Below are 54,935 nucleotides of genomic sequence, written 5' to 3'. Positions count from 1 at the left end.
AGTTCGTCAGCAGCGCCGACGCTGCGGTCAAAGCCCAGCTGAGCAAGAGCAGTACATCGCACGAGCTGCTGAACGCCCGTAGCGCAGCCGGAATCGTTGTCGAGTGTTGGCGCGACGTCTTGGAGCCGTGGCACTACTACTTCAGCGACGCCGAGATGGCCTGGATGAGCATGATCACCACACGCGATATCGCTCACCTGATTGACGTCAGGGCGAACGCAATCGACTTTGAAGGCGTTCGACGTGTGATGACCGATGGTGACCGCGAAGTCCTGCCGGAGACCAGCGTGCGCGATGCTCTCGGACCGGCGTGGCGCTCGATCGAACACCGCATCGCGGATCGCATATCGAATGCGGTCGCGAACGGTATGACCGCTGCTACGTATGTGGGCTGGGCTGGCCGAGTTTGCTCGGACTGGTGGGGTGGCACGCGCTGGGTGGCGCTGGCTGAGCAGGTCGCCGAGAAGCTCGAACTGGACGACGTAGAAGCACAGCAGCTGGTGCATGCTCCACATCGGTTGCCGTTCGAGCGGTGGGAAGCCGTGATCGAGGCGTTGGCGAACATCAGGTAGCGGCGTGTGTCGGACAGGGGCTCAAGACAGATGACAAAGTTAGGCTGGCGTACCGATCCGCAGGTGAACGACCTGTTCAACAGGTACCACGAGCTGGGGAATGCCTACTGCTCGACCACTCGTGCGGCCGATCCGATCGCCTCGGCCGAGGCTGTGCTCAACCACCCGGTTCAGGTAGCCGACAGCCGTTTCCGTTCCCAGGCGGCCTTCTACGCCCTTTGGGGTGAGTTGCTCGTTGTGGTGTGGCACCTTCGTAACCGCGGTGTCTCAGCTCAAGCGCTCTCCGACAGTCGGGGCTTGTTGAGCCGCAACGACGTCGACCGCCTCATCGCTGAGGCAACCGCGCCCACAGCCCGTTCGCTTGCTGAGAACTGGGCGAGCTCGGCATTCGTCGGCGAGGTTGCGAACAAGCTCAACCAGCTACGGCGGGCGGGGAAGGAAGCCGAAGCCGAGCGGCTACGCAAGGCCGCCCGCCCCTTCTTGCGCGTCTGGTTCGAACAGAACGTGCCCGCTGACCCGCCGGACGAAACCGCCCGCGCCTACTCCCGGCCTCCTGAAGTTGTTGCCGCCGAACGCGCAGCGTGGCAGGACGCTCGACGTCTCGTCAAAGAACGCATCCGAGAGCTCTGAACCAGGAAGGGAGCGAATGGTGCGGAACGCGGCGCTGAACGCGAAGCAGCTGGCTGTTCTCAGGTGGGTCAGCGGCGGGTGCGCAGACGGCGTCTACGAGGGAACAGCTCACCGCCTGGTCGCTCGTGCGCTGCACAACCGCGGCCTGATCGTGGTGAAGGGCAACGGACCGTCGTGGACGGCACGAATGACCGACGAGGGCAACCACTTCCTCGAACACGGCGAGCACCCGCCAGCCGACGTCCGCGTGGAAAGCAGCCGTCCGACAAACGATCGCCCTGTCAAGGCACGGAAGCACGGGCCGGTCGACCAGCTGATGACGTCGCTCGCGGAAGCGCCCGATCGCCGCATCGTCGTACCGCACTCCGAGGCTGGTAGGTACCGAAGGCTCGCCGGGATGGCGAAGAACCTCGACCGGATCCCGGAAGGGTTCCTCATCTCCTTCGGACACTCACGGGAATCCGGCGGCTTCATGGTGACGCTGACTCTGGAGCCAGTACCCGACTGGCAGACCAAAGTGCTGGACCCGTTGCACGTCTCGCACGAGTTGTCGAACCCCAGTGATGTCGTGCGCACCATGATGGCGAGCGACAACTTCCCCGTCGCCGGCGAGCCTCGAGATCGGGCTTTCCGGTTGCTGGAGGCGCTGGTGGCTGGCGCTCGAGAAGCGGGAATGACGGTCGATACCGGGCATCAGGCGCGCCGCGGATATGGAGCCGGCGGGCGCACCCAGGACGAGGTCACCTTCCGCATCGGCCAAGACGCGTTCCAGCTGCGCTTTACCCAGGCTACCTTGCAACGTCCTCACGAACCGACGGAACAGGAACTCGCCAGAGCACGCCGTGGCTACCTGTTCCCGGACTTCGATGAGATCCCGGACGAGCACCTCGGCGTCGTCCTGGAAGGGCCTGGCGCACAGTTCTGGGCGGGCAAGTGGAAGGACACCAGCGACCACCGCTTGGAGGACGATCTTGCACAGATGCTGGAAGAAATCCGCCTCCGTCACGGATACCTCACCGACTTGCGTGAACAGGAACAGGAGCGACAGCGCCAAGCCCAGCAGGCACGGGTTGAGCGTCAGAGGCGATTGGACGCCGCGCGTGCCCGTGCGGTGGTGGCGTACCGGGAACACATGATCGACGAGGAGGCTCGTGATCAGGCCAGGAGGTGGCGGGAGGCCAAACAGATGCGGGACTACGCCGCTGAGGTCCGTCGCCATGCCTCGGCGCTCGGTACGGATGGTGAGGAACGGGCACACGCGTGGGCGGAGAGGATCGCTGAGGTCGCCGACGCTCTGGATCCGTTCCCAGATCAGGCCGTTCCGCCCGCCGACATCGCTGCGCCTTCGGAGAGCGACCTGCAGGCGTTCACGGATCTCTGAGTCGTGAGCAGCCCTAGCTCCACCAGCGACGACGCCGCACCTCGATGTACTGGACGGGGATCTCCGATGGCTTCAGCGGACGGTCGACGACGGGACGATAGTTCGCAGGGGTGATCCGTTCTTCCTCGTGCACGCTCGCGATCACGTCGGCGAAGATGCTGTGCCCGTTCTCTCGCAGCTGGTCGACCAGGCGTGTAACGAGCAGGTCCAAGCGGCGGACTTCCGCTTCCGCCGCGCCCAGCCGTTCCTGCATGGTCACAGCGCGATGACCGCACCAGGAACGCAACAGTTCGTGCAGTGGGCGCCTGCGTTCGAGGTACCAGCTGTACTCCCACTCCGGATCCGAGGTCCGCTCCTCGCCTCGATGATTGGTGTAGGTCTCGCCGCGTTTCGTCTTCTCGCGGTACTCGCGCTCGTCCTCCAGCACGAAGTCCAGCACCGGTGCGGGATTGACCTGACACGCGAACTCGGCGATCAAGAGGCTTCCCTCTGGTGACACCACGTCGTGCCCGTCGGAGTTCGTCAGCGACTCGACCCGATCGACCAGCTGCGCGACTGGGACACCGATCAGCGGTTCGAGCTTCACCGGATCGATGATCTCGGCTGTCCGATCGGACCAGTCAAGGTTGACGATCTCCTCTGCGATCAACATTTCGAAGATGTATTCCACAGCTGACCCTTCGATCTCGGTCAGCTCGAACCCGCAGACGCGATGCCAGTTCGCCATCATCTCGTCGTACCGACGCACATCGGACCACGGCCCGCGCAGGCGCCGTTCTGGGACGTTCGCCTTCTTCCCAGCGGTTTCGCCGTCCATGAATTCGATCTCGTACCGCGGGTTCCGCTTCGACGTGTCGATGGCGACGATACGCACGCGCTGCGAGGGATCGTGGTCGCGTTGCCGATAGATCTGCTCGTCACCGATCTGGATCATCGTCCGTGGACCTCGTCGACTTCCTGTGGCTGAACGCCCAGATCGTAGTGGGGCTATTGCCACGCCAGGAGATGAACGCACGTAGCTCTCGCACAGCGGCAAGGTTTACTACCACTGGGAGCGCGCTCAAGACCTGCCTGGCAACACCGCTAGCCTGCAGGGAACGGCACCGGCATGCCAATGCCTGGTGGTACCACAACCACTCCCTCTACGTCGGACGTGGCAAACGTCGACGCGGCGACATCGACAGGCAAGCTGAAGACCCGAACTTCGAGCCCGTTCGGAAGCGCCGCTGTCTTGGTTGCTGGCAACGGACGCCCCTGGCTTACCAAGTAGTCAAAGGTCTGCGGATGCCCGAACACTCCGACCGTCCCTGATTCGATCGGTTCTTCACCTGGCACGTATACCGCGCGGGTGCGGACGCCTGGCTCAAGCTGTTGGACATGGATGATCGTCCCAACCGGAAGTGAGCCACCGACGATGTCTCCGAACTCCATGCGCTCTGCTGACGTCACCACGCGGCAACGGTGCTCAAGACCGGGACGGGCCGCGAACCACTCATGATCTTCGATCATCTGGTTGTCGATGCCGCGGACAACTGGGCATGTTGGCGCATGCTCAAGGTGTCCCTTAACGGACCACTTGCCGCAGTCGGAACACTGGGAGGCAGGGGCATGACGCCGACGCTGGTCGCGATCGCTCATGTGATCACCATACCGATGTTAGGAACCGAACAGCAGTTTGATACTTGATCAAGCCAGACCGCGCTCCAATCGATCCAGCGCACTCAATCTGCAATCTACACCTAGCGGCCGCTACCGATACATCGCCAAGATGCTGATCTTGTCGTTTACTATGCGGAAGGCTCCTCCGCACCTCAAATGGCATCCGGTTCAGCGTCCAACGGTTCGGCGCGCTCTCCAGCGAATTCGCGCAATCGCCGACCCGCCCACTCAAGCGCGTTGGCAAGCACCACCATCTCAGCATCCCCGTGCACGCGAATGGTGACCTGATCAACTTCTACCGTTGGGCCCGTGCCGGTGTCGACGTCGATACCGCAGTTGCCCTTGGAGTTCGCCAGAGTGACCTCTGTCCATCCTCCATGTCCGGCATCGCCGCCCATCTCCCCGGTAGTGGCGACTGCGGCCTTGAGCTGGCATGCATCCTCAAAGTGCGCTTCATCTCGGTGGACTGCCATGTCACGAGAGTAGCGGCTAGGTCGCCTTGGTGTCACAAAAAGCTTCTGTGCACGCGAGTGGCGTGCGCTGGTCCCAAGCACGGTTCAGCACGGCAGGAACTGCTGAGGCGAAACGACTTACGCAGCAAGCCGACTCACCGCAGCGGGATTACATGCCGTCTGAAGTCAGCCTTCCGCTGCTGTCGAAGTATATTCGGCGGGACCTGATTAGGCCAGCTCGCGCAGCTGGTCATCCACAGGAACGGTGGACGGTGGGAGCGTTGTGATGAGGAGTTCATCAGCGGACCGCTTTCCAGTCTTGCCACTGGCCGTGTATCGCATCGTCACTAGGCGTTTCGTCATCGCCCAGGAGCGCACGCCGAGTGTCTCCCGGTCCTCCGCACTCGGCGTCATCCGAGCCTGTGCATAGAGCCACGGGCTGCCCGTCAGCAACGGATTGTTGTCGTAGCTGAGCAACCAGCGGAATTGCGCCTTGGTGCGTAGGTATTCGGCGAGTTGCATGTGGAGCATGTGATCGTTCGGCTTCGACTTCCCGACTTCATCCCCGCCATACCCGCCACGCGGATCGAAGGAAGCGCGGTACAGATGCGAGGCCTTCTCGATATATGGCGGATCGAGGTAGGCGACGACGCGAGACGGAATCAAGTGAGGATAATACTCCGGTACATCCGCGAGGGTCTGTCTCCAGTCCTTGCGCCAGACATCGACAAGTCGACCGGTTCCATACAAATGACCAACGTACCGAAGCCGCTCCGCTATGGATTCCGGATTCCATCGACATCCGATACCATAGGGGCTTTCCTGCTTGCGTCCGCCGATCGGACCCGCCTTACCGTGCAAGATTCCCGAGAACGTCGTGCGATTGAGGAACAAGCACTGCATCGCCAAACCGAGTCGAATCATGGTCGGCTTTGCGTTCGCCGCGGGCATCCAGGAACGCCAGTAGTCCCACCGCTGGACCCCGGTGGCCCCACCTGGCTTAACGTACCTTGTCCACTCGTCATGCATGCGGTCGATGAGCGCCTCAGTGTCAGCTGCCGCGACCTGCCAAAATGCGGTCACCAGCGGATCAACGTCGGCGAGCAGCACCCGATCAACGATCCCCTGGCCGACGAGTCGCAAGGAGGCCGATGCCCCGCCAGCGAACGGCTCAACCAGCAAGTTGATCTCGGGAACGGTGCGCGAGGCTTTGGCTGCATCCAAGATCCGGGCGATCACCGGGGCGAGGGAGGACTTTGCTCCTGGATAGCGCAACGGCGACTGATACCTACTGGTCGTCAGAGCATGATCGATGGAACCGAGCGGCGATACGAGTTGACGGGCGTCGTCAAGGATGTGCGTCGGAATTGTGGACGTCGCAGCAGAAGCAGCGCGTACGTGCGCGACCGTTGGTGCATCCACATTCCGGATCATGAGGCAGACCGTACCGGACCCGTTTGCCCACCAGATGAGTCGAGCCCGAGACGCTTGGTAGCCACGAGGCGGAGTACATCCGTACCCACGCCGATCGGGAACGCGGCCTTTCCGTGCGCGGCCGCCACCGGGATGATGCCGTCGACATACATCGAAGAGCCGGTGCGGTCGATCACGTCGAGGATCGCAGGGAGCGTCGGGTAGTCCGCGGGGTCGGCTTTGCCACCGCTGGCACTGTACGGTGCGCCGGTCGGTGGCGGCACGGTCGGAACAACAACGCGCCCATCGAGTGCGCGGTACACGAACTTGCGCCCCCAGTAAGTCTCCTTGCCGTACGCAAGAGCGTTGTTGGCGTTGACGACACGGGCGATGACCGACTCGTCGCAGACCAGCAGGTCGCCTGGTTCCAGGATGTCGTGACGAGCCAGTTGGCGCGCGTAGTCAACCAGAGCGCCCGACTTCTCAATACCGCAGACGTACGGCGCGATGCCCGGAGCGGAGCTGCCCATCGCCTGGAAGTACTCCAGAGCTCGCCCGCGCAGCTTCGCCGGCGTGCCGAACACCGCGAGTGGACCATCCACGATGAACAAGGTCGTGAGCAGTGCCTTGTGACGCGACTGCTCCCACAGGAGCGTTGCCAGCCCCACAAGCACCAGCAGTTCGATAACGGACATCAGCCGCCCGAGAGCGGACTGGTTCGAGCCTTCCTCTCCGACCTCCTCATGGATGCGAAGCACATCGGTCGGAAACAGCCGCACGCCGCAAACAGCGCAGTCAACGCCGCCCTGCGGCACAGGAGCATCCTTGACGCAATCGGGCGTCGGGCAGTTGACCGGCACGGTACTCGCCGGCGCGCCTGGTGCGCCGTGGAGGAGGAAGAGTAGGTCGAGCAACGGTTGGTCGAGACGATTGACGTCGATCTTCTTCTGCCGGAACAGCTCGTTGATCGCCTCGCGCCATGAGGTCACGATGTCGACACCAGGGCGCGTATACGCGCCAGCGACGGGCAGGTCTAGCGTGACGAGCGCTGTGTTGACCGCGCGCTCGATCTTGTACGGGTCCACGAACCGTTCTGCACGCTGCGACTCAAGTACGCCGAGATCCACGTACGCCGCAGCAGCCTGCGCGAATCCGTACACGACCGACGGCAGGCCGTCGCGGATGGGCTCCACGATGTGCGAGCCATCGATGGCCAGCGCTGCAGTCAGCCGCTCAGACGCGGATGGGCCAGCGAAGTCGCCCCGCGGACGGATTTGCTTCCTGATCGCCTCGACGTCCTGGATCGCCTCAGCCGGAACGTGGAACGTGCGCTGGTCAGCGATCGCCTTCACTGCGGCCGCGGAATGCCCCAGTCGCGATGCGATCTCGTGCGCCCCACCGACAGTCTCGTAGGGCATCAGGGTGCCGTCCCCTGTGCCGCCGCCAACGGCGGCTCTCCCGCCGCATTTCGCGCTTCGTTGACGAGCGCGATGTCGTAGCGGTCGATCTGAACGGGGACGATGTACGGCGACGACAGGGTCTTGAGCCGCACGTACCCGCGGTCCTCCGAAGCGATGATCGCATCTGAGAACGATCCGAAATCGTAGAATTTCGCCAGCTCGCGGACTTCTGTCGTGTTGTTCAAGTGGGCGACCACCCAGTTGGCAGTGTTCGCCTTGACCTGGTGCGCCACGCCGGAGACTTCCTGTGTCGCGTAGGTCATGCCGAGGTTGAGTTTGCTGGCTTCCTTGGCAAGCTTGACCCAGACATCGAGGTCGTCCTTGTACCGGTCAGACGAGAACAGGTTGTGTGCCTCCTCGAGCATTACCTGGATGTGCGGCGGCTCATGGCCCGAAGTGAACACCTCGGTCTGCCTGGAAAGAAGGCGCCTCGTAATCGACTCGCTGAGGGCCTTGGTCACAGACTCGGCACCAACGTGGAGATCGACGATCACAATGCGCCCTTGGACCAGCTCACCGTAGATCTCGGTAGCAGGGTCGTTCTGGGTGGCAGGGCTGTGAAACGGACGCAGGGGATTCAGGTTGCGCCAGCCTCGGACGCGCTGCTTTCCGCTACGAGTCGTGAAGATCGGTTCGACGCTCTTCCATCGAACATCTTTCGCGAAATCCTTCGCCTCAGCATCTCCGGCTTCGGACAACTCCACGATCTTGTCGACGACGCGCTCTACGTCTGCCGCGGCCACAGCTACAAGATTCGGCTTGCTTCCTGTCTGCCTGAACGGGTTGCCGCCGAGTCCGGTTACCGCCGTGGCCCCCGAGACACCGTTGATGATCTTCTGTTGGAACGAGCCCGCGATGTTGATGCGCACGCGGTAGTTGGCTGGTACTGCAAACCCTGCACGCATGAGAGCTCCGTAAAGCACGAGCCGGGCCCGCTGTGCGTGGATGGTTGCGGAGTAGTCGCCCGGAACGTCGGCGTAGGACGCGCCAGCGAAGTCCTTGATGTATCCGGACTCATCACCGCTGAGGGCGTCGGAGATTAACCCCTGAACGGCGTCTATCTGATTCTCTGAGAAGAAGTTGATGTTGAGGGGCTTCACGTGTGGCTGCGTACCGTCGGCGCCGAACTTGAAGATGCGGACGTGGTTTGCGCCGATCGCCGCAATCTCGGTGCCGTCCTGGGTGTTCGGGTTTGCGTATTCACCCTGAGGGTCGAAGATCAACTGCCCGATTGGGCGTCCACCTGCGGCGCGCTGCCGTTCAGAGATCGTGAAAGTCCGTGCGATGATAATTTTTGCCGTGTTCGACTTGCCCATCCGAGTCATACCGAGCAGAGCGGTCTTGTTACCGATGAAGTCGCGGATGTTGACTTCAACCGAGGCGTCGGCTTGCTTGGATGTTTTGGCCCGCCGCCGTGTGGCGGAGTACCTGACCGCGCCGATGCGCACACGTTCGACGGCACGTCCCGTCGGCTTGAGGTAGGAGGCGATCGTCGCGAGGCCATCACCGATAGGCTTCAGGACGCGGTACGTAGACGTGGCGTAGAAATTGTCCACATCGGCACCGAATTCAAGCACCTTCTGCCCGTCCACGTCGTCCTCGTAGAACGTGCCGAGGATCTTGCAGCGCACGCCGGTGAACGACACTCGGTTTTTAGTGAATGGGTCAAGCTCCGCATCGAGCACTACGGATGGCGACGGGTCTTGGTTGTTCGAAAGGGCGGCACGCAGCGACTCCTCACGCACGGCGTGCAAGTCGCGCTCTAGCGACAGCGGAGCTGTTCCTTCGACGCGAAGGAGTAGTACCTCATCGTCATCGACGTGAGGTTCATAGACATCCTGGGCGGTCGCCAGCAGAAACGAGAACTGAGGAATCCCACCGGCGTCGAATTTCCAGCGGTCATGAGTAAGCACGACCGCCTGGCCGTAGTCGATCTGGTGGATCGCGCCGATGCGCGTCGACCGACCGTCAGCAAGCAGCTCCGACCGCAGCAGTGACCCAGCGCCGACGCCAGGGATGAATTCCGTCATTCCCACCCTCTCAACACACCGCGGGCGCGAGCCTTGCACAGCTTGTCAACAAGATCTACAGCATCGGCCCGACTACGCCTGAATGGACTAGCGCGATCCCTGCGCATCCATTGACCAGCATCTTTGGCGCGCCATATCATCAATCGCATCAGACGGTAGATCCGTTACGCCTCAATTTACCATGATCGTCCAGTGTCGGCCGTCGATCAGCCAAGCACACTTAGCTGTCTGACAAGTAGATTTCCCGAACTCGTTCGCCAGGAGCCCGGCAACATCCCCCAGCGACGAAGCGTGAGTCGACGGTGATCAGATCAGCGGCCAGCGCTTCGTGTACACGACGCGCACACACCGCGCTCGACTTGGCGACGGAGGTTCTTGCTCGTGCTTCGGCGATGACATGAACACGGACAGGAACGACAACTGGTGCCGCGTCACGGACGAGTCCGCGGTGGTAGCCAACGGCAATGGGTGGACGGTTCATCCGCTGGCGCAGTGTAGGTATGGCGGCCACGTTGAGCCGAAGTACTTGATGGGCGGACCCGTGGGCCGCCCATCAAGTGCTTGTCGCTACTGCGGGTAGCTTGTTCTGCCCTTAAGGTCGTCAAGGAAGCTGCAGAATGCCGTGAGCTGGAACCGCAACGGTTCCGCATCTGGGTTCTTGGAGTCGCGGACACCGACGTCATCGGTACTAACGGCGAGTTCCACGCACTCGTTGCCGCCTCCTCCCGAGTAGCTGCTCTTGCGCCACATGGAGTTGCTGGTCATTGTCTGCCGAGCGCCCCTATCTGTCGGCCGATGCGCGCTGCCGTCTCGGTGGGCGACAACGCAACGAGGCTCACGTCGTCGAACATGGTGGTGAAGCGGACTACGTCAGCTTCATTGTCCACCCATGCGCCTCCGGCCGGGTATTCCAGGTAGACGCCCGGCGGATCGACCGGATTCGGGAAGCTGATGATCGTGCACGGCCCGGACATACTGCCGTAAGCGCCAGCGGTCTTGGGGATGATCTGCAAGGTGACGTTCGCTCGTGCGCCCACGGTCAGCAGGTGGTGAAGCTGCTCCTCCATCACGTCTGGACCGCCCACCTCGCGCTCGATGACGGCTTCGTCGATCAGCGCGTGAAGCTGCAGTTCGCCGTTTTCCAGCCTTTTCTGCCGGTTGAGACGCGTGTTGACGTGGCTGTCGAGCCGCACATCCTGCCTGTAGAACCGGTGAGCGGCCGCCTCAATGGCGCGAGCGTAGGACTTCACCTGGATCAGGCCGAGCACGACCAACGACTGAACGGTGCACACCTTGTCGGCTTCGAGTTCGGCGCGGATGAACGTGCGGAAGGCCTTCGTCGAGCCCGCAGGCAGGCGCACGCGCGGAGGCTCGTCGCTCGCGTTCTCCCACAACTGGGCCGCGGTGTCGCGGTCCTGCTCGCCGGCGTCGTAGAACGCGCACAGGGCGGTAACGCTCGCCCAGTTCGGCAGCACGTGTCCCGACTCGTACCGACTGATGGTGCTGTCGGAGGTCTTGAGTTCCTTCGCTGCCTGCAGCAGTGACTTGCCGGCTGCGTCGCGGAGGGTCGCGAGGTGCTGGCCGAGACGCTTCTTGGCTCGAGTTGGTGCGGCTGCCATGCAATGAGCCTAGCGCGGGAACGAGTCGTGCAGTTGCACGAGTTATACCCGATCGTGCTATGTCTATCGTGCTACTGCACGTTATATCTTGCATGTGTCGGCGGGGCTGCTGGCCCCTTGCACGGGGCTTGGGCCGTCGCGTGGTGGTGAAGCGCCCGCGCAGTCTCGTCGGCCCAAGCAGAAGTGCCCAGTAGGGCACCCAGGGCTCGGCGGAAGGGGGGGTCGGATGACGGACGTGGTGTTCGACGAGCTGCACCGCAGGGTGATGAGTTATCTGGCGACCGTGAAGAACGTGGCCGCGGACGGCGGCGACGATGCCGTGCTGGTCATCGCTCGCAGTGAGCTGCCGCTGATCGTTGACGCCTTCGACGCGCTGTTTGGCGGACACGCCCCGGATGAGAACGGACTTTGCCGCCAGTGTCGCCGCGCTGGCCGGTGGTGGCGACGGCGTCGGGTGCCTTGCCGGGTGTTCCTACAAGCCCAGATCGCTCTGTTTCATCCCGCCGGCCACGGCCGCCACGCCCTGACGAGGGCCGAGCTGTGAACGCCTGTGCTCTTGAGGTGGTCACGCAGATGCGGCGCCTGCGGCATCTGCACCAGGTGCGGGGCTGGTCCTTCGATCCGGTCCGGTCGCCCGATCCACCGCATGAGCTGGTGGAGCTGGTCTATTCGTTCTGCCACGGCCAGTGGCTCGATGTGCTGCGCGTCAGGTCGGACACCGACGCCCAGGCTGGGCGGTTCCTCGCCGAGTCGATGGTCGTTGGCGGTCGTCCGCGGGCGTGCTGGCTGGCGACGGGCACGCTCACCGACGTGCTGGACGGCTTGGACGAGCTGCCACCGCCGATATCGCGGCTGGCTCCCCGTCTTCTCCTCCCCGCGATCGTGAGGTGACCATGTCCGTGCCCCACAACGCAACTCGTCTCGGCATCGGCGTCCGAGAGGGGCCGCAGACCGAGTTCGAGGCCGCCGCACAGTCCTATCAGGACGACCACGGCTGGACGGTCGGCGTGTACCGCACAGGTGTGTGGCTGGTGTCCGGCCGCGGGGTCGATGCGCTGGACATGCCCAGCAAGCTCGGCCAGCGCGTCCGCACCGCACTGTGGGACTCGGTACCGCTGTTCGAGTCGCCTGACGACCACGGGGTGCGCTGGGTGTTCCTCGTCGTGTCGCACGCCGGTCCTGCTCTGCCGGAGCTGACCGAACTGGGCGTCGATCACGTCCGGGCCGGGCGGTGCATCGATCTGCCGCCCAGCCGGTTCGGACCGCACCGGCTGCGGTGGATTACCGAACCAGGTGCGCCGGTTCCTGACTTCACGACCGTGGTGCACGCGGTCCTCCAAGCGAGGTGATCACATGTGCTCCCTACCGGATACGACGCCGCCGGAGCGCAAAGTCGTCGCGGTGAGCGGTCTTACGCCGCCCCGCCCCTTCTGCTGGCTGCCGTACCTCGGCGCGCGACATGCGATTCCGCGGTCGCTGGCGGCTCCTGGTTCCTGCGGAGAGACGTTGTGCGGCGCTGAGGTTGTGGTTCCGGAGAAGCCGCCGCCGAAGTACCCAGACGGGTTGTGGAGCGAGTGCCCACACTGCGATTGGCAGTGGCGTCAGCAGACAGGTCTGACGCAACGGCCGTCGGCGACCCAACACCACCAGACGTGAACCTCGAAGTACGGATCAAGAACGGGTTGATGGCACATGGCGCTGGATCTGGTCGCCGGAAGAGCAAGCCTGGAAGTCCGGGCGTTGAGCCGGACCGTGCTGGGCTGGCGGACGAAACGCGGTTGGTCTCTGAAGGAGCTGGGTGAGCTGGTCGGCTTCTCGGCCGCCAAGCTGTCGCAGCTCTGCAGGGCCGTTGTGCGCATGTCTGCGCTCGAAGTCGTGGCGATCGGCGCCGCGTGCGGCGCGTCCGACGAGGAGGTCGAGCTCTGCGTTCGCGTGGCGCAGCGCGCTGTCGACCCCACTATGTGGGATCGGATCAACGGTGACGCGTGGGCACGGCTGACGTGGACCCCGTGGGAGGTCATGGCCGAGGCGAGCGAACTGGTGATCGTGGTGGACGACGTGCTGCCTGAGCTGGTGCGCGTCGACTCCTACCACGCGGCCCTCTTGGAGTCCGGGGCCGCCGCAACCGAGCTCGACCTCGCGCTCCAGCAAGAGGTTCTCAAACGCCTGGGAATGGATACCACGGAAGCCGCGCGACCGGGCAGCCCGCGACGGTTGCGTGTGCGGCTGATCGTGCCCGAGTCGATGCTCAACGGCAGCGTCGGTGGCGCGCGGGTGATGGCGGACCAGCTGGAGCGCTTGGAAGAGCTGAATGAACTGCCTGGGTTCGAGTTCCGAGTTGTGGACGGTGACGCGGGGCCGTACTTCGGCCAAGGCGTGTCGTTCACGATGATGCGGTTCGTCGAGAGGCGGTTCGACGATGTCGTTCTCCTGCACACGCTGCACGGCGGGGACACCTGGCTCGAGTTCGCGGCCGAACGCGGGCCGTATGAGCGCGCACTAGCCGCGCTCGACGGCGTTCTCCGATCCGAACAGGAGTCCGCGTGTCGGCTCAGCCACGCGTCACTACGCCTTCGGGATCCTTTGTCGTGCAACGACTCTGGAGATCAGCAGCGGCACTTGCAGCTGGTTGCCGATCGGGCGGGGAGGTAGCCGTGCCGAAGCGGTTCTCCACCGCGCGTGGTCGCGAGTTCGGCGCTGGGCTGCGAGCGGCCATCGCGGGTGCGGGTCTGACGTCGCGTGCTGCTGCCCAGATCGTGGACTGGGACGAGGCCAAGGTCTCGGACGTGGTGAACGGCAAGGGCGGCGCCACCCAGCTTGAGGTCGCGGTGCTGCTGGGTGTCTGCCGCGTGAACGCCGAGGAAGTCGCCCACCTGTTGTCTCTCTACGGCGAGACCCATATCCGGGGTTGGTGGCAGCAGCACGGCAGGTGCTCGCCCATCCGGCTGCGCACGGTCGTCGAGCATCTGAAGGTGGCGAAGTCGCTGGTCAGCTGGCATACGCACCTGGTGCCGCTGTTTCTGCAGACGACTGATTACCTGCGTGAGGTGCTGCGGGCATCCTCTACTGCGCCGGCCGACGAGCTGGCGGAGCGTGTGCGGGCGCAGCTGGCGATGCAGGCATCAGTCGGGCGCAAGGTGAAGTGCACGTACTTCCTCCACGAGTTCGCGCTGCACCTGCGGGTCGGCGGCGCCGAGGTCCACGCCGGACAGCTGCTGCACCTGTTGTTCATGGCGAACCGGCCGAACATCAGGATCCGGATCGTGCCCGCGGCACACGGCGCGCACGCCGGACTCGCCGGGCCGTTCACCCAGCTGACCTTCACCAAGTACGAGCCACTGGTGTGGGTGCAGACCGAGAACTCCAGCCTCCTCGACGAGGCGAGGGACGCGATCGACGGTTACGAGACGGTCGTTCGCGCTCTCGAGGAGCAGAGCCTGGACGAAGCCGAGTCAACCGCATTGATTACCCGTCTTTACGAATCCCTGCAGCCTGCTCGCCACCAGGCGCTTACGGCGGAAACGCGTTCGACTGAGCCGTTTCCGCCACCGGCGTAGACGATCGGCGGTCAGTGAATCGCGTCGCGATCGAGGTCGCCGCTGCGGCGATCCCAGCTCGGAACGCCTTCAGCCGGGCCTTCTTGGCGCTTACGGCGACTGGACCGCGTCGTAGAACGACTTCGCGAGTTCACGCAGTGGCCCCCGGCACTCCTCGGACCGGGGGGCGGGCTTGTCCGCGGGTTTGTTGTCGAGAATCAGCACGGCGTTGACGTCGAGGATCATCAGCATGCAGCTGTCCCTGTCCTTCGGTGTCAGCCACTTCGCCTTCTCGCCCACCGTCACTTCGTCGGCCGTACCGTCGTCGGCCGGATCAGCGCCTGGTTTGGATGTCACGTCGTACACTTCACGGGCCTTGATCGCGCCGCGGCCTGCACCGGCAGGGCCCGAGATGTCGCTCTTCTCGTCTCGCCAGGCCGACACCTGCAGGTTCACCCGTGGCCAGTCCGGGATGCGCTGGAACTCACATCCGGTCAGCATGTCGGACACCGAGGGGTCCTCGTTGCCGGACCGGAACGGCGGCAGCCCCGGCACCCTCTGCGTCACCTGCCGACAGGTCGGCAACGCCGTGTACTTGGCGCGGACGGGCACGGGCGACGTGGCGGAGGTCGGTGACGTGATGGAGATGCCCTCCGGTCTGCCGCTTACCGCGTCGCCACCGGCGCACGCCGCCGCACTCAATGCGAGCACTGCCACGCCCACGATCCCAGCGGATCGGTTCACCGCGACCCCAGCCCCTTCCACAGGTCCTCTTCCGGATCGGCTTCCTCTGCACGAGGGCGACGCCTGGACGGGCTTGCCGGTGTCCTACCTCGATCCGAGGTAAGTCCGGCATCGCCGAACACTGCCCACAAATCTTGTTGCAGCTGCCCAATGTTCGCCTGAGAGATCGCCGCGGCGTTCGCCGTCAGGCCGACCAGCGCCCTGTTGCGGATCTGCAGGGTCACCAGGCCATACGGACTGCGCAGGGTCGTCACCTCGAGCGACACCTTGTCCGCGTTCTCCCTGGCTTCCCGCAGTTGCCGGCCGATAGCAGCCTGTTCTACCTGGACCTGAGCCAGCCACGTCTCCAGGTCAGGCATGCGGGACCAGCTCTGAAAGCTGACTGGTTGGGGTTCGTCACGGTGCTCGCGCCGCGTCTGCCGTTCGACGGTGGCGGCGATCCGCACAGCGTCGAGGTAGGTCGTCATCAGCGCCTGGCCGAACTCGGCGGCACGCAGCCGTGTCTGCCAGCTGCTGCTCACGTCGAACCGCAGCACCTTTCTGTCAGGGTCGACGACCACCCACAACGACCGCGAAGGATCGCTCGCCTTGTACTGGTCCGCGGGTGCGGACGGAAGCGCAGGGGGTGGTGACGTCCTGGTTGCGGCGATGGGCGGCAGGTGCAGCTCGGCCAGCTTCAGGTTGCGCAGGTGTTCTTCCAGCATGTTCTCAGGTTCCCGCCTGCGGCCAGGCGCCCTTGGGGAAGGCTGGATTGCTGGTGCGCGTGCTGTACATGTCGCGCATGAAGGCGACCGTGTTCGTGTAGTACTCCACGCTGTCCCCGAACACCGTCACAGCTGAAGCGATCAGATCCCCGCAGACCTCGGCGGCGTCACCGATCGCTTCCAGCGCACCGATGATCGTGCCCGCGGAGATCAACGCCGCAACTGCTTTGGCGACAACATTGCCGATCCTGTCGGCATAGGTGTTGAGCAGCTTGATGTTCGCCTGTGCCACCTGGATCAGCCACTTGCTGATGGCCTCAGCTTTCGGGGCGAACTGGTCGAGTGCCTTCTGCTGCCGGGCAAGCACCTGCGAGTTGTAGTAGGTGGCGGCCGGGCCCGTCCACTGACCGAAGTTCTTGTTCTCGCTCTGGTCTCCCGCGCGGGCGGCGATGTCCGAGACGGGCTTCTGCAGCACGGTGAGCCAGTCGAAACTGGCCTGGATCAGCGCGATGACCGGAGCGCGGTGCTTCAGAAAGCCCAGCATCACCCTGGCGAACTTGTCGACATAGTCACGCAGCTCGCCCAGCGCACGATCCAGCCCGCCGAACAAGTCCGGCGCCAGGTAGATGAGCGGGTTGGTGTTGATGTTGTGGACACCTTTGTTGAAGTTGTCGACGAGAAGTTCCACCGCCTCACCTGCGAAGCGGAAAGCATCGTTCAGCGCCTGGATCAACGCCGGATAGTGAGAAGCTTCAGGATTGCTCATATTTCCAGACTCCCTGAATCTAGTAGACCTGATCCAGATCAAGCTCGACAACCTCTTCGTTGTGCTCGTACGTCTCCGCTATCTTAATCAAGGTTCCACTGATCTCCCTGAACTCTGTTTCCGCCTCCGCAGCGAGCTTCTCCATGTATGACCGCATATCCTCGTACAAATGCTGCAGTTCTTCAGGAGGCGTCGGCAGATTCAGTGGAAAAACCGCGAACGTGACCGCGTCTGCAGCGAAAAACGCCAGCGGAGACAGCGTGAGTCCGGACAGCCCGCGACGCACAGATCCCATTTCGGAGGCGAACTCATCCCACTTGGCGGCCTCCTTGCGCACCGCCGAGGTCACCACCTGATAGCCGGTCATCAGCCCCTCCTTGTCCAGCTTGAACCACTCGGCACGTCCTCAGGATTTCGTGGTTATTCGCCGAGTACTGGAGGAGCCACGAGCGTGTCGTTACCGAAGATCTCGTCCGGATCAGGCTCAAGCAGATAGGACGGGGACGTCCGCTCGATGTCCTCGTCACCCTGGCCCTTGGCGGCACCCGCTCCCACGCCACCCATCGCGCCGCCAGCAGCGCCGCCACGCCCGGCAGCGCCACCTGCAGCCGTACCACCACGCCCTGCCGCACTCTCGCCGCCCGGCATGACGCCCGCCGACCCGCCAGGCCCGAAACCCTTGGCGGCATTGGGATTACCAAGGCCAGCACTGCCGCCAGGAAGCCGTCCGCCACCCGTGCCACCCGTGCCACCCGTGCCACCCGTGCCGCTGATGCCACCGCGCCCAGTCGGCCCGCCGCCGGCTCGTCCGCCAGAACCGCCCTGGGTGCTCCTGGAAGCGGAGTTCTGGCCGGGCAGCGGTCCGCTGAGGTTGAGATTGGTGTTGCCGCCCAGCTGGTTGTTGCCGCCCTGATTGCCCAGGGGAAGCCCGTTGCCGCCGAGGTTGTTGTTGAGACCGCTGGTGTTCGTGGTGTTGTTGCCCGTCGTCTGCGGCGCCGTCCACGACGTGCTGGTCGTGTCGTTACCGACCTGCGGGGGAGGCGTGTTGCCCTGACCGGTGAAACCAGGGTTCGGCACGATCGGCGGCCTGCCGGGATCGGCCGGATCCTTCGGCGGCGCCGGGGGTTCGGGTGCGAACGCCGGCTGAGCCGCGGCGGTCTGCGCCACCGTGCGGTCGTAGGTCTCCACCGCCCGAGCGGCCTGCTCGTGATCGGCCTGCTGTTGCTGGAACGCGGCCTTGTCCGCCGCCGCCTGCTGCACGAACTGGATCGGGTCGGTGATCGACATCAGACGTTCCCGCGACGCCGCCGCGTCGAAGGGCTGTGCAGGCGGTGGCGGCACGTTGTTCTTCGCGTCGCTCAGCGCACGGGCCTGCTGCGTGAACAAGGTCCCCGCGAGCTGTGCGGCGGTGCCGGTCTCGCCGGCGCGGTTGCCCATGTTGGCCAGCGCCTGCCGGGCACCATCACCGGCCTTGCCGGTCCAGTTGACCTCGCTACTGCCGATCGCTGTGGCGACGTTGTCGTTGAACGTGGCCAGCTCGTTGCCGATCTGGGTCCAGACGTCGGCGATCTCACCGATCGCGCCAGGATCGACGCCGTTGTTGACCGACTCGTGCAGCTGCTGGTGCGGGATGCCGATGTAGTGAGCGTCCGGCTGCGCGGGAGCAGACCGCGTCAGCACCTGTCCCTTGAGCTGCGCCGCCTGAGCGTCCAGCACGTCGTTCACCCGGTGAGGCGCCTCGACCAGCTGCATCACCACCCCCAGGAACGGGCCGTAACGCTCCTGCACCTCGGCGGTGACCCGCTCCTGGACCTGCTGACCGGTCTGCACCTCGGCATGCCGCTGCACGCCGTAGCGCGAGTACACATCGGACGGTCTGCCCGGCGCTCCCTCGTTCATCCCCGCAACCCCTCTCCAGCAACAACCGCTACGGCAACTTCGGCTCGACCAGCTCAGCGATCTTCAGCGCAGGTGGGCACGGATCGGTCGATGCGCCCGCGTTGAGCACGACCTCGACACGAGATGACGACGTAACCCCCAGGTAGATGCCACAACTGCCGGTTGCGTCTAGCAACTGCTTCGCTTGGTGCCGCCCAACAGTGATGTCCTTGATCTCCCCGCCATTCGGTCGCACGTCTGTCAGCCCCATACTCGCCCGAATACCCACTGACAAACTCGCCCGATTCGGTGAGAACTCACAACCTCGGAAGGAGGCGATCTTCTCCGGTTTGGGTTCCTCTTTCAGTGGCCCCAGCACCTGCTCTGCCTCGCTCTTGGTGAGCAGGCTGCACGGGTCGGTGTCTGCCAGAGAACCGCTTGCCTTGGTCGAGCTCGGCGAACTGGTCGAGCTGCGGGTGTCCTCGCTGGTAGTGGGCCTACCGGTGTCAGGTGTGGGCTTGGGGTCGCCGGGGGTCGATCCGGTGCATGCGGTGATGGCGACCAATGTGGCGGCAGCCAGGCTGGTCAGGACGATCCGAGAGTTCACGAGTTCGTATCCCTGGTCGGTCAGGCGGAAAGGGTGGGGCCACCGGCCTTGGTGATGCCTTGCTTGGCGTCCTCGTCAGCAGTCTGGTAGGCGGCCATCGCCTTCTCCACATCGGCGCGCATCTGCTCGAGTTCCTTCTGGAACTGCTTCGCAGCGGTGATGAAGCCCTGCGCTGGATCGGTTGCGATGGTGGCCAGGTACGGCTTGTACACCTGCGCGGCCGGGGTCGTCCCCAAGGGTGGCTCTTGGCTGATGATGTTCGCCCTTTTGAGAGCCCGTGTAATGCCGTCGTACATCTTGTCGATGGCCTTGATCAGGGCCTGGCCGCCGTGTTCGTTGACACCGACACCGTCGGCGACCGAGGCCGAGAAGGCGGCCACCGAGTCGCTGAGGCCCTTCATCCCGGCGAAGAACGCCTCCGGCATGATCGATCCCCTCTTCCACGCTGAGTCGTCTCACGGTAACAACTAGTGGCGGCCGTGTCCGCCGGATCCGACGCACCGCGCACGTCGCTGGTTCCACGGGGTTACTGGTGTGAGTCGATGATCCGGTTCAGGTGCCGGTCGAGAGTGGCCTGGTCAGCAGGCGTGTAGGTGGCCGCGAGCCGACCGTCCGGAGCGGTGGTCGGAATCACTGCATACCGCCCGGCGTCGGTGTCCAGATAGTTGATCGTTCCTAGTTCGGTTTCACGCCCGTTACGGCCACGCGCGGAGACCGAGAAGTACCCAGCGCCCAGGCGTGGACGGCGCAGGATGTCCTCGGCCGCGGCCCGCTGCCCGGACGGCGAGGGACCGGTGGCCTTCACCTGGGTGCGGAACGTCATTTCGGAGAAGTCCTCCTCCACCCGCCGTCGTGCTGGTGCCGAGGTGTCGGTCACGGTGACTGAGACGCCCGGACCGGAACGCATCGGGGGCAGTAGACGCACCAGACCGGGCACGATCGCGTCGGGTTGACACAGCTGGAAGGCGATCGTCTCGCCCCGCTGCTCCGCGACCACGCCCGTACGGTCGTCGGCCACGGCCAGTGCTGTGGGCTGCGTCTCCCCGGCGGAGCCGACCAGCGCGACCATCAGGTGCCCGCGGGCGAACACGTGCAACGCCTCCACCAGCTCCGGCACGAACTCTCCGTCCCGGACCAGCCCGCGGGCGACGAGGTCCTGATGCACTGCCTCGACCAGCCGGATCCGGTCTTCCCGTGTCGCGCCGTGATGCGGGATGGCGAACGGGAACCTCCGCACAGTGATCCGCAACGCCTCGCCGAGCACGTCCAGCGCCGCGAACGAACAGACGATCTCCCCCGACACCCTGTGACCCACCCCTTGCCTGTGCACCGGCTCTCCACGGTGCGTGACCGGGCGACATACTGCCAGTCGAACACTCATCAGCAGAGCGTTACCAGCCAGATTCCCGCGAAGATCGCACCGACGGACGACCCTGCAGGCAGCGGGACGCGTGACCGATCCGCTCCAGCGGCCTCGACTCGACGAACCCGGCCTCACCGCCGCGCAACGCGCCAAACCGGACGCCCTCCGCTTGCGCCGATAGCGCAGCAGGCATCGAGCGGCGGCAGGCAGAGCAGGTGACAGAGCGGTCTCGGTTGGCCGCCTCGTGTCCGAAGTCGACCCGAAAATCGACAGTTGAGTGGTGCACGAGCTTGCCCCACGATGGAAGGGACAACTGGTCGTGATCACCGCTTACGCGAGCCAGACAGGCCACAGCGCGATAACAGGTGAATCACATCCTGATCACTGCTGTCAAAAACAGTCCCGAAATCCGGAGTTGAGGGGTGCCAGGGAGAACCTGGCCGCTCCGGGCGGAAGGCGGTGGTGATCATGGTGGACGGTGCTGACCGCGCTGTCGGTCGAGGCGTGGTCGGTGCGGATGGGTTGGCGTTTGGTTCCGCGTCTGGGTCGGCGCAGCCTCGGCGTTCTGAATCCGCCACCCCACCCGCCGAGGCGACTGCTAATAAACCTGCTGGTCAGCGGTGGTACCGACGGGAGCGGGCGGAAGGCCGACTGGGGAGTGATCCTCACCCATCCACACATCGGGGGCGCGCGGGGCGCGGCGGCCGGCGGGCCGGGGAACCGGACGCGGGCCTGTGGTTCCGGCTGGTCGATCGGGACCGGCGCCTGCTGGTGTTGCTGGCCGAGCACAAGGTGCTGACCACGAACCAGATCGCCGCGATCGAGTTCCTGTCGGTGCGGCGCGCGCAGGACCGGTTGCGGCACCTGCGCGAGTTGGGCATGGTGTTCGCGTTCCGTGAGTCCTATTTGCGCGGCGGAACGAGCCAGACCCGATTCGCGCTGGGCTACCTCGGCGCGCGGGTGATCGCGGCGCAGCGCGCGGAGAAACCGCCCTCGCCGAAGGCGTACACCGAGAGCCTGGAACGGCTCGCCCTGTGGCCCAAGCTGGATCACCAGCTCGGAGTGAACGACTTCTTCTGTGCGCTGGCAGCCCGCCGCAATCCGGCCCGGCTGCGCGAGGCGGGCCGGAGCGATGAGGTGAGCGGGCTGACGCAGTGGTGGTCCGAACACCGCTGCACCGAGTTCTTCTGGAAGTACCTGGGCGGTGGCCGGGACGCCCGGCTGCGCCCGGACGGCTACGGCTGCTGGGAAGAGCACGGGCGGACAGTGCGGTTCTTCCTCGAACACGACACCGGCACCGAGTCCCTGGCGAAGGTCACGAACAAACTCGACGACTACGCCGCCTTCCCAACCGGAGCCTTCGGCGTTCTGCTGTTCTCCGTGCACTCCGCCCGGCGCGAGCACGCCTTGCGGGTAGCGCTGCGCCGCGCCCTCCCAGGTGGCGATCCTGGGTTCGTGATCGCCACCGCGGCCCGCGACGGCAACACTTTCAGGAACACCGACGGTCCGGCGGGGCCGGTCTGGGGCCTGTGGACGCCGGCGGGCGGCGACAGCGTGCCACGCCGGCACAGGTTGGCCGAGCTGCCGCAACGTGGCCCCTCCGTCGCGCACCGCGCCTCGAACGCCAGCCAGCCGCTCAACGAGGCGGCGTTCGACTCGAACGACCGGGAGATGTCACGCCTCATCAACACACCCCAGCCTGAACCAGCTCACCCCGCAGGCTATGGGGACGACGATGACGATCTCGACGACATGACGCTCTACGACGATACGGACGATGACGATGTGTACCGCGTGCCGACAGACCTGGCACGGCCGGGAGCGAAGCGGCCACTTCGGACACGCTGGGCCGCCTGAAACCCTCTCGTCCCAAGAGAGCTCGTGCGGGTCGGTTGCCCGGAGGAGGTGAACGACACTGACGTTACGGCGAGAACGACGGCCGCGCCGGTCCACACCGAGACGCGGAGAGGGCCCGAGATGAGATAGCGAGACCGGCGACAACCCAGTCTCGCAACGGTCGAGAGGTCTCGCCTGATGTCTCGGTTGGACAGAGAAGAGTTTCAGCTGGCCAGCAACCACTGGCCCAACGGCTGCTACGCCAGTCGGCCGTCAAGCGAGCTCGCGGACACCGAGGTGCACCATGCCCCAGCACACGCCCGACCACACCGAACATGACCACCAGCACGACGGCGATGGAGCCACCAAGTACCCACGCCGTCCCAAACGGTCAGCCCTACAGGACACCTGGTACGTGGAGCGGATCGCCACTGAGCCGATGACCGCCCAGCAATGCGACCTCGCCGTCACCGCCCTGGCCACACTCATCGCGCAGTGGCTCACCAACCAGGAAAGTGCGATCTAGGCCTCGTACCTTCGTTCCCCTGAAGTTCGTTTCCCACAACATGCTCCGGACTCGCGTCGAACGTCCGCCTGTCTCGCCTCGGTGAGACCAGCAACGAGACAGCGAGACAACGCCGAGACGGCAGCGAGACACCTGGTCTCGCTCGTCTCGACCGGTCTCGCCGATTGTCTCGCTGCACCAAGGGCAACAACGTCTGGAGCGCAACACACAGCCGGTGATCGCCGGCCCCGACGGGTGCCGCAGTGCAGTCGGGGAGTCGAGGCCCACCAGCTAGCTTTCCTGTTCGACGCCACAACCTGGCCTGCCGAACAAACACCCGTGACCTCACGTGCACCAGGAGCGTGCTCACGGGCATCTGGAGGTGCCTCCGATGGACCCCCAACCGTACGACGAGGCGAATGTTGTTCCGCTGCCTCGAAAAGCACCCGATGGTGACATCGAAATCTCGCCCTACGACATCCCTGACCAGGTCGTATGGCGGTATGATGGGACAGGAAAGCGCACGAAGGACTGGACGTTCTCCGGTCACGTGCGCTACGTGAGTGGCGCCGAAGGCGATCGTTTGCGCGGCGAGTTGAACGCCGTGATCCACGACCTTCTCGACTGGGCTATGGCCCAGGAACGCGCCGAACAGCCCGATGAACGGGAGGCTGCATGAACACGCCGAACAACCCGGCAATAGACCCGCCCGCACCGGCATTGGCCGCACGGTTTCCAGCCGCGCTCTCTGTCGTGCCGTCTGGGCCGTCGGGGTTGTCGGACTACGCGGTCTCGCCACTCGGCATGCCGACAGCCTTGCTGCGCAACGAAGTCCGAGTCGCCTTCCTTGCCCGGACGTCCACAGACGACCAGCAGGATCCGCGCCAATCCATGTTGCGGCAGCTCGGAAACTGCAAGGCCGCCATCCCTGAGTCGTGGGTGATCGTCGCGCACTTCTACGACGTCGAGTCCGGCCGCATGGAACTCGACCAACGCGGGCGAGGCGAGAACTACGAGCGCTACGACATCCCGATCGCTCGTGATGGTGGAGTCGCCGACCTGCTCGACGAAGCGCCGCATCCAGGTCGCCGGTTCGATGTCGTGATCTGCGAAAGTGTGGCTCGTGTCGCACGCCGTACTTTCGAGGGTCTCTCGATCGAACGGGAGCTGGAACGAGTCGAGGTACCGCTGTTCGCGTCCAACGAGCCGATCACGTTGACCGGCAGCCGAGCGCAGCGAATTCTGCAGCGGCGGATCAACCAGTCGGTGGCCGAGTACGAGGTCCTCAACACCCTCGAACAGTCCTGGGGTGGGCTGTGCACGCACGTCCGCGAAGGATGGAACATCGGCAAACCGCCGTACGGCTACAAGGCCAAGGTCTACCGCCATCCCAATCCCACCAAGGCCGCCAAGGGACAGACCAAGACACGGCTCGAGCCCGACGGTCTCCAGGGCGAGACCGTCACGCAGATCGCCGCGTGGCGCTATCACGAAGGTCTCGGCTACGACACCATCGCAGACCGTCTGAATACCGACCCCGCCAAGTACCCGCCGCCGGAGCCGCCTGGCAAGGTCCGGACGCGCGGGGCTTGGGGCAAGACCAGCGTCTACGAGATCCTGCGCAACCCCAAGTACACCGGCTACCAGGTGTTCAACCGCCGAGCCTCCCGCTCACGGCGCGGCAAGATCAACGACCCGGTCAAGTGGGTGTGGTCCACCGAGCCCGCGCACGAACCACTGATTCCGAAGTGGATGTTCGACGAGCTCAACGCGCGCAGGCAGGTCAAGCGAGGCTCACGCGACGGCAACGAGTTGAACACCCATCCAGCTACCGCGCGCACATACGTATTGCGCGGCATGGTGTTCGACTCCTGTGGGCGCCGGATGTTCGGCAGCCAGCGCGGTGAGCGCGCCTACTACCTGTGCTGGCCACGCAACAACAACCGCGGTCGGCCCGACAACTACCCCAACCACGCGAAGACGGTCTACATCCGCGAGAGCAAGCTACTCGACGCCATCGCTGCCTTCTACGCTGACAGGGTCTTCGGCCCGCACCGCCGAGCCATCCTCGCCGCCGAACTCGCCGCGGTCGACGACCGGCAATCCCAGGAACGACAGGCCCAGCGAGAGCGGCTGCAACGCAGCATTGCCGATATCGCTCGGCGCCAGGACACCATCCTGCGCCAGGCACAGAGCGGCGATCCCGATGACCCGTTCAGCCGAGGACTACGCCAGAGCTACAACGATCTCGAAGCCGAGAAGCAGGCCACTCTGGCTGCCATCGCGGAGCTCGACGCCGTCGACGAAGCCGAACCCACCAAGCCGAGTGAAGAGGACGTCAACCTGATCGACGCACTCCCACAGCTGAGGATCAACCTCGCCAAGGCACCCGAGAAGCTGCTGCGGAAGCTGTTCGATACCACCCAGCTGACCATCCGGCTACACCCGGACAGCAACTACGTGACTCTGACCATCAAACTGCCGGCCGACCGGCTCACCGCCATCGCCGGAGCCGCGGAAAGGATCGACGAAATGTCCCAGGACGCACAGGAGCCCGTGACCAGCACGGTCACGGGCTCCTGTGTGGACGTTGTCCGTGCCCCCGGTGCGACTCGAACGCACACTGGACGGATTTTGAGTCCGCTGCCTCTGCCGATTGGGCTACGGGGGCGTAGCAGGGTGAACTGTAGCGGATCACACCAAGGGGTTTGGCACCGGGCCTCAGGACTTCACGAGTCGTCCGATGGCCGCTGAGGCTTCGGCCAGCTTCTCCTCGGCGACCGGGCCGCCTTCCGCGGCCGCTTGGGCGACACAATGCTTCAGGTGCTCGTCGAGCAGGCCCAGTGACACGGCCTGGAGCGCCTTCGTGGCGGCGGCGATCTGGGTGAGGACGTCGATGCAGTATTCGTCGTTCTCGACCATGCGCTGCAGGCCGCGGATCTGTCCCTCGATGCGGCGCAGTCGCTTGAGGTATGCGTCCTTGTCCGCGGTGTACCCGTGCATCGCTCCTGACCTTCCCTACCCCTGGCGGGTATGTCGAGGATACCTGCACCGGATGGGGGTGCGTTATGTGCAACGCTGCTCCGTCAGCGGGAATGAGGAAGCGTCCGGCAAGCCCAGCAACAGGCCGAAGTGAGACGACTAGCACCACATTTTGGACCCGTAACACCCGTGTGGTTTACCGGGTAAATGCCCCGACCGGGCGGTTGGGTCACATTTTAGCGGCGAAAGGTTCGCCGTTTTTCCTCGTGTGGACTATGGTGTTGTCGGAGCACGTGGTTACGTCGAGGATCCGCGTGCTATGTGAGTACCCAACGGAGGAACAGTGGCACAGCAGACCGTCGTCCAACTCATCGACGACCTCGACGGCGGAGAAGCCGACGAGACCGTGACCTTCGCACTTGACGGTGTCGAGTACGCCATCGACCTGTCGAAGGGAAATGCGGAGCGGCTTCGCGAGTCGCTGGCGGACTTCGTCGCCAAGGCTCGCCGTGCGGGTGGCCGCAAGCAGCGCAAGGGCACCGGCAAGTCCACGGTGAAGGCCACCGACAAGGCCGAGGCGCAGCGCATTCGTGACTGGGCTCGCGCGCAGGGGCACCAGATCTCGGACCGCGGTCGCATTCCGCAGAACCTGGTTGTGCAGTTCCAGGAAGCGCACGCCTCCTGACCTGCGCGGACACGCGAGGTTTCCACACGTCGGCCGGGGTGCCGGCCGACGTGTTAACCCGCGGTCAAACCCATCAGGATCAAACACGGTCCGGTTCGTTCACACTCCCGGAACGTGGGATCAACGACCGGGAAAGTGCGCTCCGAACAGGCGTGACACCGCAGTCGCCTTGACCGCTGTCTCCTCGAATTCCTCGTCGGGGTTCGACAGCGAGATGACAGCTCCGCCGACCCCGAAACTCACCTGGTCACCGTTCGCGACGAGCGTTCGGATGACGATGCTGAAGTCGGCGGCTCCGTTGAGCGAGAAGTAACCGAGCGCTCCTGAGTACACCCCGCGTGGACCGGCTTCCAACCCATCGAGGATCTGCATGGTCCGGATCTTCGGGGCACCGGTCATCGAACCACCGGGAAACGCGGCTCGAACACATCGGACGGCAGAACTGTCCGGTCGAAGGCGTGCTCGCACGGTGCTCACCAATTGGTGCACGGTCGCGTAGGTCTCGACGTCGAACAACCGCGTCACCTCGACCGAACCGACTTCCGCGCACGTGCCGAGATCGTTGCGGACGAGGTCCACGATCATCAGGTTCTCGGCCCGGTCCTTGACCGAACGGGCCAACGTTGTGCGCAACATCTCGTCGTCCGACGCATCAACGCCTCGGGGGCGTGTCCCCTTGATCGGCGACGACTCGACGACACCATGTCGGTTGACTTGGATAAATCGTTCGGGTGACGTGCTGAGCACGGACAGTTCACCGAAACGCAGCAACGCGCCGAACGGAACGGGATTTGCGGCACGAAGCAGCCGATAGGTGTCCCAGGGGTCGAGCGAGGCGCGCCACGACATCATGTTGGTCAGGCACGCCTCGTACGTCTCCCCCGCGGTGATCGCTTCCTGGCACGCGCTGATCAGCTTGAGGTAGTGCGCGCGGGGATGTCGCAAGGTCACGTCGGACACGACCGGCCGGGAAGGTTCCCCCAACGGCCGCAGATCCGCCAGAACGGCCGAAACCTCGCCGAACCACCCGTCATCGCTCAACGACAGCAAATAGACGCACTCATCAACGTGGTCGATGACCACGGCACGGTCCGCGAACACGAACGACGCGTCAGGCTGTTCCGCACGGTGGGCGAAGTCGCCGCCGCACTCCGCCTTCAACTCGTAACCGAGGTATCCGACCCACCCGAGTGCGAAGTCGAATGGCACATCAGGCTGTTCGACACTCCACGCCGCGATGTCGTCATCCAGCCAGGTGAAGAAGGACGGACAGGGCAGGCGCACGCCATCAACCGTGAGCACCTGATCCGGCACGGAGTACTGCGCAACGCGCGCGAGAGGCCCGGAAGCGTCGCCCATGAACGAGAACCGCGCTCCGGAGCCGCTGTCCAGCCAGAACGCGGCCTCAGACGTCCCGTGGAGGGCCGCAAACGCTTCCTCGGCGTCGACGGCCAGGTCGAGGCGCCGGACGTGCACAGGGCGCTTCTGAGGCGTTGAGCGAACCAGCGCCGGTTCCGGCACGGCGGCGGTGCGGGTCGGGGTGAGGGCGCCGAAGTTCGCGAGCAGCTCGCGGCCGAAGTCGGTGCAGATCGACTCCGGGTGGAACTGCACGCCCCATGCGGGCCGGTCGAGAGCGCGCACACCCATCAGCACTGAGTCGTCGCTCCACGCGATGGCTTCCAAAGAAGAAGGCAGCTCCGTGACCGCCAACGAGTGGTAGCGCACGACGTCCAATGGCGACGGCAGCCCAGCGAACACGTCAACGCCGGTGTGGGTAACCGGGGAAACGATCCCATGGCGCGGCACGGGCGCAGGACCGACTACAGCGCCGTACGAGAGGCATAAGCCCTGATGACCCAGGCACACGCCGAGCAACGGGATCTCGGCGTGGTCGATCACCGCGCGGCAGATGCCGAAGTCGGCCGGGTCGCCGGGCCGGCCCGGTCCCGGCGAGATCACCACGTTGTCGAACGAACGCAGCGAGGCCAGCCGGAAGCGCGGGTCGTCGTTGTGAACGACCACGGGCTCGGCACCGTTCACCTCAGCGAGGTGCTGAAAGAGGTTGAACGTGAACGAGTCGTAGTTGTCGATGAGGAGTGTCCGCATGCCAGGAAGGCACTCTACCTGGCAAAACACCCGATCGGAGCAGTGACGAGAGGGCGGCCACAAAAGGTGACCGCCCTCCGCACGACGGCCTGGCTCAGCCGCCGACCCGGAACCGCGGGTCCGTCGCCAGCTCGGCCAGCTGCTGTTCGGTGAACACCGGCACGTCGAGTTCCGGATAACCACCGCCCAGGTGCTTGTCGTCCTGCGCGATCGTCACGATCTGACCGTCCTGGGCCCGGTACGTGGCCCACTTGTCGAACTGGTCACGACCGCTCGTGTTGCGCTGCACGACGCCCACCTTGAGCCCCTTGACGTCGTACACCTGGCACTCGCCGCCCATGCCCCAGAACGTCCTGGCGAGGGCACACGGCTCCGCGGGCAGGCCGCGGTTGGGCGTGGACGACTCGACGAGCAGCCAGCCCACCTTGCCGTCCTTGCGCACCGGCGTGTCGGCCATGTACTCCCAGACTTCCGGGACCTGGCCCCTGTCGGACGCGAGCTGCGCCTGGGTCCGCTGCATGTCACCCCCGCCGTACTTGGGGTCCTGGTACTTGAGCTGCGGAGCGTCGTACCCGGCCGGCACCACGCCCTTGAGCTCCTCGAGCAGCCTGTTCGCCCGGTCCGCCTGCGGCCCGTTCCTGGCGGTGCGGTCGGTCTGCCCGTCCGGCCACGAACTGCTGCTGGGCCCGGCACCCGTCATGTACTCCCGCACGGCCGTCTGGTTCAGCGCGAACGCCGACCCGAGACCGACACCGACGACGAGCACCGCGACCAGAGCACCGATGACCGACGACCGCCGCTTCGACCTGGCCTCGCGCGCCGCGTCGAGCGCCCGGCCGGGATCCATCGACGGCGGCGGGCTGCTCGCCACCACCACGTCCTCGAAAGCCCTCTTGAGGTCCTGTTCGTTCATCGAACCCTCTCCTGACCGATGAGCAGGCCGCGCAGCGTCTGCAGCCCCCGCGCGGCCTGGCTCTTCACCGTTCCTTCCGAACACCTGAGGACGGCTGCCGTCTGTTCGACCGACATGTCCTCCCAGTACCGCAGGACGAGGCACGCACGCTGCTTCGGAGGCACCTTCGCCAGCGCCTCCAGCAACACCATCCGTTCCTCGGGGTGGCTGCCCGGAGGAGCCGCCGAGTCCGTGAGCTCGTCGCTCACCGACTCGAACCGGAACCACCCGCGCCGCCGCTCGGACAGGTACGTCCGCACCAGGGTTTGCCTGGTGTAGGCGTCCATGGCCTCGTGCCGCTGAATCCGACGCCAAGCGAGATAGATCTTCGTGAACGTCTGTTGCACGAGGTCTTCCGCGCGGTGCCAGTCGCCGCACAGCAGATATGCCGTGCCGCGCATGGCGTCGGAACGGGCCGCGAAGTACTCCTGGAACGCGGCGTCCCGCTCACTCATCCGGTCCTCCCCACCTGCGGTACCGGGCTAGTCACGCCACGTGGGGCCCGGAGGGTTGCATCGGGGGCGAAAAGCATACTGTTGTCGTGATCTTCCTGTTGCTCCTCGGAGTCCCGGTCGCTCTGGGTCACCTGTACCTGTGGCGCCGGCTGGTCGTGGACACGACACGTCCGCGCACGCTCGGGCGGCGCATCGGCACGATGGCCGTCATCGGGGCGTTCGCGCTGCTGATGAGCGCGCTGGTGGTGACTCGACGGGTGCCGCCGGAGCTCGGGAAGTTCCTCGCCTGGCCGGGGTTCGTGTGGCTGGCCCTGCTGTTCTACCTGGCCATCGTGCTGGGCATCGCGGAGGTGCCGCGCCGGGTCCTGCTGAAGCGAGCGACCCTCGTGCCCGCCGCCGTGGGCGCCGAGCCGGTGGAGGTCGTGCCCGATCCGTCACGACGGTTGTTCATCTCGCGGTCGGTGGCCATCGGCTCGGGCATCGCGGCCGGCAGCGTGGTCGGCTACGGCATGACGCAGGCGTTGGGCGCGCCGCAGCTGCTGACCGTGCCGGTGACGCTGGACAAGCTCCAGCAGTCCATGTCGGGCTTCCGGATCGCGGTTGTGAGCGACATCCACCTAGGGCCGCTGCTCGGGCGTTCGCACACCGAGCGGATCGTGCGGATGATCAACGAGCAGGAGGCCGACCTCGTCGCGATCGTCGGTGACCTGGTGGACGGCACGGTGGCGGAGCTCGGTGAGGCCGCCGCACCGTTGCGGGACCTCGTGTCCAGGCACGGCAGCTTCTTCGTGACCGGCAACCACGAGTACTTCTCCGGCCACGAGCAGTGGATCTCCGAGCTCGACCGGCTCGGCGTGAACCCCTTGCGCAACGAGGGTTTGACCGTTGCCGGTGGCATCGAGCTCGTGGGCGTGAACGACGTGACCGGGAAGTCCTACGGTGACGGACCGGACCTGGAACGCGCTCTCGCGGGCCGTGACCGGAAGAACCCGCTCGTCCTGCTGGCGCACCAGCCGGTGCAGGTCGGCGACGCGTCTTCACACGGCGTCGACCTCCAGTTGTCCGGTCATACACACGGTGGACAGATGGTGCCGTTCAACTTCGTTGTGCCGGTGCAGCAACCCAGCGTCGCGGGGCTGTCGAAGGTGGACGACACGTGGCTCTACGTCAGTCGTGGCGCGGGTTTCTGGGGTCCGCCGGTGCGCGTGGGCGCCCCACCCGACATCACGGTGATCGAGCTTCGCACTGCTGGCTAAGTCACACTCGGCCGGACTGGATTGCGCATTTGCGGTGTGCAGGCCGTAGAGTGGACGGCCGTGCCCGCGTACGGACCGCGAGGCGGATGAAGGGGGAACCCTGGGGAAATGACCGAGAGCTTCGCCGTTGACCGGCGTTACGAGGCAGAGGCTCGTATTCGGCGTTTCCTGGACCAGGAGAACCCGTCGACACCGTGTCTGGTGATCGACCTCGAGACGATCCGCGCGCGCTACCAGGCGATTCACGCGGCACTGCCGTCCGTCGACATCTTCTACGCCGTCAAGTCCAACCCCGAACCGGACGTGGTCGGCACGCTCGTCGAACAGGGTTCGCAGTTCGACGTGGCGTCGCCCGCGGAGATCGACCTGTGCCTGGCGCGCGGCGCCGCACCGTCGTCGATCTCGTACAGCAACCCCATCAAGAAGGCGGCCGACATCGCGTACGCGTACTCGCGCGGCGTGCGGCTGTTCGTGTCGGACAGCGAGCAGGACGTGCGGTTCATCGCCGAGCACGCGCCCGGCTCGTCCGTGCTGGTGCGGATTCTTGTCCACAGCAAAGGTTCCACCTACCCGTTCGGCAACAAGTTCGGTTGCGATCCCGAGATGGCGACGGATCTCTTGCGGCTGGCGCACGAGCTCGGGCTCGTTCCTCTCGGCGTCGCGTTCCACGCCGGTTCGCAGCAGCTCTCCGTGACCGGCTGGGACTCCGGCATCGCCGACGCCGCCCTGATCGCGTCGAAGCTGCGTGCCGAAGGCATCGAGACCACCACGGTGAACCTGGGTGGCGGCCTTCCCGCGGTGTATCAGCAGGACACGCCGTCACTTGAGTCCTTCGCCTCTGCCATCGAGGCTTCCGTGGCACGACACTTCGGTGATGTGCGTCCGCGGGTGATGATCGAGCCCGGCCGAGCGATCTCCGCGGAGGCCGGGATGATCCGCTCGTCCGTCGTGCTGGTGTCGCGGAAGTCCTATTCGGACGAACGCCGCTGGGTGTACCTCGACATCGGCCGCTACCAGGGGCTCGCGGAGACCGAGGGCGAAGCGATCGCCTACGCACTGCGGACCTCGCGTGACGGCGGTCCGGTCGGCCCCGTCGTGCTGGCCGGTCCGACGTGCGACGCGGACGACGTGATCTACCAGCACACGCGCTACGACCTGCCGCTGGAGCTCGCGGCCGGTGACCACGTGGACATCCTCCACGCGGGCGCCTACACCTCCTCCTATTCGTCCGTGTGCTTCAACGGCTTCCCGCCGCTGGCCACGTACTGCGTCTGAGTCCGTTTGCAATTCACATAGTTTGGAGTGATTGATGTCCGAAGCGCCCTGTCAGACCGAGGAGACCGTCGGTTTGTTCGCGGGACAGCACGTACTTGCAGAGCTCTCGGGTGTGAGTGCCGATCTGCTCGACGACGAGCAGTTCCTGAAGCACGCCCTTGGTGAGGTTCTCACGCAGGCCGACGCAACGGTGCTGGAGGTGATCTCCAAGAAGTTCGAACCTCAGGGGGTCACCGTGCTGGCTTTGCTGTCGGAATCCCATGCCTCGATCCACACCTATCCCGAAGTGGGTTCGGTGTTCGTCGACGTGTTCACCTGCGGTACTCGTGCGAAACCCGCGCTGGCCGTCCAGCTGCTCGCTGACGCCCTGGGCGCTGCTCACGTGAGCACGGACCTCGTCACTCGTGGCATCAAGGAGCACGCCGCGTGAACACCATCAACGAGCCGCTCGCCGAGGGCATGACCCGCCACTGGCGCGTGGACGAGGTGCTGGTCGACACCAAGACCGACTTCCAGCACCTGGTGATCGCCCGCACGGCCCAGGGCGTGTCGCTGTTCTGCGACAACGACCGCCAGTCGACGGAGTTCAGCCAGCTGACCTACCACGAGGCCCTGATGGTGCCGGCGCTGCTGCTGGCCGACCAGGTCGAGCGGGTGCTGGTCATCGGCTCCTCCGAGGGTGTCGTGTGCCAGATGGCCGTTCAGCACGGCGCGTCGGTCGTCGACCACATCGACATCGACGAGCAGGCGGTCAAGCTGTGCGCCGAGCACCTGCCGTACGGGTACACGCTGGAGGAGCTCGCTCTCGCCGAGAAGGGTGAGGGTCCGATCCGCGTGCAGTACATCGACGGGTTCGAGTACATCCGCACGACGTCGGAGAAGTACGACATCGTGCTGGTGGACCTGCCCGACGAGCGCGAGGAGGAGGCGCAGCACAACCGCCTGTACGGCGCCGACTTCCTGCGCATGTGCAAGGCCCTGCTGCGTCCGGGCGGCGTCGTCGTCAACCAGTCCGGGTGCCAGACGATGTGGCGCAACACCACGCTGATCCGCTCCTGGCAGCGGTTCAACGAGGTGTTCGACACGGTGGCGTACTACGGCTCCGACGAGCACGAGTGGGCGTACCTGTTCGGCCGCGCGGACGTCGTCGAGGACCCGACCGCGCTGATGGTCGAGCGGTTGAAGACGGCCGGGTACCAGCCGGAGTCGATCGACGACCTGGCGTTGGTGGGCAACAGCATCCCGCCCTACCGGGTGCGGCACTCGCTGGCCTGAGTCCGGCTTGTGATCGGGGCGCCTTCCGTTTCGCGGAAGGCGCCCCTTTCGCTTTCTCAGGCCAGCGACTGCTTGAGGAAGTCGACCTGCAGGAGCAGCAGGTTCTCGGCGACCTGTTCCTGCGGCGTCATGTGCGTGACGCCCGAGAGCGGCAGCACGGTGTGCGGACGGCCCGCCGCCAGCAGGGCGCTGGACAGGCGCAGGGTGTGCGCGGCCACCACGTTGTCGTCGGCCAGGCCGTGGATGATCATCAACGGCCGGGAGAGCTTGTCCGCGTCGGCGATGAGCGAGTTCGAGTCGTAGACCTCGGGCTTGTCGTCCGGGTGGCCGAGGTAGCGCTCGGTGTAGTGGGTGTCGTAGAGGCGCCAGTCGGTGACCGGGGCGCCGGCGATGCCCGCGTGGAAGACGTCCGGGCGGCGCAGGACCGCCAGCGCGCTCAGGTAGCCGCCGTAGGACCAGCCGCGGATCGCCACGCGGGTGAGGTCGAGGTCTGGCTCGACGGCCGCCGCGGCGTGCAGCGCGTCGACCTGGTCCTCGAGGGTGGCGCCGGCGAAGTCGCAGGCGATGGCGCGTTCCCAGGCCAGGCCGCGCCCCGGTGTGCCGCGGCCGTCCGCGACGATCACCGCGAACCCCTGGTCCGCCAGCCACTGCGAGGCCAGGAAGGCGTTCTGGGACGAGACGACCCGCTGGGCGTGCGGGCCGCCGTACGGGTCCATGAGGACCGGCAGCTTGGTGCCCGGCTGGTGGTCCTTCGGGAGCAGGAGGGCGGCGCGGAGGCCGCGTTCGCCCAGGGTCAGCATGCGCGGGGCCGCCTTGAGCACCGGCGTGTCGGCCCACGACTCGATCTCGTGGTCGCCGACGGTCACCTTCGTGCCGAAACGGTCCAAAGTGGCCGATGCGAGCACAACCGTGCCACCGCCCCGAATCGCGGTGTGCACACCATCCTCAGTGGACAGTTTGTGGACGGTGGCGCCGACTTCGTACACGTGCGTCCGGGTCGGGTCGTCTGCCGAGGCGGCGACCAGGATCGAGTCGTCGGCGATGTCGAGGACCCGGCGCACCTGCAGGCCGCTGGTGAGGACGTCGTCACCGACCTGCAGCGCGTACTCGTCGTTGTGGCCGACGATGCGCACGAGGCGGCCGTCCGGCGTCCACGCGGGGGCGCCGGCGGTGACCTCGATCCACACCGGGTCGGTCTCGGTGACGAGCTCGGAGACGGCCCCGGTCTCGGGCGCCAGCGAGTAGATCTTGCGGGTGCGCTGGTCACGGGTCTGCGTGGTGATCAGCGGGGCACCACCGGACGACCAGTGCACGTCGTTGAGGTAGTCGAACTCCAGCAGCACCGGCACGAACGTGCCGTCCAGCGACACCACGTGCAGCGACACGGTCGCGTTCGCCGTGCCCGCGGCCGGGTAGGCGATCTCGGTGGCGGCCGTGCCGGGGTTCGCGGGGTCGGCGATGTACCAGCGCTGGACCGGGGCGTTGTTCACGCGCGCGGCGATGAGGCGGGTGCCGTTCGGCTCCCACCAGTAACCGCGGAAGCGCGACATCTCCTCGGCCGCGATGAACTCGGCCAGGCCGAACGTCACGTCCTCGCCGTCGGGCACCGCGACCGCGTAGTCGTCGCCGCTGTCCAGCTCGACCACCCTGAGCGTGCCGCGCGTGACGTACGCCACGCGGCTTCCGGTCGGGTCGACGCGCGGGTCGATGACGCCACCCTCGGTCGGCAGCTCGCGGACGGCACCGTTGACCAGGTCGGCCACGAACAGCCGCCCGGACAGCGCGAACGACGCGACCGTCGCGTCCTTCGACAGCGCGTACCCGACGATGCCCGCACCGGACTCCCGCGTGCGCTCGCGGCGGGCCTTCTCCTCGGCCGGCAGGTCCTCCGGGTCGGTCAGCAGCTGTGCCGGGTCGGCGAGCAGCCGTTCGACGCCGGTGGCCGTGTCCAGTTCCCACAGCCCGTTCGCGCGGCCCGTGGCCGTGGCCGGACGCAGGAAGAAGACACGTGCCCCGTCTGACGACACCGCGAAGGTCCTGGGTGCGCCTACGGTGAACCGCTGGGTGCGCGCCTGTTGGCGCGGGAAGGAGATGTCGTTGCCCACCCGCCCACCCTAGCCCGCGCGGGGGTGCGGCACGGGTGCTGTGACGTGCGCGGGCGGTGGGGCGCCGGTTCGGCACCGGAGGCGCGGCGCGACGATGCCGAAACCAGGTCGGGCTCACACCGGGCGGCCCTACCCGACGCGACTGCGCGGAGGCAGCGGTACGAACCCGCTCGTCCGCCGGACGTACTCCGCGTACCCCGGTCGGCGCGACACGATGTCCTTCTCCAGCAACGGTTTGCCGGTGCCCTTCGCGAGCAGCAGCGTCATGATCACCGGGCCGACGACGGTGAGCGCGGCGGGCCACGAGTGCAGCGCGAACAGGTACAGGCCCCACCACACGACGGCGTCACCGAAGTAGTTCGGATGCCTTGTGTAGCGCCAGAGTCCGCGATCCATCACGGCGCCCTTGTTCGCCGGGTCCGCCCGGAACCGGGAGAGCTGCCAGTCACCAACGGCCTCGAAGACGAAGCCGACCGTCCACACGCCAGTGCCCACCCAATCTATCACCCCGAACGGGGCCGAAAGATGCATCGCGGCCTGCACCGGCAACGAGACGATCCACATCAACGCGGCCTGGATCAGGTACACGCGGTACATCCGCAGGCGCGGATTTCCCTTGGCACGCCTCAGGATGTCCTGGTAGCGCGGGTCTTCGTCCTTTCCGGAGTTGCGCACGAAGATGTGCACTCCCAGGCGTACGCCCCAGATCACCGTGAGCGCGGCGACCAGCCAGGCCCGAGCTGGTTCGCCCTGCGCGAACAGCAGGGTGATCACCGCGATCACGGCGAAGCCCGGGCCCCACGCGGAGTCGATCAGGTCGTAGCGGCGACGGGCGTCCGCGATCACGAACAGGCTGCTGAGCAGCAGGAAGACGGCGAGAAGACTGATCAGGTAGCTCATCGCGCCACCAGCTCCCGGCGCACGCGCGGCATGCCGCTGCGGCCGTTCTCGCCGCGGCGCACCGCGAGGATCTGGTCCACGCCCATCCGTCCTTCCTCGAACGTCAGCGCGCCGCCCGCCAGGTACAGCCGCCACACGCGTGCCTGGCCCTCGCCGACGAGTGCGACGACCTCGTCCCACCGGTCTTCCAGTGTCTGCGCCCACGCCCGCACGGTCCAGACGTAGTGCTCGCGCAACGCGTGCACGTCGCGGATCTCCAGACCGGCGCCTTCGAGGAAGCCGATGGTCTGGCCGACGGGGCGCATGTGCATGTCCGGTGCGACGTACGACTCGATGAACGCGCCGCCGCCCGGTGCGTTGCGGCCGCGCGACATCTGTTGCAGCAGCAGGCGTCCCTCGGGCTTCAGCAACCGGTGCAGGGTCGCGGCGTAGGCCGGGTAGTTGCGTTCGCCGACGTGTTCGCCCATCTCGATGGTGGAGATCGCGTCGAACGGTTCGTCGTGCACCTCGCGGTAGTCCTGCAGCCGCACCTCGACGCGGTCCTGCAGTCCCTCGGCGGCGACCCGCTTGAGGATGTGCTCGCGTTGCTGGGCGGAGATCGTGACACCGACGGCGTGCACGCCGTAGTCGCGGGCGGCGTGGATGATCATCGAACCCCAGCCGCAGCCGACGTCCAGCAGCCGCTTGCCCGGTTGCAGGTCGAGCTTGCGGCAGACCAGGTCGAGCTTGTTGTGCTGGGCCTGCGCCAGTGAGTCCGAAGAGGACGTGAAGTAGGCGCACGAGTAGGCCATGCTCGGGTCGAGCACGAGTTGGTAGAAGGCGTTGCTCAGATCGTAGTGGTGCGAAATGGCGTCCCGGTCGCGCGCCTTGGTGTGCAGGGCGCCACGCAGGCGCGCCTCCTCGCGCGGCGCGGCGGGGTTGCGGCCCAGCACTTTCAGTTGCAATGCAAGTTTCACGACCTCCGCCACCCGCGGCCGCCGGGTGACGCCGCGCCGCACCAGCCCCCAGATCTGGGAGAGGCCGAGCGCGAGGTCACCCTCGACGTCGAGCTCGCCGCTCACGTACGCGCGCGCGAGACCGAGCTCGTTCGGGCTCCAGACGAGCCGGCGGAGAGCGTCGCGGCTGCGGATCACGAGCACGGTGCCGTCCTGCGGCCCCGCCGCGCTCCCGTCCCACGCCCGAATTCCGATCGGCAACGGCGCGCCCAGCACCCGCTCGGCCATTCCTGCCAGCTGACCAGCGACGACCACCCTGCACCTCCTGCGAAACCTGGCTCCGCCAGACGTTCGAGACGGCAGGAGGTTCGGTTCGTTTCTGAACCGAGACGCGACCACGCCCGTATGGCCTCGATAGAGCGAACGACGGACAAGGAGGACATGAGTGTGATCCGACGTAACCGCATTGCCATCGGGCTCGCCGCGGGACTGGCAGTTGTGCTGGGTCTTGGTGTCTGGAGCGCCACGGGAAGTGGCACGAACTCGAAGCCGGTGGCACAGACCGAAACCGACCTGGGCGTCCTCGGTGACTACGGCGACGTGGGAACGCCCCCGGTACTCCAGGAGCCCGCGCAGGCCCCGGCCACCAACAACCCGCAACAGGCAGCTCCGGAAACCCCGGCCGCCCAGCCGCCCGCAGCGCAGCCTCCGGCCGCCCAGCCGCCCGCAGCCCCGGTCAGCTCGTTGAAGCTGGTCGGCAAGCAGGTCGACAAGATGGGCATGGTCGTCCAGGACGGCGACGGCCGCACGCTGTACCGCTTCGACAAGGACATCCCGAAGCCGGAACCCAAGTCGAACTGCAACAACCAGTGCGCCACCACGTGGCCGCCGTTCCTGTCGGACACCATCCCGCAGCTCGAGGGCATCGACCCGAGCATCGTCTCGCTGCTCACCCGCGCGGACGGCAAGAAGCAGGTCGCGATCGCCGGCTGGGGTGTCTACACCTACTCGCTGGACCCCGGGCCGGGCAAGTGGAAGGGCCAGGGCGTTGGCGGTACCTGGTACGTGATCCAGCCCAACGGCAAGCGCAACGTGGAATGCCTGCCCCCCGGCGTGACGGCTCCCGCTGCTGGGTGACCCCAAAAACATCCCGTTAGGACGGTCCATCTGAGACACATCACAGCCTGAACGGTCAGACCCCCGGCCCTGGGGAAGGGGCCGGGGGTTGCCGTCGTTTCCGCTCTCGGCGAGGGCCCGCCCGTGGTGGCGGGCCCTCGCCGTTTTCACGGGGTCGTGGTACGTTTTTATCTAGCCAGATAAATTTGAGGGGGTTCGGTGGGGTACACGGCCAAGACGGCCGCGCGACGAGCGCAGATCGTGCGGGCGACGATCGACACGATCGCCGAGCTGGGCTACGACGCGGCGACGTTCGCCCGGATCACCGAACGTGCCGGGCTGAGCAGCCCGCGGCTGATCTCCTACCACTTCGCGGACAAGAACGACCTGCTCAAACAGGTCGTGATCGACGTCTTCACGGCGGCGGCGCAGGTCATGGCACCGGCGATGGCCGCGCAGGAGACGTGGAGCGGCAAGCTCCGCGCGTACCTCGAGTCGAATCTCCGGTACCTGCGCGAGCACCCGAGGGAGATCGCGGCGCTCACCGCGATCGGCCCGCACCTGCGCACGGACGAGGGGGCCCCGTACACGAGCACCACCAGTCAGAACGTCAGCGTCACCGACCTCGCCGGGCTGCTCGCGGCCGGCCAGGACGCCGGGGAGTTCCGCGAGTTCGACACCCGCTCGATGGCGGTGCTGATCCGCGCCGCCGTCGACGCGGCCGCGCAACGCGTGCGCGACGGGTCCGATGTGGACCTGGACACCTACACCAGCGAGGTGGTCACCGCGATCGACCTCGCAGTACGGCAGGGGGAACCGTGCTCAAGAAAATCGCAGTAGATCTGCTCGTGCCGACCGGCGTCTACTACGGCGCCCGTGCACTCGGCGTCGACCAGACGACGGCCCTGGTGCTCAGTGGCGTCGTGCCTGCCCTGCGCGTGGTGCAGTCCGTGATCACCGAACGGCGGATCAACGGCATGAACGCGTTCGTGCTCGCCGCGGTGGCGCTGGGCTTCGCGATGTCGTTCGTCACCGGTGAGCCGCGCGTGCTGCTGGTGCGTGCGGCGTGGGGCACCGCGGCGTTCGGGCTGCTGCTGCTCAGCAGCCTGTGGCTCGCCAAGAAACCGCTGGTCTACTCGCTGGCGAACCAGGTGCTGTCACCGGAGCGGCAACGGATGCTGGCGGAGAACTGGGAGAGGTACCCGGCGCTGCAACGGGTTCTGCGCGGTGTCACGGCGATCTGGGGCGTGATGTTCCTGGCGGACACGGCGGTCCGGGTGGTCATGGCGCTGACGTTGCCGATCGACCTCGTGCCGGCGCTCGACGACGCGTTGCTGGTCGTCCTGCTCGTGCTTCTCGTTCTGGTGCAACGGCTTTACTCCCGGTTCGTGATGCGACGGGCCGGCCTGCACATCAACGGCCTGCACATCACGCCGGCGACATGATCGCGCTCGTCACCGGTGGCGCGCACGGCATCGGCGCGGCCATCGTGCAACGACTGATCGCCAGGGGTGACGAGGTCGTGGTCGCCGACGTCGATCCGGATGGTGAACGCGGCAGCCACTTCGTCCTCACGGACGTGCGCTCGTTCGAGGCCAACGAGAACGCCGTCGCCACCGCGGTCGACCGGTTCGGTGGGCTCGACCTCGCGGTGTTCAACGCGGGCGCGGCCGGGCCGCGCGCCTTCAGCGTCTCGGGCTATCGCGACACGATGCGGGTCAACCTCGACGCCACCGTCTACGGCGTGGCCGCGTGCGCGGACGTGATCAGCGGCGGCTCGGTGCTGGTGGTGGCGAGCATCGCCGGGCTGACCGGCTCCCCCGACGTGTACTACGCGACGGCGAAGCACGCCCAGATCGGGTTGGTGCGGTCCGTGGCGCAGACCCGGCCCGGCTTCCGGATCAACGCGCTGTGCCCCGGCCTGGTCGACACGAGGGCGGTGGCGGCGTACCGATCGGAGCTCGTGGCCGCGGGACTGGCGCTGGCGTCACCGGACGAGGTCGCCGTGGCCGCGGAGACGGTGCTCGGTGATCAACGCACCGGTCGGGTGTGGACGGTGGAAGCGGGCCGCCCGGCCGCGCTCGCGCAGGGGTCCCCCTAGCCGGGAAACCCCTCGCAGCTCACCCTACCCATCAGGTCTGACAGTGCCCTGAGCAGCGAAAAAGGGGGCCCGCAGGCCCCCTTTTCCCGTCAACCGGGTCAGAGCGTCGAGTAGAGCGGGTGCTTGGCCGCCAGCACCTCGACGCGGGCGCGCAGCTCGTCGATCGCCGCGCCGGGCTTCAGCGCCTCCGCGATCACGTCCGCGACCTCGGTGAAGTCCACCTCGCCGAAGCCGCGGGTGGCGAGCGCGGGCGTGCCGATGCGCAGACCGGAGGTGACCATCGGCGGGCGCGGGTCGTTCGGAACGGCGTTGCGGTTGACCGTGATGCCGATCCGGTGCAGGACGTCCTCCGCCTGCTTGCCGTCGAGCTCCGAGTTCACCAGGTCGACGAGGACCAGGTGGACGTCGGTGCCGCCGGTCAGGACCTTCACGCCCGCGGCCGCCACGTCCGGCTGGGACAGGCGGTCGGCGAGGATCTTGGCACCCTCCAGGGTGCGGCGCTGGCGGTCGGCGAACTCCGGGGACGCGGCGTGCTTGAACGCCACGGCCTTGGCGGCGATCACGTGCTCCAGCGGGCCGCCCTGCTGGCCGGGGAACACCGCCGAGTTGATCTTCTTGGCGATGTCGGCGTCGTTCGACAGGATCACGCCGCCGCGCGGACCGCCGAGGGTCTTGTGCGTCGTGGTCGTCGTGACGTGCGCGTGCGGGACGGGCGACGGGTGCAGGCCCGCGGCCACCAAGCCGGCGAAGTGGGCCATGTCGACCATCAGGTAGGCCTCGACCGAGTCGGCGATGCGGCGGAACTCGGCGAAGTCCAGCTGGCGCGGGTACGCGGACCAGCCGGCGACGATCAGCTTCGGGCGGTGCTCGTGGGCGAGGCGCTCGACCTCGGCCATGTCGACGCGGCCGTCCGAGTCGGACACGTGGTACGGCACGACGTTGTAGAGCTTGCCGGAGAAGTTGATGCGCATGCCGTGGGTCAGGTGACCGCCGTGCGCGAGGTCCAGGCCCAGGATCGTGTCACCCGGCTGCAGCAGCGCGAACATCGCGGCCGCGTTGGCCTGGGCGCCCGAGTGCGGCTGGACGTTGGCGAAACCCGCGCCGAACAACGACTTGATGCGCTCGATGGCGAGGCGCTCCACGACGTCGACGTGCTCGCAGCCGCCGTAGTAGCGGCGGCCGGGGTAGCCCTCGGCGTACTTGTTGGTCAGCACCGAGCCCTGGGCCTGCAGCACCGAGACCGGGGTGAAGTTCTCCGAGGCGATCATCTCGAGGGTGCCCTGCTGGCGCGCCAGCTCGGCGGCGACCGCCTCGGCTACCTCCGGGTCGAACTCCGCGAGGGAGGCGTTGAACTGGTCGGACATCTGGAAGAACTCCCTACTTGGCGCGCTTGTAGAACGGAAGTGCGACGACCTCGACCGGCTGCTTCTTGCCGCGGACGTCCACCAGCAGTTGGGTGCCGGGCTCGGCACTGCCCCTCGACACGTAGGCCATGGCGACCGAGTAGCCGAGCGTCGGGGACAGGGCGCCCGAGGTGACCTCGCCGACCACCTCGTCGCCGTTCAGCACCGCGTAACCGTGCCGGGGGGCACGGCGCTCCGGCGTCTTCAGCCCGACCAGGACCGAGTCCACACCGGACTCCGCGACCTTGGTCAGCGCGTCGCGGCCCACGAAGTCACCCGGCTTGTCGAGCTTCACGACGCGGCCGAGGTTCGCGTGGTACGGGGTCAGCGAGGTGGTCAACTCGTTGCCGTACAAGGGCATCCCGGCTTCGAGGCGCAACGTGTCGCGGCAGCCGAGACCGCACGGCCTGAGCTCGTGCGCGGCACCGGCTTCCAGCAACGCGTTCCACACCGCGGCGGCGTCGGCGGGCGCGACGAAGAGCTCGAAGCCCTCCTCACCCGTGTAACCCGTGCGGGCCAGCAGTGCGTCGACGCCAGCGACCGAGGACGGGTAGGACGCGTAGTACTTGACCGTCGAGAGGTCGGTGTCGGTCAGTCCGGAAAGGATCTCGACCGACTTCGGGCCCTGGATCGCGATCAACGCGTAGTCGGTGGACTTGTCGGTCACGACGGTGTCGAACCCGGCCGCGCGCTCGGCCAGGGCGTCGGCGACCACCTGGGCGTTGGAGGCGTTGGCGACGACCATGAACTCCTCGTCGCCCAACCGGTACACGATCAGGTCATCGAGCACGCCGCCGTCGGCCTGCGTGATCATCGTGTAGCGCGCCTTGCCGACCGCGAGCGCCGAGATGTGGCCGACCAGCGCGTAGTCGAGCGCCTCGCCGGCCTGCGGTCCGGTCAGCACGATCTCACCCATGTGCGTGAGGTCGAACAGGCCCGCGGTGGTGCGCACGGCGTGGTGCTCGGCGAGCTCGCTGGAGTAGCGCAGCGGCATCCGCCAGCCCGCGAAGTCGGTGAACATCGCGCCGAGCTGCTCGTGCTCGGCGTTCAGAGGCGTGAGGCGGGACATCAGAACGCTCCTCCAGGGTGCGCCGAAGAGCCGGACGAGGCCGGCTGAGGCAACAGAAGAATGACACGGTCCATCGGAGACTCCTCTTCCTGAGCAGCCTCCCCCTCTGTCATGAGCCTGAGAGCTTCGCCACCTTCAGTGGCTTGCACCGTGGGCGAGGCCGATGGCCTGCTTTCCAGAGTTGCCTTCGTCGTGCGGTATCTGTGCCTGAGAGATTCCGGGGAGGAGTTGCTCCTTCGGCGCTCCGACTCAACGGAGCTCTCCCGCGCGACATCGACGGCCGTGTTCAGTTGGTAGCCCCAGACGCTAGCAGGCCAAACGTCACAGCGGCACGCCCTGCGCCGTCTTCTCGACCACCTTGCGCTCCGCCCAGAACGACAGGAACGGGATCGTCCCGGCGAGCAGCACGAGGGCGGTGCCCTTCATCGACCAGCGCAGCTTCAGCGCCAGGTCGACGGAAATCACCAGGTAGATGGCGTAGAGGAAGCCGTGGACCGGACCGACGACCTTCATGAACTGGCCCATGTCCGCGGCGTACTTGAGCACCATCGCCACGCACAACAGCAGCAGGAAGACACCGACCACGTAAGCCATGACCCGGAACCGGGTCAACGCACCCTTCATCTGCCCGCCTTCGTTCACCGACCGTCCCGCGCGTTGAGGTCCGCGAGCATGCGGTTGTAGGCCGCGAGCTCCGCGTCTTCTTCGTCGTCGAAGTGCTCGACAGGCGCGGGTTTGACGGCGTCAACGGTAGTCACCGGCATCGCGGCGGGTCCAACCGGCTCCGGTGCGGAGAGAGGCTCGTCACGGCGCTGGCGCGCCAACCGGCGGAAGCGCCACACCATGAAGGCCGGGAAGAGGCCGAAGAGCGGCCACTGGAGCACGTAACCCAGGTTCTGGAACGTGCCGCTGGCGGACTCGAAGCGCTGCCACTGCCAGTACGCGAGCCCGCAACAGGCGATCAGAGCGACCAGGCAACCGAGCCCGATCAAGATTCGCTGGGGGGTGAGGAGGCCGCGCACGACCTCCAGACTACTTGGGTTGGGCCTCCGGACAGGAGGCCACCCGTGAGGGTTGAACTCAGGGCTGCCGAATCCACGACAGCCCGTCCATCACTTACGCCACGCCGTCCCGGCGCTGCCTCTGCAGACGTGCGACGCACCAGGCCGCGGCAGAACCGCGGCGAAGGTGCTGGAGAACCGTCATCGGACCCAAGCGCCGTCCGAGGTCGGCAGGGGTCAGGCCCGCCGCGCGGTAGTCGAGCGCGCGCTGGTCCAACGGGCTGATGCCCGCGTCCCACCACTGCTCGGCCTCGGCGACGTCGCCCACCAGCTGCCAGTAGCTCGCCGCGGCAGCGAGCAGTGCCTCGGGTGCCTCCGGCGCCCGCTTGCGCATCGCGGCCACGTAGGCCGGATCCGCCGAGTCGACCTTGACCAAGCCACGCGACCCGCCCTTGTTGCCTCCCCGCTGCACGGGGATGCCGGGCGCCGAGGGGGGAGCCTCCGCGAGCCACGCGTTCTTGATCCGGTTCACCTCCTGCATCTCTGCGTCATCAGACCGTTCAGCCGCCCACTGCTTCAACAGCTCGTGGACCCCGGAGTCCTCGACCATCCATGCCTCCTCGTCGGTCGGGGATCGGCCATTGCAGCGGAAGGTATTCGGTAGGTCTGACAATCGCCAGACCCTGAATCCCCAGAACACCCGTTACCAGTGCGTGATTGGCCTCATTCCACCCATCCGGCTCAACGCGAACGGCCGAGGATCACCCAGTGTCACTAGCTGATCGGGGTGGCCGTCCCGAAGAGGCTCCTGATGAAGGTGATGATCGACTCCGCGCCCTGCCGGAGCCAGCCGAGCACCGTCTGGACCGCGGCAGCGGACTCCTGGGGCCGGGTGATCAGGAGGAACAGCACCAGCGCGACGCCCGCCAGCACTAGCACCTTCTTGAGGTTCACAGGTACCTCTCCGTCCATGTCGGTCACAGGTGGGGCGGCGAACCGCCCGTGTCACCCGACATGGTCCCCCATTCACCCGTGTGATGAACAACGACCACGCCCAACTGGGTTCAGGATCCACCAGCCACGCACGCCTGCGCGACGGGGAATGTCACCCGAATGGCGGCTAAAGGGGTCGATGTCCAGCGCCGATGTCCTGGGCACGAGGTGAACACGGACACCCTCGCATCCCACAGCTTGGACCAGACACTGTTGCACCGGGCCTCACCCGGATGCCGACCACCCGGCATCACGCTCTGTCACCTCGTCGTGTCCTTATTAATGCGCACCCGAGCATTCATCCAATAACTCCTGACCGACGCAGTTCCATAATTTGGGCGTCCGCCACACCCATGTCGGCAAGCACTTCCCCGGTGTTCGCGCCGGTCGAAACCGGAGGCGTCGGAACCGACGTCGGAGTGCGGTCGAAGCGCGGTGCCGGCGCCGGGTGCAGCGAGCCGGAGACGTCCACGAACGTGGCCCGTGCCGCGTTGTACGGGTGCCGCGCCGCCTCGGCAGGCGTCAGCACGGGTGCCAGGCACGCGTCGGTGTCCCGCGCGAGGTCGGCCCACTCGTCCCTGGAACGGGTCTTCACCGCCGCCGCGATGCGTTCCCGCAGGTCAGGCCAGTTCGCCGGGTCGTTGCGCGACGGTGCGTCCTCCAGGCCCAGCACGCGCACCAGATCGGCGTAGAACCTCTCCTCCAGCGCGCCCACGGCCACGTACTTCCCGTCCGCGGCCTCGTAGACGTCGTAGAACGGCACGCCGCCGTCGAGCATGTTCTCGCCGCGCCCGCCCGGCCACATGCCCGCGGACCGCATCCCGTGCAGGAACGTCGTGAGCAGCGCCGCCCCGTCGACCATCGCCGCGTCGACGACCTGGCCGCGCCCGGAACGCTCCCGTTCGTACAGTGCCGCGAGCACGCCGACGGCCAGCAGCAGCCCTCCCCCGCCGAAGTCGCCGAGCAGGTTGATCGGGAACGACGGCGGGCCACCGGCGCGTCCGAGAGGCTCCAGCGCACCCGCGACGGCGATGTAGTCGATGTCGTGCCCGGCGCGGTCGGCGAGCGGCCCGTCCTGTCCCCAGCCCGTCATGCGCCCGTAGATGAGGCGCGGGTTGCGCGCGAGGCACTGCGCCGGACCGATGCCCAGCCGCTCGGTGACACCCGGCCGGAAGCCCTCGACCAGCACGTCCGAGCGTTCGACCAGCCTCAGCACCAGCTCGGCGCCCTCGGGCCTGCGCGTGTCGATCGCGACCGAGCGCCGGTTGCGGCCCAGGAAGTCGCCCGGCACGGTCGGGCGGCTGCCCGGCTTGTGCACCTGGATCACGTCGGCGCCGAGGTCGGCGAGCACCATGCAGCCGAACGGCGCGGGCGCGAGGCCGGCGAGCTCGACGACACGAAGTCCTGCGAGGGGCCCCGTCACAGGGACCTCGCGATGATTTCCTTCATGATCTCGTTCGTGCCGCCGAAGATCCGCTGCACGCGGGCGTCGGACCAGGCACGTGCGATCGGGTACTCGTTCATGTAGCCGTAACCGCCGAACAGCTGCACGCACTCGTCGACGACCTTGCCCAGCCGGTCGCTGGCCCACCACTTCGCCATCGCCGCGGTCGGCACGTCCAGTTCACCGCGCAGGTGCTTCTCGATGCACTCGTCGATGAACGCCCTGGTCACGGCCGCCTCCGTCGCGCACTCGGCGAGCTTGAACCGCGTGTTCTGGAACTTGATCAGCTCCTTGCCGAACGCCGTGCGCTCCTTCACGTACTTCAGCGTCACGTCGACGGCCGCCTCGATGCCCGCGATGCAGCACACGCCGATGATCAGGCGTTCCTGCGGCAGCTGCTGCATGAGCTGGACGAACCCGAGCCCCTCCTGTTCGCCCAGCAGGTTCGCGACGGGCACGCGCACGTCGTCGAAGAACAGCTCGGCGGTGTCCTGGCCCTTCATGCCGACCTTGTCGAGCACGCGGCCGCGCCGGATGTCGTTCTCCACAACGATCAGCGAGATGCCCTGCGCACCCTGCGCCGGATCGGTCTTCGCGACCACGATCACCAGGTCGGCCTGCACGCCGTTGGTGATGAAGGTCTTCGAGCCGTTGATGACGTACTCGTCGCCCTCGCGGACCGCCTTCGTGCGGATGCCCTGGAGGTCGGAGCCCGCACCGGGCTCGGTCATGGCGATCGCGCCGACGTACTCGCCGGACGCGAGCTTGGGCAGCCAGCGGCGCTTCTGCTCCTCGGAGCCGTAGGAGTTGAGGTAGTGGGCGACGATCCCGCTGTGGACGCTGTTGCCCCAGGCGCTGTCGCCGGCGCGTGCCTGTTCTTCGAGCAGCACGGCCTCATGCGCGAACGTGCCGCCGCCGCCCCCGTACTCCTCGGGGATGCTCAGGCACAGCAGGCCGAGGTCACCGGCCCTGCGCCACAGGTCGCGGTCGACCTGCTTCTGCTCGGCGAAGCGTTCCTGGTGCGGCGCGACCTCCTTCTCCACGAACGTGCGGGCGAGCCGGCGCAACTGGTCCAGGTCGCTGTCCATCCACCGCGATCGACGCTCTGCCATGCGTTCCACACAACCACCGGCCAGTGGTCCACGCCATGACCGGCGCGCCAGGCCGTCCCCCGAAAAAGTGAGCGAAAATCCCACCCCGGTCGTCCAGACTGCACGGTATGCAGATCCACCAGGTCACGCCGGACGAGTGGCGGCTGTGGCGTGACATCCGCCTGGAAGCGCTGGGCAGCGATCCCGAGGAGTTCGGGTCGACGCTCGCCCGCGAGCAGGAGTTCGGCGAGGACGAGTGGCGGGCGCGGGCGGCGGAAGGGCTGAAGCTCGTCGCGCTCGATCCCGGCCCCGCAGGCCTGGTCGCCGCCACCGGGGAGCCCGACGGGCTGTACCTGTACTCGATGTGGGTGCGGGAGTCGCATCGCGGCCGCGGGCTGGGAGAAGCGCTGGTCAGCGCCGTGCTCACGTGGGCGGCCGGGGAGGGCTGGAAGCTCGTGCGGCTGCGCGTCTGGGAGGACAACCTGCCCGCGCGGCGGCTTTACAAGAGGCTCGGGTTCATCGAGTCGGACGACCCGGAACGGATGGAGTTCCGGGTGAGCTAATCGGTCACCCTTCACGGTCATGGCCAGCTCCACCCCGCGGTCCTAGCGTGGATGCCATGAGCGAAGCCTTGATCTTCGACGCGGTGCGCACGCCGCGCGGCAAGGGGAAGCGCGGGTCGCTGCACAGCGTCAAGCCCGTCGCGCTGGCCGCCGGGGTGCTGCGCGCGCTGTCCGAACGCAACTCCCTCGACACCTCCGCGGTGGACGACGTCGTGTTCGGCGTGGTGTCACCGCTCGGCGAGCAGGGCGGTGACATCGCCCGCACCGCCGTGCTGGCCGCCGGGTGGGACCAGCGGCCGGCCGGTGTGCAGCTCAACCGGTTCTGCGCGTCGGGCCTGGAGTCGGTGAACCTGGCCGCCGCCAAGGTCGCCTCCGGGTTCGAGGACCTGGTGGTGGCGGGCGGCGTCGAGTCGATGTCGCGCGTGCCGATGGGGTCCGACGGCGGCGCGTGGGCGATCGACCCGCAGACGAACTTCGACCTGTCGTTCGTGCCGCAGGGCGTGTCGGCCGACCTGATCGCGACGCTGGAGGGCTTCTCCCGCACGGACGTCGACACGTGGGCCGCGCGGTCGCACGCGCTCGCGTTCGCGGCGCAGAAGAACGGGTTCTTCGAGCGTTCGGTCGTGCCGGTGGTCGACCAGAACGGCACCGTGGTGCTCAAGGAGGACGAGACGATCCGCCCTGAGTCCACTGTGGAGTCTCTGGGCAAGCTCAAGCCCAGCTTCCAGTTCCACGGCGACCTCGGCTACGACACCGTGGCGATCGACCGCTACCCCACCGTCGAGCGGATCGACCACGTGCACACGCCGGGCAACTCGTCGCAGATCGTCGACGGTGCCGCGGCGATGCTGATCGGGTCGGCGGCCGCGGGCAAGGCGCTCGGCCTGACGCCGCGTGCCCGGATCGTCTCCGTCGCGGTGGTCGGCACCGAGCCGACGATCATGCTCACCGGTCCGGCGCCGTCCGCGCGCAAGGCGCTGGACAGGGCCGGGCTCTCGGTCGAGGACATCGACCTGTTCGAGGTCAACGAGGCGTTCTCGTCGGTCGTGCTGAAGTTCCTGCGGGACATGGACATCCCCGAGGACAAGGTCAACGTCAACGGCGGCGCGATCGCGCTCGGCCACCCGCTGGGCGCCACCGGCTGCATGATCCTCGGGACGCTGCTGGACGAGCTGGAGCGCCGGGACCTGCGCCGCGGCCTCGCCACGTTGTGCGTCGGCGGCGGCATGGGCATCGCGACGATCATCGAGAGGGTCTGACATGCCGTTCCACTACGAGAAGGACTCCGACGGCATCGTCACCCTGACGATGGACATGTCCGGCTCCGCCAACGTCATGAACGACGAGTACCGCGAGCTCATGGGCGACGCCGTCACGAAGCTCGAAGGCGACGACATCACCGGCGTGATCATCACGTCCGCCAAGAAGACGTTCTTCGCCGGTGGCGACCTGAACGTGCTGATCGCGATCACGCCGGAGAACGCGGCCCTGGCGCTGGAGGGCGTCGAGGAGCTCAAGTCGCAGCTGCGGCGGCTGGAGAAGCTCGGCAAGCCGGTCGTGGCGGCGATCAACGGTTCCGCGCTGGGCGGCGGGTTCGAGATCGCGCTGGCCTCGCACCGCCGGATCGTGCTGAACGACGACAGCATCCGCGTCGGTCTGCCCGAAGCCACGCTGGGCCTGCTGCCCGGAGGCGGTGGCGTGACGCGCATGGTGCGGTTGCTGGGAGTGCAGAAGGCGTTGCCGTTGCTCATGGAGGGCAAGCAGCTGCGGCCGGCACGCGCGCTCCAGGCCGGAATCGTGCACCAGCTCGTGGAGACGCGCGACGAGCTGCTGTCCGAGGCCCGTGCGTGGATCAAGGCGAACCCGGCGCCGGTGCAGCCGTGGGACGTGCAGGGCGCGGGCGTGCCGGACCTGAAGTTCGGTGACCCCGACAGCTACGGGCTGCTGGGCGCGGCTCCCGCGGTGCTGCGCAAGAAGTCCCACGGGGCGTACCCGGCGCCGGAGAAGATCATGGCGGCGGCGGTCGAGGGTGCCTACGTCGACTTCGACACGGCGCTGAAGATCGAGGGCCGCTACTTCGTGGAGCTGGCCTCCGGTCAGGTCTCCAAGAACATGATCACGGCGTTCTGGTTCAACCTCAACGAGGTCAACGGCCGTGCGTCGTCGTCCGGCAAGCGCGTGGCTCGGTTGGGCGTGCTGGGCGCGGGCATGATGGGCGCCGGAATCGCCGAGGTGTCCGCGAAGGCCGGTATCGAGGTGGTCCTGAAGGACGTGACGCTCGAAGCGGCCCAGAAGGGCGCTGGGGGCCTGGAAGGCATCACCCCGACCGACTCCGACGACGACCTCGCGGGCTGCGACCTGATCATCGAGGCGGTGTTCGAGAACCGCGAGCTGAAGAACAAGGTGCTGGCCGCCGCGGAGGCCCAGGCGCTGCCGGACGCGGTGATCGCGTCCAACACCTCGACGCTGCCGATCACCGGGCTCGCCGCGGCGGTTCCCGACGCCGAGCGGTTCATCGGCCTGCACTTCTTCTCGCCGGCGCCGAAGATGCGGCTCGTCGAGATCATCCGCGGCGAGCAGACGTCCGAGGAGACGTTGCAGCGGGCGCTCGACTACGTGCGGCAGATCGGCAAGACGCCCATCGTCGTCAACGACTCGCGCGGCTTCTACACCTCGCGGACGTTCGGCACGTACGTGATCGAGGCGATCACCATGCTGTCCGAGGGCGTGGCGCCGGCGTTGATCGAGAACGTGGCGCGCAAGGCCGGCATGGCCGTCGGCCCGCTGGCGGTCTCGGACGAGGTGACGCTGTCGTTGCAGCTGAAGATCCACGACCAGACGCTCGCCGACGACCCGTCGCTGGTGTCGGACAGCCCCGCCTACGACCTGATCCGCGAGATGGTGTCGTTGGGACGCACCGGAAAGGCCGGCGGGGCGGGCTTTTACGAATATCCGGAAGGCGGCAGGAAGTTCCTGTGGCCCGAGCTGACCACCCGGTACGTGAAGGCCGACGCGGGGGTCTCCGAGCAGGACGTGCGGGACCGGCTGTTGTTCGTGCAGGCGCTGGAAACCGTGCGGTGCCTGGACGAGGGCGTGCTGACCTCGGTCGCCGACGCGAACATCGGCTCGATCTTCGGGTTCGGGTTCGCGCCGTGGAGCGGTGGCACGTTGCAGTTCATCAACTCCTACGGCGTGCAGGCGTTCGTGGAGCGGGCGGACTACCTGGCGGACACCTACGGGGAACGGTTCCGGCCGCCGGCCTCGCTGCGGGAACGCGACAGCTTCTAGGCGCGGTAGGAGCCGGGTGAGGACCCGGTCCACCGCTTGAAGGCCCGGTGGAAGGCGCTCGCCTCGGAGAACCCGAGGCGCAGCGCCAGCTCCTCCACCGACTCGCCGCCGCGCACCAGCGACGCCACCGCCTGGTCGCGCAACAGCTGCTCGCGCACCTCGCGGAACGACGTCCCCTCCGCGGCCAGCCGCCGCCGCAACGTGGGCGCCGAGACACCCAGCCGTGCCGCGACGGCTTCCAGCCCGCTCACCCCGCTGCCGAGCAACCGGCGCACGTGCCCGGCCGTGTCCGCGCCGTAGTCCCGGCGCGACAGCAACTCCGCGGGCGAGTGCCGCAGGAACCGGCGCAGCGCCGCCTCGTCCTGCACCACCGGCATGCGCAGGAACCTCGGGTCGAACGAGATCGCGGTGGCGGGCGCGCCGAACGCCAGCGGGCACCCGAAGATCAGGTGGTACTCGGCGGCGTGCGCCGGTTCCGGATAACCGAACTCGGCCTCCCGCAACGGAATCCGGCGCCCGATCAACCACGACGAGAACCGGTGCCACAGCACGAGCAGCGACTCGGTCAGAAAGTGATCCGGGTCGCCGGGGATCTCCACCGAGAAGCGACCGTCCTCCAGCGACAGGTGCAGCGGCTCGTCGAACAGCGCGTAGAACGCGAGCCCGCGCCGCAACGCCGACTCGAGGTCCGGGCAGTGCACCGCCAGCAGGCACATCATCGCGAACGTGCCGCGCTTCGACGGCCGCGGCCCGAACCCCATGAACTCGTCGTCGAGCACTTCCCACAGCGTCTGGATGAACTTCGTGTACTGGGCGGGCGTGACCCGCGCCCGGTCGTCGGCGAGCAGACTCGCCGGAATGCCCGCACCGGCCAGCACCTCGGACGGCGACGGGCACGCGCGCAGTGCCGCGCGCACGTAGTGGATCGCCACGGTCCGGGTGTGCACGATCCAGCCTAGAACGCCATCGGCGGTGACGCGGCTCCGGGGAGAGTTGGAGTCGCGTCACCGCCGATGAAGGCCCACCCAGTGAGCCGTGCTCCTCACCGACGGGGCTTCCGCACGCCCATCGGCAAGGGACGACGTTGCGTCCTGTGTCAACGTTATGTGGTCTAGACCAGAAATGTCAATAGTGCGAAGAGAGCAGGTTCGAACCAGATGTTTCAGGCTTGTTCCAGCGGTGCTACGGCGAAACCCGCGGAGAAGCGCCGACACCAGATCACCACACTCCGAATGGACGACACGTCCACACCGGCGGGAATTTCGTACACCTGATCGCCACGATTTCCCTTCAACTTGCCAAGACTGGTAAATCCCTGACCGAAGCTCTTCTCGGGCGAGTCCGCAGCGTGTGGCGACAGGTAAACGTGCAGGTCAGGCCCATCACTGGTGTCGAGCGCAGCGAACTGCACCGAGTACGTGCCACCCGGCAACTTGATCAGACTCGCCTTACCGGTGGTCGCGTGCTCAAGCGACCGCCACTGGCCGACCGCGACCTCCTTGGGCGATTCCGCAACGGACGTCGCGACCTCGGAAGACGTCGACGTGGGCACGAGAAGCGCTTCGTGCGTTTCGCGAACCGTCAGCAGTCGCCACGGCTGGAACAGGTACAACCCGACCCCGAGCGCGACCACCAGGACGATGGCGACGGGGACCAGAATTCGACGTTGCGGCATACCGAAAATACTGGTCCGAACCGGGCCGAAAAGTCCTTACGGAGTTGTTAGGGTCCTGCCCGTGGCGACGCAGGCGAGGATCGGCCAGGCCGTGCTCGGTGTCCTGATGGTCGGCTGCGCCCTGACGGGCCTCTTCCCGAGACCCGTGCCGCTCCTCTTCGCCATCGCAGCAGTGGGCACGGCCAACGCCGCGTTCCCACTGATGCGCACCTTCGGCTCCGCCCTTCTGGGCGGCGTGGCGGCCGCCTCGATCGCCCTCTCCTCGGTCCCGTTCGTCACGTGTTCCTCAGAACGCTTCACCGAGGTGTTCACCTGCACGGGTGACGCTCCGACGTGGCATCTGACCGGAACCGTGCTGGTCGCAGGCCTTTCCGGGGCCAGTTTGGTACTCGCCCGGATCACAGATCAGTGACAGCGATCACTCAACCGGGCACATCAAGGAGCCGATAAGGCATCCAGGCGAGCGTTCTCCTGCAACCGGACCAGCCGGTAATCTGCCAGGGGCGTAATCGCCTGACTTCCATCCGTGAGCATCAAGGAGGACTCTGTGCGCGCACTGTGGGCCGCGGGTGGTTCCGCCGTGCTCGGGTCCGCGTTCCTCGGGGTGCTGGTGGGAATGGCGATCCACGGCGTGTCCGACGAGGACCCGCTGACCCGGACACCCGCCTCCACCTGGATCAGATCGACCCCGAACTCCACCCCGAGCGCGCCCCCGGAGAGCTCGATCTCCCCTTCCAGCGAACCACCGAGCTCCGACGACTCGGCACCGGCGACGCAGCAACCCCCGAAGAAGACCACCACCCCGCCTCCGGCCGCGATCAACCCGGCCGCCCCGCCCCCACCGGTGGCGACCACCACGCCCCCGCCGCAGACGTCGGGCTGGCCGTGCAGCCCGCTGAACCCGTTGCCACCGCCCACCTGCAAGAACATGGGCAACTAGCCGCGCCAAGCGGTCGATGAAGGGCGCCTTCATCGACCTCAGGTGGATGAAGGGGCAAGACCGCGGCGCTCGACGACCTCGCCGCGCACTGGGAATCCTCCGGCAGGAACGTCGTGCGAGCGCGAGGGCGTGCCGTCCGAGCGCAACCTCTGGGGCCGGTTCGACACGGA

60 protein-coding genes, 1 tRNA gene, 1 pseudogene and 2 riboswitches (1 of these 64 running past the window's edge) are annotated in these 54,935 nt (G+C 66.7%); of the genes and pseudogenes, 27 read left to right on the top strand and 35 right to left on the bottom strand.

Annotated elements, in window-relative coordinates:
• The 3 genes from ABZV40_RS05050 to ABZV40_RS05040 all read left to right on the top strand — a co-directional run.
• Positions 1–572 carry the 3' portion of a hypothetical protein gene (locus ABZV40_RS05050; protein WP_355435980.1) on the top strand. Its footprint begins 274 nt before the window's first position, so 572 of the gene's 846 nt are visible here — the last part of the coding sequence; its start codon lies off the left edge, out of view; it ends in the stop codon at positions 570–572.
• Positions 573–635: 63 nt separating this feature from the next.
• Positions 636–1,202 (top strand): hypothetical protein, encoded by a 567-nt coding sequence (locus ABZV40_RS05045; protein ID WP_355435977.1) that lies wholly within the window; start codon positions 636–638, stop codon positions 1,200–1,202.
• 19 nt (positions 1,203–1,221) lie between these two features.
• Entirely contained in the window at positions 1,222–2,583 is a 1,362-nt protein-coding gene (locus tag ABZV40_RS05040) for a hypothetical protein (protein WP_355435974.1), read from the top strand.
• 13 nt (positions 2,584–2,596) lie between these two features.
• On the opposite strand, the gene ABZV40_RS05035 is transcribed toward ABZV40_RS05040, so the two are convergent.
• From ABZV40_RS05035 to ABZV40_RS05000, 8 genes are all read right to left on the bottom strand, one after another.
• A complete protein-coding gene (locus ABZV40_RS05035) occupies positions 2,597–3,517 on the bottom strand; it encodes a hypothetical protein (RefSeq protein ID WP_355435971.1) in 921 nt (306 codons plus the stop codon).
• 149 nt (positions 3,518–3,666) lie between these two features.
• Positions 3,667–4,221, bottom strand: coding sequence for a hypothetical protein (locus ABZV40_RS05030; protein ID WP_355435968.1), 555 nt, complete (start codon positions 4,219–4,221; stop codon positions 3,667–3,669).
• Between the two features lie 173 nt (positions 4,222–4,394).
• Complete coding sequence (locus tag ABZV40_RS05025) at positions 4,395–4,715, bottom strand: hypothetical protein (protein ID WP_355435966.1); 321 nt, start codon at positions 4,713–4,715, stop codon at positions 4,395–4,397.
• Between the two features lie 207 nt (positions 4,716–4,922).
• Positions 4,923–6,128, bottom strand: a complete 1,206-nt coding sequence (locus ABZV40_RS05020; RefSeq protein ID WP_355435963.1) for a DNA adenine methylase — start codon at positions 6,126–6,128, stop codon at positions 4,923–4,925.
• Positions 6,125–7,525, bottom strand: coding sequence for a hypothetical protein (locus ABZV40_RS05015; protein WP_355435959.1), 1,401 nt, complete (start codon positions 7,523–7,525; stop codon positions 6,125–6,127). Before ABZV40_RS05015 ends, ABZV40_RS05020 begins: the two co-directional genes overlap by 4 nt.
• Positions 7,525–9,597: a DUF87 domain-containing protein gene (locus ABZV40_RS05010; RefSeq protein ID WP_355435956.1), complete on the bottom strand. Its 2,073-nt coding sequence runs from the start codon at positions 9,595–9,597 to the stop codon at positions 7,525–7,527. Before ABZV40_RS05010 ends, ABZV40_RS05015 begins: the two co-directional genes overlap by 1 nt.
• Positions 9,598–10,164: 567 nt before the next feature.
• The gene (locus ABZV40_RS05005; RefSeq protein WP_355435953.1) at positions 10,165–10,362 is read right to left on the bottom strand and encodes a DUF397 domain-containing protein; all 198 of its coding nucleotides are present in this window, start codon (positions 10,360–10,362) and stop codon (positions 10,165–10,167) included.
• Entirely contained in the window at positions 10,359–11,216 is an 858-nt protein-coding gene (locus ABZV40_RS05000) for a helix-turn-helix transcriptional regulator (protein ID WP_355435950.1), read from the bottom strand. The genes ABZV40_RS05005 and ABZV40_RS05000 overlap by 4 nt, the downstream gene beginning before the upstream one ends.
• A gap of 226 nt (positions 11,217–11,442) precedes the next feature.
• Here ABZV40_RS05000 and ABZV40_RS04995 point away from each other — a divergent pair, with 226 nt between their 5' ends.
• From ABZV40_RS04995 to ABZV40_RS04970, 6 genes are all read left to right on the top strand, one after another.
• Positions 11,443–11,760 carry a hypothetical protein gene (locus tag ABZV40_RS04995; RefSeq protein ID WP_355435947.1) on the top strand — a complete coding sequence of 106 codons (318 nt, stop codon included), beginning with the start codon at positions 11,443–11,445 and terminating at the stop codon, positions 11,758–11,760.
• Between the two features lie 17 nt (positions 11,761–11,777).
• A complete protein-coding gene (locus tag ABZV40_RS04990; RefSeq protein WP_355435943.1) occupies positions 11,778–12,107 on the top strand; it encodes a hypothetical protein in 330 nt (109 codons plus the stop codon).
• 2 nt (positions 12,108–12,109) lie between these two features.
• Positions 12,110–12,565: a hypothetical protein gene (locus tag ABZV40_RS04985; protein WP_355435939.1), complete on the top strand. Its 456-nt coding sequence runs from the start codon at positions 12,110–12,112 to the stop codon at positions 12,563–12,565.
• Between the two features lie 4 nt (positions 12,566–12,569).
• Positions 12,570–12,872 carry a zinc finger protein gene (locus tag ABZV40_RS04980; protein WP_355435936.1) on the top strand — a complete coding sequence of 101 codons (303 nt, stop codon included), beginning with the start codon at positions 12,570–12,572 and terminating at the stop codon, positions 12,870–12,872.
• 36 nt (positions 12,873–12,908) lie between these two features.
• Entirely contained in the window at positions 12,909–13,868 is a 960-nt protein-coding gene (locus ABZV40_RS04975; protein WP_355435933.1) for a Scr1 family TA system antitoxin-like transcriptional regulator, read from the top strand.
• Positions 13,869–13,972: 104 nt separating this feature from the next.
• Complete coding sequence (locus tag ABZV40_RS04970) at positions 13,973–14,773, top strand: DUF5753 domain-containing protein (protein ID WP_355435930.1); 801 nt, start codon at positions 13,973–13,975, stop codon at positions 14,771–14,773.
• Between the two features lie 90 nt (positions 14,774–14,863).
• Here the strand turns inward: ABZV40_RS04970 and ABZV40_RS04965 are convergent, their stop codons facing one another.
• The 8 genes from ABZV40_RS04965 to ABZV40_RS04930 form a co-directional block, all read right to left on the bottom strand.
• Positions 14,864–15,469, bottom strand: coding sequence for a hypothetical protein (locus tag ABZV40_RS04965; protein ID WP_355435927.1), 606 nt, complete (start codon positions 15,467–15,469; stop codon positions 14,864–14,866).
• 23 nt (positions 15,470–15,492) lie between these two features.
• Positions 15,493–16,200 carry a hypothetical protein gene (locus ABZV40_RS04960; RefSeq protein WP_355435924.1) on the bottom strand — a complete coding sequence of 236 codons (708 nt, stop codon included), beginning with the start codon at positions 16,198–16,200 and terminating at the stop codon, positions 15,493–15,495.
• Between the two features lie 4 nt (positions 16,201–16,204).
• Entirely contained in the window at positions 16,205–16,966 is a 762-nt protein-coding gene (locus ABZV40_RS04955; protein ID WP_355435922.1) for a hypothetical protein, read from the bottom strand.
• A 19-nt stretch (positions 16,967–16,985) separates the two neighbouring features.
• Entirely contained in the window at positions 16,986–17,333 is a 348-nt protein-coding gene (locus ABZV40_RS04950) for a hypothetical protein (RefSeq protein WP_355435919.1), read from the bottom strand.
• A gap of 53 nt (positions 17,334–17,386) precedes the next feature.
• Positions 17,387–18,865, bottom strand: a complete 1,479-nt coding sequence (locus ABZV40_RS04945; protein ID WP_355435916.1) for a hypothetical protein — start codon at positions 18,863–18,865, stop codon at positions 17,387–17,389.
• 28 nt (positions 18,866–18,893) lie between these two features.
• Positions 18,894–19,451 carry a DUF3558 domain-containing protein gene (locus tag ABZV40_RS04940; RefSeq protein WP_355435912.1) on the bottom strand — a complete coding sequence of 186 codons (558 nt, stop codon included), beginning with the start codon at positions 19,449–19,451 and terminating at the stop codon, positions 18,894–18,896.
• A 20-nt stretch (positions 19,452–19,471) separates the two neighbouring features.
• Positions 19,472–19,876, bottom strand: a complete 405-nt coding sequence (locus ABZV40_RS04935; RefSeq protein ID WP_355435910.1) for a hypothetical protein — start codon at positions 19,874–19,876, stop codon at positions 19,472–19,474.
• Positions 19,877–19,977: 101 nt separating this feature from the next.
• Positions 19,978–20,754, bottom strand: coding sequence for an ESX secretion-associated protein EspG (locus ABZV40_RS04930; RefSeq protein WP_355435908.1), 777 nt, complete (start codon positions 20,752–20,754; stop codon positions 19,978–19,980).
• A gap of 528 nt (positions 20,755–21,282) precedes the next feature.
• Here ABZV40_RS04930 and ABZV40_RS04925 point away from each other — a divergent pair.
• The 4 genes and pseudogenes from ABZV40_RS04925 to ABZV40_RS04910 all read left to right on the top strand — a co-directional run.
• Positions 21,283–22,671: a replication-relaxation family protein gene (locus tag ABZV40_RS04925; RefSeq protein ID WP_355436582.1), complete on the top strand. Its 1,389-nt coding sequence runs from the start codon at positions 21,283–21,285 to the stop codon at positions 22,669–22,671.
• A gap of 283 nt (positions 22,672–22,954) precedes the next feature.
• Entirely contained in the window at positions 22,955–23,176 is a 222-nt protein-coding gene (locus tag ABZV40_RS04920; RefSeq protein WP_355435905.1) for a hypothetical protein, read from the top strand.
• A gap of 370 nt (positions 23,177–23,546) precedes the next feature.
• Positions 23,547–23,834 (top strand): hypothetical protein, encoded by a 288-nt coding sequence (locus tag ABZV40_RS04915; protein WP_355435903.1) that lies wholly within the window; start codon positions 23,547–23,549, stop codon positions 23,832–23,834.
• A pseudogene (locus ABZV40_RS04910) lies at positions 23,831–24,922 on the top strand (recombinase family protein); the annotation flags it as partial. The gene ABZV40_RS04915 and the pseudogene ABZV40_RS04910, both read left to right, overlap by 4 nt.
• Positions 24,923–25,159: 237 nt before the next feature.
• Here the strand turns inward: ABZV40_RS04910 and ABZV40_RS04905 are convergent.
• The 3 genes from ABZV40_RS04905 to ABZV40_RS04895 form a co-directional block, all read right to left on the bottom strand.
• Positions 25,160–25,294 (bottom strand): hypothetical protein, encoded by a 135-nt coding sequence (locus tag ABZV40_RS04905; RefSeq protein WP_355435900.1) that lies wholly within the window; start codon positions 25,292–25,294, stop codon positions 25,160–25,162.
• A 458-nt stretch (positions 25,295–25,752) separates the two neighbouring features.
• A tRNA-Leu gene (locus ABZV40_RS04900) sits at positions 25,753–25,826 on the bottom strand.
• A 50-nt stretch (positions 25,827–25,876) separates the two neighbouring features.
• Positions 25,877–26,158 carry a metal-sensitive transcriptional regulator gene (locus ABZV40_RS04895; protein WP_109633365.1) on the bottom strand — a complete coding sequence of 94 codons (282 nt, stop codon included), beginning with the start codon at positions 26,156–26,158 and terminating at the stop codon, positions 25,877–25,879.
• A gap of 322 nt (positions 26,159–26,480) precedes the next feature.
• Between ABZV40_RS04895 and ABZV40_RS04890 the strand changes: the two genes are divergently transcribed.
• Positions 26,481–26,822, top strand: coding sequence for an Lsr2 family protein (locus ABZV40_RS04890; RefSeq protein ID WP_053737894.1), 342 nt, complete (start codon positions 26,481–26,483; stop codon positions 26,820–26,822).
• 120 nt (positions 26,823–26,942) lie between these two features.
• On the opposite strand, the gene pabB is transcribed toward ABZV40_RS04890, so the two are convergent.
• The 3 genes from pabB to ABZV40_RS04875 form a co-directional block, all read right to left on the bottom strand.
• A complete protein-coding gene (gene pabB, locus ABZV40_RS04885) occupies positions 26,943–28,928 on the bottom strand; it encodes an aminodeoxychorismate synthase component I (protein WP_355435896.1) in 1,986 nt (661 codons plus the stop codon).
• Between the two features lie 94 nt (positions 28,929–29,022).
• On the bottom strand, positions 29,023–29,841 hold the full coding sequence (locus ABZV40_RS04880; protein WP_355435893.1) for a hypothetical protein: 819 nt from the start codon (positions 29,839–29,841) through the stop codon (positions 29,023–29,025).
• A complete protein-coding gene (locus ABZV40_RS04875; RefSeq protein WP_355435891.1) occupies positions 29,838–30,335 on the bottom strand; it encodes a SigE family RNA polymerase sigma factor in 498 nt (165 codons plus the stop codon). Before ABZV40_RS04875 ends, ABZV40_RS04880 begins: the two co-directional genes overlap by 4 nt.
• A gap of 86 nt (positions 30,336–30,421) precedes the next feature.
• On the opposite strand from ABZV40_RS04875, the gene ABZV40_RS04870 reads away from it, so the two are divergent.
• The 4 genes from ABZV40_RS04870 (at position 30,422) to ABZV40_RS04855 (ending at position 34,141) form a co-directional block, all read left to right on the top strand.
• The gene (locus tag ABZV40_RS04870) at positions 30,422–31,591 is read left to right on the top strand and encodes a metallophosphoesterase (protein ID WP_355435888.1); all 1,170 of its coding nucleotides are present in this window, start codon (positions 30,422–30,424) and stop codon (positions 31,589–31,591) included.
• 108 nt (positions 31,592–31,699) lie between these two features.
• Positions 31,700–32,866, top strand: coding sequence for a type III PLP-dependent enzyme (locus tag ABZV40_RS04865; protein ID WP_355435886.1), 1,167 nt, complete (start codon positions 31,700–31,702; stop codon positions 32,864–32,866).
• A gap of 34 nt (positions 32,867–32,900) precedes the next feature.
• Positions 32,901–33,296, top strand: a complete 396-nt coding sequence (gene speD, locus ABZV40_RS04860) for an adenosylmethionine decarboxylase (RefSeq protein ID WP_355435883.1) — start codon at positions 32,901–32,903, stop codon at positions 33,294–33,296.
• A 29-nt stretch (positions 33,297–33,325) separates the two neighbouring features.
• On the top strand, positions 33,326–34,141 hold the full coding sequence (locus tag ABZV40_RS04855) for a spermidine synthase (RefSeq protein ID WP_355436579.1): 816 nt from the start codon (positions 33,326–33,328) through the stop codon (positions 34,139–34,141).
• A 56-nt stretch (positions 34,142–34,197) separates the two neighbouring features.
• On the opposite strand, the gene ABZV40_RS04850 is transcribed toward ABZV40_RS04855, so the two are convergent.
• The 3 genes from ABZV40_RS04850 to ABZV40_RS04840 form a co-directional block, all read right to left on the bottom strand.
• Positions 34,198–36,246 (bottom strand): prolyl oligopeptidase family serine peptidase, encoded by a 2,049-nt coding sequence (locus ABZV40_RS04850; RefSeq protein WP_355435880.1) that lies wholly within the window; start codon positions 36,244–36,246, stop codon positions 34,198–34,200.
• A 129-nt stretch (positions 36,247–36,375) separates the two neighbouring features.
• Positions 36,376–37,146 carry a DUF1295 domain-containing protein gene (locus ABZV40_RS04845; protein ID WP_355435877.1) on the bottom strand — a complete coding sequence of 257 codons (771 nt, stop codon included), beginning with the start codon at positions 37,144–37,146 and terminating at the stop codon, positions 36,376–36,378.
• The gene (locus tag ABZV40_RS04840) at positions 37,143–38,369 is read right to left on the bottom strand and encodes a cyclopropane-fatty-acyl-phospholipid synthase family protein (protein WP_355436575.1); all 1,227 of its coding nucleotides are present in this window, start codon (positions 38,367–38,369) and stop codon (positions 37,143–37,145) included. Before ABZV40_RS04840 ends, ABZV40_RS04845 begins: the two co-directional genes overlap by 4 nt.
• A 159-nt stretch (positions 38,370–38,528) precedes the next feature.
• On the opposite strand from ABZV40_RS04840, the gene ABZV40_RS04835 reads away from it, so the two are divergent.
• From ABZV40_RS04835 to ABZV40_RS04820, 4 genes are all read left to right on the top strand, one after another.
• Positions 38,529–39,218, top strand: coding sequence for a hypothetical protein (locus ABZV40_RS04835; protein WP_355435874.1), 690 nt, complete (start codon positions 38,529–38,531; stop codon positions 39,216–39,218).
• Positions 39,219–39,416: 198 nt separating this feature from the next.
• Positions 39,417–40,037 carry a TetR/AcrR family transcriptional regulator gene (locus ABZV40_RS04830; protein ID WP_355435872.1) on the top strand — a complete coding sequence of 207 codons (621 nt, stop codon included), beginning with the start codon at positions 39,417–39,419 and terminating at the stop codon, positions 40,035–40,037.
• Complete coding sequence (locus ABZV40_RS04825; protein ID WP_355435869.1) at positions 40,016–40,642, top strand: VC0807 family protein; 627 nt, start codon at positions 40,016–40,018, stop codon at positions 40,640–40,642. The genes ABZV40_RS04830 and ABZV40_RS04825 overlap by 22 nt, the downstream gene beginning before the upstream one ends.
• Positions 40,639–41,298, top strand: a complete 660-nt coding sequence (locus ABZV40_RS04820; protein WP_355435867.1) for an SDR family oxidoreductase — start codon at positions 40,639–40,641, stop codon at positions 41,296–41,298. Before ABZV40_RS04825 ends, ABZV40_RS04820 begins: the two co-directional genes overlap by 4 nt.
• Positions 41,299–41,396: 98 nt before the next feature.
• Here ABZV40_RS04820 and glyA read toward each other — a convergent pair whose 3' ends face one another.
• From glyA to ABZV40_RS04780, 8 genes are all read right to left on the bottom strand, one after another.
• Positions 41,397–42,662, bottom strand: a complete 1,266-nt coding sequence (gene glyA / locus ABZV40_RS04815; RefSeq protein ID WP_355435864.1) for a serine hydroxymethyltransferase — start codon at positions 42,660–42,662, stop codon at positions 41,397–41,399.
• A 13-nt stretch (positions 42,663–42,675) separates the two neighbouring features.
• Positions 42,676–43,770, bottom strand: coding sequence for a glycine cleavage system aminomethyltransferase GcvT (gene gcvT / locus ABZV40_RS04810; protein WP_355435860.1), 1,095 nt, complete (start codon positions 43,768–43,770; stop codon positions 42,676–42,678).
• Between the two features lie 96 nt (positions 43,771–43,866).
• Positions 43,867–43,955, bottom strand: a riboswitch (glycine riboswitch).
• Positions 43,956–44,046: riboswitch (glycine riboswitch) on the bottom strand. It lies immediately after the preceding riboswitch.
• Positions 44,047–44,091: 45 nt separating this feature from the next.
• A complete protein-coding gene (locus ABZV40_RS04805; protein ID WP_355435857.1) occupies positions 44,092–44,394 on the bottom strand; it encodes a DUF3817 domain-containing protein in 303 nt (100 codons plus the stop codon).
• A gap of 14 nt (positions 44,395–44,408) precedes the next feature.
• Entirely contained in the window at positions 44,409–44,792 is a 384-nt protein-coding gene (locus tag ABZV40_RS04800) for a hypothetical protein (protein WP_355435854.1), read from the bottom strand.
• Positions 44,793–44,886: 94 nt separating this feature from the next.
• Entirely contained in the window at positions 44,887–45,381 is a 495-nt protein-coding gene (locus ABZV40_RS04795) for a helix-turn-helix transcriptional regulator (protein WP_355435851.1), read from the bottom strand.
• A gap of 164 nt (positions 45,382–45,545) precedes the next feature.
• A complete protein-coding gene (locus ABZV40_RS04790; RefSeq protein WP_355435848.1) occupies positions 45,546–45,743 on the bottom strand; it encodes a hypothetical protein in 198 nt (65 codons plus the stop codon).
• 319 nt (positions 45,744–46,062) lie between these two features.
• Complete coding sequence (locus ABZV40_RS04785) at positions 46,063–47,187, bottom strand: CaiB/BaiF CoA-transferase family protein (protein ID WP_355435845.1); 1,125 nt, start codon at positions 47,185–47,187, stop codon at positions 46,063–46,065.
• The gene (locus tag ABZV40_RS04780) at positions 47,184–48,320 is read right to left on the bottom strand and encodes an acyl-CoA dehydrogenase family protein (RefSeq protein ID WP_355435842.1); all 1,137 of its coding nucleotides are present in this window, start codon (positions 48,318–48,320) and stop codon (positions 47,184–47,186) included. Before ABZV40_RS04780 ends, ABZV40_RS04785 begins: the two co-directional genes overlap by 4 nt.
• 107 nt (positions 48,321–48,427) lie before the next feature.
• Here ABZV40_RS04780 and ABZV40_RS04775 point away from each other — a divergent pair, with 107 nt between their 5' ends.
• The 3 genes from ABZV40_RS04775 to ABZV40_RS04765 are packed head-to-tail and all read left to right on the top strand — an operon-like array spanning position 48,428 to position 52,150.
• Positions 48,428–48,862, top strand: a complete 435-nt coding sequence (locus ABZV40_RS04775) for a GNAT family N-acetyltransferase (protein ID WP_355435839.1) — start codon at positions 48,428–48,430, stop codon at positions 48,860–48,862.
• Positions 48,863–48,918: 56 nt separating this feature from the next.
• On the top strand, positions 48,919–50,121 hold the full coding sequence (locus ABZV40_RS04770; protein WP_355435837.1) for an acetyl-CoA C-acetyltransferase: 1,203 nt from the start codon (positions 48,919–48,921) through the stop codon (positions 50,119–50,121).
• Between the two features lies 1 nt (position 50,122).
• Positions 50,123–52,150 (top strand): 3-hydroxyacyl-CoA dehydrogenase NAD-binding domain-containing protein, encoded by a 2,028-nt coding sequence (locus tag ABZV40_RS04765; RefSeq protein ID WP_355435834.1) that lies wholly within the window; start codon positions 50,123–50,125, stop codon positions 52,148–52,150.
• On the opposite strand, the gene ABZV40_RS04760 is transcribed toward ABZV40_RS04765, so the two are convergent.
• A complete protein-coding gene (locus ABZV40_RS04760) occupies positions 52,147–53,097 on the bottom strand; it encodes an AraC family transcriptional regulator (protein WP_355435832.1) in 951 nt (316 codons plus the stop codon). The two genes, ABZV40_RS04765 and ABZV40_RS04760, sit on opposite strands and share 4 nt — an antisense overlap.
• 215 nt (positions 53,098–53,312) lie before the next feature.
• Positions 53,313–53,825, bottom strand: coding sequence for a DM13 domain-containing protein (locus ABZV40_RS04755; protein ID WP_355435829.1), 513 nt, complete (start codon positions 53,823–53,825; stop codon positions 53,313–53,315).
• Positions 53,826–53,916: 91 nt separating this feature from the next.
• On the opposite strand from ABZV40_RS04755, the gene ABZV40_RS04750 reads away from it, so the two are divergent.
• Positions 53,917–54,237: a hypothetical protein gene (locus ABZV40_RS04750; protein ID WP_355435825.1), complete on the top strand. Its 321-nt coding sequence runs from the start codon at positions 53,917–53,919 to the stop codon at positions 54,235–54,237.
• A 135-nt stretch (positions 54,238–54,372) separates the two neighbouring features.
• A complete protein-coding gene (locus tag ABZV40_RS04745; RefSeq protein ID WP_355435822.1) occupies positions 54,373–54,765 on the top strand; it encodes a hypothetical protein in 393 nt (130 codons plus the stop codon).
• The last annotated feature ends 170 nt before the right edge of the window (positions 54,766–54,935 follow it).

The organism is Lentzea sp. NPDC004782 (genome assembly GCF_040609115.1).
Taxonomy (GTDB): domain Bacteria; phylum Actinomycetota; class Actinomycetes; order Mycobacteriales; family Pseudonocardiaceae; genus Lentzea.
This window is presented reverse-complemented; position numbering and strand designations above follow the sequence as displayed.

What these genes read in the sequence shown, in the direction of transcription:
- ABZV40_RS05025 (WP_355435966.1), bottom strand. Translation starts at nt 4,715, where the DNA reads ATGGCAGTCCACCGAGATGAAGCGCACTTTGAGGATGCATGCCAGCTC.
- ABZV40_RS04845 (WP_355435877.1), bottom strand. Translation starts at nt 37,146, where the DNA reads ATGAGCTACCTGATCAGTCTTCTCGCCGTCTTCCTGCTGCTCAGCAGC.
- ABZV40_RS05000 (WP_355435950.1), bottom strand. Translation starts at nt 11,216, where the DNA reads ATGGCAGCCGCACCAACTCGAGCCAAGAAGCGTCTCGGCCAGCACCTC.
- ABZV40_RS05035 (WP_355435971.1), bottom strand. Translation starts at nt 3,517, where the DNA reads ATGATCCAGATCGGTGACGAGCAGATCTATCGGCAACGCGACCACGAT.
- ABZV40_RS04820 (WP_355435867.1), top strand. Translation starts at nt 40,639, where the DNA reads ATGATCGCGCTCGTCACCGGTGGCGCGCACGGCATCGGCGCGGCCATC.
- ABZV40_RS04865 (WP_355435886.1), top strand. Translation starts at nt 31,700, where the DNA reads ATGACCGAGAGCTTCGCCGTTGACCGGCGTTACGAGGCAGAGGCTCGT.
- ABZV40_RS04895 (WP_109633365.1), bottom strand. Translation starts at nt 26,158, where the DNA reads ATGCACGGGTACACCGCGGACAAGGACGCATACCTCAAGCGACTGCGC.
- ABZV40_RS04945 (WP_355435916.1), bottom strand. Translation starts at nt 18,865, where the DNA reads ATGAACGAGGGAGCGCCGGGCAGACCGTCCGATGTGTACTCGCGCTAC.
- ABZV40_RS04950 (WP_355435919.1), bottom strand. Translation starts at nt 17,333, where the DNA reads ATGACCGGCTATCAGGTGGTGACCTCGGCGGTGCGCAAGGAGGCCGCC.
- ABZV40_RS05030 (WP_355435968.1), bottom strand. Translation starts at nt 4,221, where the DNA reads ATGAGCGATCGCGACCAGCGTCGGCGTCATGCCCCTGCCTCCCAGTGT.
- ABZV40_RS04960 (WP_355435924.1), bottom strand. Translation starts at nt 16,200, where the DNA reads ATGCTGGAAGAACACCTGCGCAACCTGAAGCTGGCCGAGCTGCACCTG.
- ABZV40_RS04790 (WP_355435848.1), bottom strand. Translation starts at nt 45,743, where the DNA reads ATGGACGGAGAGGTACCTGTGAACCTCAAGAAGGTGCTAGTGCTGGCG.
- ABZV40_RS04805 (WP_355435857.1), bottom strand. Translation starts at nt 44,394, where the DNA reads ATGAAGGGTGCGTTGACCCGGTTCCGGGTCATGGCTTACGTGGTCGGT.
- speD (WP_355435883.1), top strand. Translation starts at nt 32,901, where the DNA reads ATGTCCGAAGCGCCCTGTCAGACCGAGGAGACCGTCGGTTTGTTCGCG.
- ABZV40_RS04775 (WP_355435839.1), top strand. Translation starts at nt 48,428, where the DNA reads ATGCAGATCCACCAGGTCACGCCGGACGAGTGGCGGCTGTGGCGTGAC.
- ABZV40_RS05020 (WP_355435963.1), bottom strand. Translation starts at nt 6,128, where the DNA reads ATGATCCGGAATGTGGATGCACCAACGGTCGCGCACGTACGCGCTGCT.
- ABZV40_RS04880 (WP_355435893.1), bottom strand. Translation starts at nt 29,841, where the DNA reads ATGAACGAACAGGACCTCAAGAGGGCTTTCGAGGACGTGGTGGTGGCG.
- ABZV40_RS04855 (WP_355436579.1), top strand. Translation starts at nt 33,326, where the DNA reads ATGACCCGCCACTGGCGCGTGGACGAGGTGCTGGTCGACACCAAGACC.
- glyA (WP_355435864.1), bottom strand. Translation starts at nt 42,662, where the DNA reads ATGTCCGACCAGTTCAACGCCTCCCTCGCGGAGTTCGACCCGGAGGTA.
- ABZV40_RS04755 (WP_355435829.1), bottom strand. Translation starts at nt 53,825, where the DNA reads ATGCCGCAACGTCGAATTCTGGTCCCCGTCGCCATCGTCCTGGTGGTC.
- ABZV40_RS04975 (WP_355435933.1), top strand. Translation starts at nt 12,909, where the DNA reads ATGGCGCTGGATCTGGTCGCCGGAAGAGCAAGCCTGGAAGTCCGGGCG.
- ABZV40_RS04875 (WP_355435891.1), bottom strand. Translation starts at nt 30,335, where the DNA reads ATGAGTGAGCGGGACGCCGCGTTCCAGGAGTACTTCGCGGCCCGTTCC.
- ABZV40_RS04765 (WP_355435834.1), top strand. Translation starts at nt 50,123, where the DNA reads ATGCCGTTCCACTACGAGAAGGACTCCGACGGCATCGTCACCCTGACG.
- ABZV40_RS04955 (WP_355435922.1), bottom strand. Translation starts at nt 16,966, where the DNA reads ATGAGCAATCCTGAAGCTTCTCACTATCCGGCGTTGATCCAGGCGCTG.
- ABZV40_RS04985 (WP_355435939.1), top strand. Translation starts at nt 12,110, where the DNA reads ATGTCCGTGCCCCACAACGCAACTCGTCTCGGCATCGGCGTCCGAGAG.
- gcvT (WP_355435860.1), bottom strand. Translation starts at nt 43,770, where the DNA reads ATGTCCCGCCTCACGCCTCTGAACGCCGAGCACGAGCAGCTCGGCGCG.
- ABZV40_RS04915 (WP_355435903.1), top strand. Translation starts at nt 23,547, where the DNA reads ATGGACCCCCAACCGTACGACGAGGCGAATGTTGTTCCGCTGCCTCGA.
- ABZV40_RS05015 (WP_355435959.1), bottom strand. Translation starts at nt 7,525, where the DNA reads ATGCCCTACGAGACTGTCGGTGGGGCGCACGAGATCGCATCGCGACTG.
- ABZV40_RS04840 (WP_355436575.1), bottom strand. Translation starts at nt 38,369, where the DNA reads ATGGCCGAGCGGGTGCTGGGCGCGCCGTTGCCGATCGGAATTCGGGCG.
- ABZV40_RS04770 (WP_355435837.1), top strand. Translation starts at nt 48,919, where the DNA reads ATGAGCGAAGCCTTGATCTTCGACGCGGTGCGCACGCCGCGCGGCAAG.
- ABZV40_RS04925 (WP_355436582.1), top strand. Translation starts at nt 21,283, where the DNA reads ATGGTGGACGGTGCTGACCGCGCTGTCGGTCGAGGCGTGGTCGGTGCG.
- ABZV40_RS04995 (WP_355435947.1), top strand. Translation starts at nt 11,443, where the DNA reads ATGACGGACGTGGTGTTCGACGAGCTGCACCGCAGGGTGATGAGTTAT.
- ABZV40_RS04920 (WP_355435905.1), top strand. Translation starts at nt 22,955, where the DNA reads ATGCCCCAGCACACGCCCGACCACACCGAACATGACCACCAGCACGAC.
- ABZV40_RS04795 (WP_355435851.1), bottom strand. Translation starts at nt 45,381, where the DNA reads ATGGTCGAGGACTCCGGGGTCCACGAGCTGTTGAAGCAGTGGGCGGCT.
- ABZV40_RS04935 (WP_355435910.1), bottom strand. Translation starts at nt 19,876, where the DNA reads ATGCCGGAGGCGTTCTTCGCCGGGATGAAGGGCCTCAGCGACTCGGTG.
- ABZV40_RS05005 (WP_355435953.1), bottom strand. Translation starts at nt 10,362, where the DNA reads ATGACCAGCAACTCCATGTGGCGCAAGAGCAGCTACTCGGGAGGAGGC.
- pabB (WP_355435896.1), bottom strand. Translation starts at nt 28,928, where the DNA reads ATGCGGACACTCCTCATCGACAACTACGACTCGTTCACGTTCAACCTC.
- ABZV40_RS05010 (WP_355435956.1), bottom strand. Translation starts at nt 9,597, where the DNA reads ATGACGGAATTCATCCCTGGCGTCGGCGCTGGGTCACTGCTGCGGTCG.
- ABZV40_RS04980 (WP_355435936.1), top strand. Translation starts at nt 12,570, where the DNA reads ATGTGCTCCCTACCGGATACGACGCCGCCGGAGCGCAAAGTCGTCGCG.
- ABZV40_RS04780 (WP_355435842.1), bottom strand. Translation starts at nt 48,320, where the DNA reads ATGGCAGAGCGTCGATCGCGGTGGATGGACAGCGACCTGGACCAGTTG.